Origin of the sequence: Streptomyces zaomyceticus (genome assembly GCF_014656215.1) — a bacterium.
GTDB lineage: Bacteria > Actinomycetota > Actinomycetes > Streptomycetales > Streptomycetaceae > Streptomyces > Streptomyces zaomyceticus.
Map to the genome: position 1 here is coordinate 56,554 of NZ_BNBZ01000017.1, position 57,336 is coordinate 113,889.

The window sequence follows — 57,336 nt, forward strand, 5'->3', positions numbered from 1 at the left end:
GCGCCGGCGACCTGTGGATCGTCGACGCCCTCACCCCCGACTCCCGCCCCCGGAAACTGGAGGTGCGACTCGGCGGCCAGCGCGTCGGCCGGCGCTGCTACCAGGTGCCCGCCGCCCACCACGTCGACGCGGTCTCCGTCGACGAGACCGGCCGCGCCAGCGCCGTCTCCGTACGCGGCAGCCTCTACTGGCTGACCCACCGCGACGGCCCGGCCCGCACGATCATCGACTCCCCCGGCGTACGGGTCAGGCTCCCCGAGATGCTCGGCAGCGGCGGCCAGGTCGCCTATGTCACCGACGCCGAGGGCGAGGACGCCGTCGAGGTCGCCTATCTGCCCCGCGCCAGCGGCGACCGGCCCCCGCGCCGCCTCGCCTCCGGCGATCTCGGCAGGGTCGAGGAACTCGTCGCCGACCCCGACGGCGAACGGCTCGCCATCGCCTCCCACGACGGCCGGCTCCTCCTCCTCGACGCGACCGAGGACTCCAACGGCGAGGTCACCGAACTCATCCGGTCCGTCAACGGGCCCGTGCGCGACCTCGCCTTCTCCCCCGACGGCGCCTGGCTCACCTGGTCCCACCCCGGCATCGGCCGCTCCCTGCGCTCCATCAAGATGGCCCGGATCTCCGGCCCCGGCGCCCGGACCGTCGTCGACGTCACCAACGGCCGCTTCGAGGACGAGAACCCCGTCTTCACCCGGGACGGCCGCTACCTCGCCTTCCTCTCCTGGCGGGGCTTCGACCCGGTGTACGACGTCCACACCGGCGACCTGTCCTTCCCGCTCGGCTGCCGCCCCTACCTCGTACCGCTCTCCTCCGCCACGCCCTCCCCCTTCGCGCTGCTCCCCGACGGACGGCCGGCGGCCGGCGGCCTCGACCCCGCCGACGACGACACCGAGACCGCCGACGGGACGGTCATCGTCGAGATCGAAGGGCTCCCCGACCGGGTCACCCCCTTCCCCGTCACCGCCTCCAAGTACTCCGCCCTGCACCCGGTCAGCGGCGGCGGCCTGGTCTGGCTGCGCTGGCCCATCTCGGGCGCGCTCGGCGAGACCTTCGCCAACCCGGCCGACACCTCGGGCCGCCCCACCCTCGAGTACTTCTCCATCACCAAGGCCCGCAAGAGCGAACTCGCCAAGGACCTCGACTGGTTCGCGGTCAGCGGCGACGGCACCCGGCTCGTCGTCGCCGACGAGGGCGAGCTGCGGGCCGTGCCCGCCACCGAGTCCGGGGACGGCGACTCCACCGTCTACCTGGACCTGCGGCGCATCCTCCACGACATCGACCCGGGCGCCGAGTGGCGGCAGGCCTTCGACGAGGCCGGCCGGATCGTCCGCGCCTACTTCTGGGAGCCGGGCATGGGCGGGGTCGACTGGACGGCCGTCCTCGACCAGTACCGGCCGCTCGTCGAACGGGTCGCCTCCCCCGACGAGTTCGCCGACCTCCTCCGTGAGGTCGTCGGCGAACTGGGCACCTCGCACGCGTACGTCACCCCCGCCCGCCGCAACGAGGGGCCTCCGCACTACCAGCGGCCCATGGGTCTCCTCGGCGCCAACCTCGTGCCCCGCGAGGCCGGCTGGACGGTGAAGCGCATCCTGCCCGGCGAGTCCTCCGACTCCAAGGCCCGCTCCCCGCTCGCCGGCACCGGCATCCGCGAGGGCGCCGTCCTCACCCATGTCGACGGCAGGCCCGTGGACCCCGTCGCCGGCCCGTACCCGCTGCTCTCCGGCACCGGTGGCACCACCGTCGAGCTCACCTTCACCCCCGCCGAGGGCGAGGGCCGGGCCCGCCGCGTCGCCGTCGTCCCCCTCGTCGACGAACGCCCGCTGCGCTACCAGGACTGGGTGGCCAAACGCCGAGCGGTGGTACGGGAGATCAGCGGCGGGCGCTGCGGCTACCTCCACATCCCCGACATGGGCGGATCCGGCTGGGCCCAGTTCAACCGCGACCTGCGCATGGAGGTGTCCCGGCCCGCCCTCATCGTCGACGTACGCGGCAACGCCGGCGGCAACATCAGCGAGCTCGTCATAGAGAAGCTCACCCGCAAGATCCTCGGCTGGGACCTCACCAGGAACGCCCAGCCCGTCGCGTACGCCTCCAACGCCCCGCGCGGCCCCGTCGTCGCCCTCGCCGACGAGGCCACCTCCTCCGACGGCGACATGATCACCGCCGCCTTCAAACTCCTCGGCCTCGGGCCGGTCGTCGGCCAGCGCACCTGGGGCGGCGTCGTCGGCATGACCGGCCGCCACCGCCTCGGCGACGGCACCCAGATCACGGTTCCGATGAACGCGGCCTGGTTCCCCGAGTACGGCTGGTCCCTGGAGAACCACGGCGTCGAACCGGACCTCGCGATCCTGCGCACCCCCCTCGACTGGGCCGAGGGCAGGCACGCCCAGCTCGACGACGCCGTCCACGTCGCCCTCGCCCTGCTCACGGAGACCCCCGCGGCGAGCCCCCCGGGCTACGAGGGCCTCCCGGACCGCTCCCGCCCGAAGCTGCCGCCGAGGGGAACGGAGGAGGACAGGACCGACTCCACCTGACCGAACGAGCCGCCGGCGGACCCCCCGCCGACGGATCGGACGCGGGCCCCGGCCGGAACCGGACCCGGGGCCCGCCGGCGGACCGGCCCGCAGCCCCCGGCCGTCAGCGCTCAGCGCTCAGCCCCAACCGTCGGCCCTTGTCGCCGGCTCCCGGCTCCCGGCTCCCGGCTCCCGGCTCCCGGCTCCCGGCTCCCGGCCATGATCCGCCGCCAGGCGCTACGCGGCGGTCCGGCCGAGGCCGTCCGCGAGGTCCAGCTCGTACGACGTCCCCACCTCCCCGTCGAGCGTCACGCTCCCGACCGCCCCGAAGCCGACCCGCCCGAGCACGGCCCTCGACCCGTCGTTGCCGAGGGTCGTGACGGCGGTCAGCCGGCTAAGCCCGTACTCCTCGCGCGCCAGCCGGCACACCTCCCGGACCCCGGCCGTCGCCACGCCCCGCCCGGTCGCCTTCTCCGCCACCCGGTACCCGAGCTCGGCGGCCCCGTCGGCGACGTCGACGAGGTTGAACCGCCCGAGGATCTCCCCGCCCTCCCCCACGAGGACGTGGAAGTGGATCGTCCCGGTCTCCTGCTCGTCGAGCAGCGCCCGGTGCCGCTCCTCGAAGTCGGTGAAGTACGCGTCCCCCCGGTCGGGCACGGACGCGGCGAAGTACCCCCGGTTCTCCCGCTCGAAGACGAGCAGGGCGGGGGCGTGATCGGATCGCAAGCGCTCAAGTACGGCCATGGTCGCCACCGTACGAAGATCCGCCGCCGGACACGTACAACTTTTCGGCCCCTCGACCGTCTGACCCGGTGCGGCGCACGATGCGCCGGTGCTCCGGGTGCGCCGGTGCTCCGGATGGAAGACGCGGCCGCCACGGCCGCCCGAGGAACGGCATGACCCTGGAACGACGCCCGACACGCGCCCCCTTCTCCCTGGTCAGGGAGGAGGACGACCATGTCTGGGGCGACTTCGCCGAGGTGGAGGGCCTCTTCGGCGAGCCGCGGAGCGGGATGTACGAGCTGTTCGGCTGGGTCCCGGAACCGGCCGGGCCCCCGGCCGCGGCCCCGGCTCCCGCCCCGCCCCTCGCCCCGGCCCCCGCTTCCGCCGCCGCGCCGGAGTGGCTCGGCAGCACCGTCTGGCTGGTGCCCGGGGACGAGACGCTCGACGCCTGGCGGCTCGACGACGTCGAGGCCGTCCGCACCCGTACGGCGGCGGGGAGCCTCGTCCTCGTCGGGGACGACGACTGCGACGGCCCGCCCGAGGCTCACCGCGGCCCGGTGCGGATCCACGACGGGACCCGATGGCTCGGCTCCTGCCGGGAGTTCGCCGCCGTCCTGCCCGCCCGGCCGGCCGAGCCACCGCTCGTCCTGCGCGGCCTCGCGCCGAGCGAGGAGCTGCGGCAGGCGCTCGCGACCGGGACCCGGAAGGCCCTGACGCTGGAGAAGGCCGTCCTGGAACTCCGGGACGCGCACGGCGCACCCCTCACCGACCGGCTCCTGTGGGCCAGGATCACGGCCTGGCGCCCGTCCGGGCTCGGCCCCGATCTGCTCGACGTGGAGCTCGACGGCTATTTCGTCGACCCCGTCCCCGAGTTCGCCCGCCCGGTCTGGGAACGGTGGCTCGCCGGCCCGCCGGACGAGGCCGGCGCCTGGGCCGGGCTCGACACCCGGCGGCGGGGCGCCTGGCACGACCTCGTGCGGGAGCGGGCCTGCCGCCGCCGGTCCGGGGACCGGCCGGCGGGGACCGCGTACGAGCTCGACGGGCGGTTCGTCACCGACGAGCCGGGGCTCTGGCTCGCGCTGGGCGAGGCCGTGAACGGGCCCGGCGGCTATTTCGGCGGATGCTTCCAGGCGCTCCACGACTGCCTGGGCGGCGACTTCGGCTTCACCGCCCCGTCCACCCTGACCTGGCGGAACTCCGAGGTCGCCCGCGCGCACCTCTCCCGGGCGCTGTCGCCGGACGGTGAGCCGTACGACCTCTTCGCGGTGATGGTCCGGGCCCTGGAGGAGGACGGGATGCGGGTCGTACGGGCGTGAGCGCGCGCGGACGCACGCGGAGGCGCACCCGGTGAACCGGGTGCGCCTCCTCGACACAGCATGCGAAGGACGAACGCGTCAGGCGTCGTAGTCCTGGTCGAGACGGTCCTGGGCCTCCTGCTGGGCCCTGCGCGTCTCGTCCTCGGGGCGGCCGCGGCCCTGGGAGGCGCGCTCGGACGCCTGGCCCTTCGCCCTGTCCGCCGCCTGCTTGGCCTTCTCGCCGAGCTGCTGCGACTTGTCCTTGAACTGGTCTGCGACGCCCATGAAGGTTCACTCCTAGAAGGGTGGGAGAGGGCCGGGGGCGGTGTGCCCCGCCGGCCTCGACCAGCCTTGCACGAGCGAACATTCCACGCATTTCGATCAGATACGCTCCGCGATCGCAGGGCCGGGAAGAGACGGCCTACGGCCTGGCCGCCCCCGTCCTGGCCTCCTCGTCCGCCGCGCCGCCCGCGCCCACGAGTCCCTTGGACACCGAGCCGAGCCGCGGCTCGAAGCGCTTCATCTCGCGCTGCCCGACGGTCGCGATCATCCCGGGCAGATAGCCCCGGAGCGACTGCATCCCGCGCAGCCACCACTGCGCGTACACATGCGGGGAGCGCCGCTCGATGCCCGCGACGATCCGGTCGACGGCCGGGCCGAGGGGGTACGTGCGGTTCGCCGGCCACGGCAGCCGCTGGCGCAGCTCGCGCATGACGTCGTCCTCGTCGGCGCCCCGCACCATGTCCGTGTCGGTCCAGGAGAGGTAGCCGACGCCGACCTTGACGCCCTTGTACGCGACCTCGGCGCGCAGGCTGTGCGCGAAGGCCTCGACGCCCGACTTGGAGGCGCAGTACGCCGTCATCATCGGGGCGGGGGTGAGGGCGGCGAGCGAGGCGATCTGGAGGAAGTAGCCCCGCGATTCCATGAGGACCGGCAGGAAGGCCCGTCCCGTCACCGCGCCGCCGATCAGATTGACCTCGATGACCCGCCGCCAGGCGGCCGGGTCGGAGTCGACGAACGGCCCGCCCGCCGCGACACCGGCGTTGGCGACGACGATGTCGACCTTCCCGAACCGCTCCTTCACCTCGGCCGCGACCTTGGCCATCGCCTCGTGGTCGGTGACGTCGGCGTGCCACCAGTCGGCCTCGGTGTGCAGCCGGCCGGCGACCTCCTTGAGCTGCTCGGGCTCCAGGCCGACCAGCGCGATCTTCGCGCCGCGCGCGGAGAGCTTGCGGGCGAGGAGCTCCCCGACGCCGCGGGCACCTCCGGTGACGACCGCGACCTGTCCTTCCAGGCTCACCCGGCTCATGCCTTCTCCTTCACTTCCAGGTACGTGTCGGTCAGTTCACGGATCCGCGCGGTGACGGCCTCGGGGGCCTCGACCGGCGTCATATGTCCCATACCCGCCAGTTCGAGAAGTCCCACGCACTGCGGGAGCGCCTCGGCCATGGCACGGGAGTGAACGGGCGGGGTGAGCCGGTCGGCGGTGCCGACGACGACCGCGACGGGCAGGTCGAGGGCCCGGACACCCGCTTCCAGGTCGAGCTCGGAGAGGACCTTGGACCAGCCGACGCGGGCACCGCGCGGGCAGGCGTGCACGATCCGGGCGCAGGCGTCGACCCGCTCGGGGGCCGAACCGGGGCCCATCGTCGCGTACTTGAGGATCTTTCTGGAGACCGCGTTGACGGGTCCGAGGGGGGCCTTCGCGCCGAGGACGCCCCGGGTGAGCCGGGTGCGCCGCTCGCCGGGCCGGCCCGGTACGACGGTGGCCTCGGCGGTGAGCCGGGAGGGTCCGGTGGAGCAGAGCAGCGCGGCGGCGGCGTGCCCCCGGAAGCCGGGGCGGTCGGCCGCCGCCATCAGGGTCATGCCGCCCATGGAGTGCCCGGCCAGGACGGCCTTCTCCCCGGGGGCGAGGGTGCTCGCGAGGACCGCTTCGAGGTCGTCGGCGAGGGCCCGGGTGGCGTAGCCGGAGGGTCCCGCGGGGACCGGGGACCGGCCGTGGCCGCGCTGGTCGTAGGCGATGACCCGGTGGTCGGCGGCGAGGGACCGTATCTGCTCGGCCCAGAAGGCGATGGAGCAGGTCCAGCCGTGGGCGAGCACGACGGCGGGCGCGCCCTCGGGGCCGTACACCTCGACGTGGATCGGGGCGCCGTCGGCGGAGACGGCGGTGAGTTCGCGGGAGGCGGGCAGCGAGGTCAGGTGGCGGCTCACTGGGCGGCCTCCGTCCTGCGGGCGGCGCCGCGGGTCTTCGTGGCGGCGGGCTCGGCGGGGGCGGGCTTGGCGGTGGCGGGCTCGGCAGTGGCGGGCTTCACGGGCCCGGGCGCGCGGACGACCTCGTACTCGGAGAGGTCGACCTGTCGGGTCTCGCGCCGGAACTCGCCCGTGGTGCCCGGCCACAGCGTGGTGTTGCGGCCGTTGGCGTCGAGGTACCAGCTCTCGCAGCCGCCCGCCTTCCAGACGGTCCGCTCCATCCGGGCCTGCACCTTGCGGTTCCAGGCGCCGACGGCGGAGGGCCGGACGGCGAGGGCGGCGCGCCCGCCGAGCACGTCGAGCTGCCGGAGGTAGTCGGCCATGTAGTTCAGCTGGGACTCGATCATCAGGATCATCGAGGAGTTCCCGAGGCCGGTGTTGGGGCCGATGACGGTCATGAAGTTGGGGAAGCCGGCGGCGGTGGCACCGCGCAGCGCCTCCATGCCGCCCTTCCAGGTCTCGGCGAGGGTCCGCCCCTCGGCGCCGACGACCCGCTCGGCGATCGGCATGTCGGTGACGTGGAAGCCGGTGCCGAAGACGATCGCGTCGACCTCGGTCTCGGTGCCGTCGGCGGCGACCACGGTCGAGCCGCGGACCTCGCGCAGGCCGGAGGCGACGACGTCGACGTTGGGCTGCGCGACCGCCGGGTAGTAGGTGCTGGAGAGCAGGATGCGCTTGCAGCCGATGCGGTACGAGGGCGTCAGCTTGGCCCGGAGCACCGGGTCCTTGATCGACTTGGCGATGTTGGCCTTGGCCAGCTTCTCGACGATTCCGAGTTCGTTCGGGTGCTTGGTGAAGGCGCCGACCTGGAGTTCGCGGATGCCCCAGAGCAGGCCGCGGCGGAGCCTGCCGGTGACGGGCAGCGCGCGGTGGAGCCGGCGCTCGGGGCCGGTGATGGCCCGGTCCATGCGGCGCATGACCCACGGCGGCGTCCGCTGGAAGAGGGTCAGCCTGCCCACCTGGGGCTGGATCGCGGGCACGATCTGGATCGCGGAGGCGCCGGTGCCGATCATGGCGACCCGCTTGCCGGTCAGGTCGTAGTCGTGGTCCCAGCGGGCGGAGTGGAAGACCTTGCCGGGGAAGTCGGCGAGCCCGGGGATGTCCGGGATCCTGGGGTCGGAGAGCGGGCCGGTGGCGGAGACGACGACGTCGGCGCTGAAGGTGCCCCGGCCGGTCTCGATCTCCCAGCGGAGCGCCTCGGTGTCCCACTCCATCCGCCGCACCTCGTGGCCGAGCCGCAGGTGGGGGCGGATCCCGAAGGTGTCCGTGACGTGCTCCAGATAGGCGCGGATGTGGCGCTGTCCGGAGAAGGTGCGCGGCCAGTCGGGGTTGGGCGCGAAGGAGAAGGAGTAGAGGTGGGAGGGGACGTCGCAGGCGCAGCCGGGGTAGCTGTTGTCCCGCCATGTGCCGCCCACGGAGTCGGCCCGTTCCAGGACCACGAAGTCGGTGATCCCCTCGCGGCGCAGCCGGACGGCGGCGCCGAGGCCACCGAATCCCGATCCGATCACCGCCACCCGTACGTGCTCGTGCTTCGCCATGCCGCCGCCTCCCGTGCGCCTGGCCAATCCCGCCAGCAATCACTGGCACAGTCGGGACTGTAGAGCAGCCCCATACCGAGCGGTAGGGGTACGACGAGGGAAAGTTACCGGCGGTACAACATAGGCTGGCGTGCGTGGCAGAAGGATCGGGCGAAGGATCAGGACCCAACACGGTGACACCAGAGGGCGTACGCGAGTACCGCATGGACGAACTGGCGGCCGCCGCCGGCATCACCGTGCGCACCCTCCGCTTCTACCGCGAGCGCGGTCTGATCCCCCCGCCCCGCCGCGAGGGCCGCATCGCCTGGTACGACGAGCAGCACCTGGCCCGGCTGCGCACCATCGCCGCCCTCCTGGAACGCGGCCACACCCTCAACGGCATCGCCGACCTCACCACCGCCTTCGAGAGCGGCCGCAACGTCCGCGAGGTGCTGGCCCTCGGCGCCCCCAGCGAGGAGGAGCCGGTCCGCCTCACCCCCGAGGAGCTCGCCGACCACTTCGCCGGCGAGGTCACCCCGGAGAACCTCGCCGCCGCCCTCGACCTCGGCTACCTCGTCACCGACGGCGAGGAGATCATCCACATCAGCCGCCGGCTGCTCGACGTCTCCGCCGCCCTCGTCCGCGAGGGCGTCCCCCTCGCCGAGGTCCTCAAGGCCGGCGCGCGCGTCCGCGAGCACGCCGACGCCCTCGCGGAACTCTTCACCGAGCTGCTGCGCACCCACGCCGGCGAGGAGGACGTGCAGCGCCTCCGCCCGCTCGCCAAGAGCGTCGTCGAAGCGGAGCTCTCCATGGCCCTCGACCGCCATCTGCGCGGCGCGCCCCAGGGCCCGTAGGGCGGCCCCACACTCACCCCAGGGCCGTAGGCGCCTGAGGCGCCAGCGGCCCCAGAGGACTCGCGGGACCCCCAGGACGCCCGGGACTACAGGTCGTAGACCGCCGTCACGGGTGCGTGGTCGCTCCACCGCTCGGCGTGGGTCGCCGCCCGCTCGACGTACGCCTTCACGGCCTTGGCGGCGAGACCGGGGGTGGCCATCTGGTAGTCGATGCGCCAGCCGCTGTCGTTGTCGAAGGCGCGGCCGCGGTAGGACCACCAGGAGTAGGGCCCCTCCTGCTCGGGGTGGAGCGCGCGCAGGACGTCCACGTACCCGCCGTCGCCCTCGTCGAGCACCCGCCCCAGCCACTCCCGCTCCTCGGGCAGGAAGCCGGCGTTCTTCTTGTTGGCCTTCCAGTTCTTGAGGTCGGCCTCCTGGTGGGCGATGTTCCAGTCGCCGCAGACGACGACCTCGCGCCCGTCGGCGGCGGCCCGGGTCCTGAGCTCCTTGAGGTACGGCAGGAACTCGCCCATGAACCGGTACTTCTCGTCCTGGCGCTCGGTGCCGACCTCGCCCGAGGGCAGGTAGAGGCTGGCGACGGTCACGCCGGGCAGGTCGGCCTCGACGTACCGGCCGCTGCCGTCGAACTCGCTCGACCCGAAGCCGACGCGCACCCGGTCGGGCTCGCGCCGCGTGTAGAGGGAGACTCCGGCGCGGCCCTTGGCGGCGGCGGGCGCGTGGACGGTGAACCAGCCCTCGGGCGCCTTCACCTCCACGGGCAGCTGCGCCTCCTCGGCGCGCACCTCCTGAAGGCAGACGGCATCGGCGGAGGTCCCGCCCAGCCACTCGACGAACCCCTTCTTGGCGGCGGCGCGGAGCCCGTTGACATTCACGCTGGTGACAGTGAGCATCCCGGGAGAATACCGACACCAGGGCATCGCATACATGTACGATGCTGCGCATGAACATCCAGCCCACGCGCTATGACCACCCCGACGCCGTCGCACTCGAGGGCGCGGTCCAGGCCGAGTACGCCGTCCGCTACGACGACGAGGGCGATGTCACACCGCTGGACGCCGGGATGTTCGTCCCTCCCCGGGGCCTCTACCTCCTCGCCTACGACCCCGAGGGCAGGCCCATGGCCACCGGGGGCTGGCGCACCCAGGACAAGAACGACGAGGGCTACTCGGACGGCGACGCCGAACTCAAGCGCATGTACGTGATCCCCGAGGCCCGCGGCCTCGGGCTGGCCCGCCGCATCCTGGCCGCCCTGGAATCCGACGCCCGCACGGCCGGCCGCACCCGCATGGTCCTCGAAACGGGCACCGCCCAGCCGGAGGCGATAGCCCTCTACACCTCCAGCGGCTACGAACCCTGCCCCAAGTTCGGCCACTACCGCGACCACCCCAGCAGCCGCTGCTTCGCCAAGCCCCTGACCTGAGCCCACACCCGCGGCCGACCGGCGGGCACCGCCGTTGTCGGACCCGGGGGCGAGGATGGGCGTCATGACGAAGACCGCTGCGGACTACGTGTGGTTCGAGGACGACTTTCCGGACATCGCCGAGGCGTACTGCTTCACCCTGGTACGGGGGCTGTCGCCCGCCGAGCTGACGTCCCGTCTCGAAGGGCGACCGGAGGAGCCCCTCCGGGGCATCACCGCGGTCGTCGACGCGACCTTCGCCCGGTACGACCAGGAGAAGGGGGACCGGCAGCTGATCGCCATGACGCCCCTGGGGGCCTGGACCCTGATGATCGAGCCCAACGGCTACCTCGGGGTCACCGAGGAGCAGGCGCTGCCGGCCTCCGCGCGGACGAGCTGGGTGTCCCACTTCGTCAACATCAACGGCCTCGGCACGTTCCTCTGGGCGGAGGACCAGGTCCTGCGCCTGTGCTTCGACCCCATGTTCCCGGAGGACCGGTGGGGCACCGAGCCCGACGGACTCCTCGACGTCATGCGGCGGATCGGCTTCCACTTCGACGACGACGATCCGGAGACGGATCTGTCCTCGCCCGCGGCCTTCGCCCTGGCCGAGCACCTGACCGGCGTCGCCGTCACTCCGGCGCTGCTCGGCGACACGACGTTCACCTGCGCCACCGTGAAGATCCGCTGACCGCTGCCCCGGCCCTCCGGCAGCGGGCTCGACACGCCGCCGGAGGGCGGGAGCCCGAAACGACGAGATCCCGCCCGATCTTTCGATCGGACGGGATCTCGTGAACGTTCCCGAGAGCTACTCGCGAACTGTCGTTTGTGGACCTGTGGGGATTTGAACCCCAGACCCCCTCGATGCGAACGAGGTGCGCTACCAGACTGCGCCACAGGCCCTTGCGACGTGTGAAACATTAGCATCCCGACCGGCTCAGGCAAAAATCCATTCCCTCGCAGGTCAGCCGGGGACCGCCGCGGGCCCCCGGTGGGGTCATTCGTTGGCCGCCCGGGGGCGGTCGTCGTCCGCGTACTGGTCGAAGAGCGGGGTGCGGCCGTGGTCGCGGTCGCGGCGGGGCTGGGCGGTCCGCTGACGGGGGGCCGGCGACGGGGCGGGGGCCGGGTCGGCCGCCGTGGAGGAGCGGGCCGCGCTCCAGGTCTCCGGGTCCGTGATGTCGATGCCGCTCGTGGCGCGCGGGGCGACCGGGGCGGTGACGTACGTGGGGAGCGGGACCGGGACCGGGTCCCAGCTGTCCCCGCGGGCCGGGCCGCGCTCGCGCTGCTGGTCGACCCACTCCGCGTGGTCGGTCTGCTCGACCAGGGCCCGCCGGTCCGCCTCCTGCGGGGAGGGGGTCGAGGCGGGATCGGGCTGCGGTTCGGGCGTGGGGGCCGGGCGCCGGCTCTCGCGCAGCCGTGCCGCCGCCGCCTCGGCGCGCCGCCGGTCCATCACATAGACGAAGCGGCGGCGTTCCTGGACCCGCAGATGCACGATGTACGCGCTGAGGAGCAGCGCGGGGACGGCCGGCGCCCACAGGAACGCGACCCCGCCGACGGCCGCGACGACCGCGCCGAGGGTGAAGCCGGCGAAGAGGAGCGTCGTGGTGCGCCGGCGCCGCGCGAGGACCTTGCCCCGGCGGGCGCGCTCGGCGGCGGCCCCCGAGGGGCGGGCCGGTGCCGGTTCCGGTTCGGGTTCCGGGAGTTCCAGGCGCGCTTCCGTCCTGGCCGCGGGCGCGGAGAAGGCCCGGACGTCGACCGAGCTCAAATGCTCGGTTTCCGCGTCCGGGTCCACGTCGGGCGTCGGGCCCTCCGCCGTACGGTCCCGCTCCTTGAGCTCCTTGGCGTATCGACGCTCCATGCCCGCCCGTCCGGAAAGCAGCCGGATGGCGGTGCTGAAGCGTTCCGTCGGACGGGCTTCGTTCAGCTCGTCCTGCCTGCGGAGCCACATCGGTACCAAGTAGGCGGCCCAGGCCCCGACGATGACTGCGTAGATGAGGCCGCTGCTGCTCACGCCTCACACGGTAGAGGGGTTCACGGGAAGGCATCGGCCAATTGGCCCGGTGTGTCGCACGATCTGGCTGATATCACTGAACTTTTTTGTGATTGTTCAGATCGATTGCGTGTCAACTACCGATTGAATTCGAACACTTATCTCATTCTTGCCTGATGCCAGCGGCGCAGCAGCCCCTCCGGCACCTCCTCCGCCGTCAGCGCGAAGACCAGATGGTCCCGCCACGCGCCGTCGATGTGGAGATAGCGGGGCCGCAGCCCCTCCTCCCGGAATCCCAGTTTCTCCACGACCCTGCGCGAAGGCCCGTTCTCCGGGCGGATGCACACCTCCATACGGTGCAGCCCGACCGCCCGGAAGCAGTGGTCGACGGCGAGCGCGACCGCCGTCGGCATCACCCCGCGCCCGGCCACCTCGCTGTCCACCCAGTAGCCCACATGTCCGGAGCACATCGATCCCCAGGTGATCCCGGCGACCGTCAACTGGCCGACGAGCCGCCCCCGGTACTCGATCACGAACGGCAGCATCCGGCCCGCGTTCGCCTCCGACCGCAGATGGCGGACCATCTGACGGTATGTCGGCCGCTGCGCCACCGGCCCGCCCGGGGGCGGCGGCGGAACCGTCGCCTCCCAGGGCCGCAGCCACTCGCGGTTGCGCCGGTTCACCTCGCGCCAGGCCGCGTGGTCACGCATCTTTATCGGACGGAGCAGCACCTCTCCGTCGACGAGGACCACAGGCCAGGACGGGATCACGACGGTCTCGGGTGGTCGCCGCCACGGATCTGGTCGACGGCGTGCCGGAGGATCGGCTCCAGGACGGCGAGCCCGTCCCGCACCCCGCCGGGAGAACCCGGCAGGTTCACGATCAGCGTGCCGCCCGCGACTCCGGCGAGGCCCCGCGAGAGCGCCGCGGTGGGCACCTTCTCCCGGCCGTACGCCCGGATCGCCTCCGGGATGCCCGGGATCTCCCGCTCCAGGACCCGGCGGGTCACCTCGGGCGTCTCGTCCGTGGGCGAGATGCCCGTGCCCCCGGTGGTCACGACGGCGTCGTACCCGGCGGCGACCGCGGCCCGCAGGGCCGCCTCGACCGGTGCCCCGTCCGGGACGACCCGGGGGCCGTCCACGGAGAAGCCCATCCGGGTCAGACCCTCGACGATCAGCGGGCCGCCCTTGTCCTCGTAGACCCCGGCGGCCGCCCGGTTCGAGGCGGTGACGACGAGCGCGGCGTACGGGCCGAGGAGCGCGCCGCCGACACCCGCGCCGAGCGCCGCGGGAGGACGCTCCTGGTGCGCCCCACCCTCGTGGGCCTGGCCTTCGCTGGCCTGGCCCTCGTGCTCGTGGCCCTCGTGTGCCTGGCCCTCGTGCTCGTGCACGCCCGACACCCGGCCGCCGCGCGTCACGACCCGCTCCGCGTCCAGTGGCCCGACTTGCCGCCCGTCTTCTCCTCCACCCGTACGTCGGAGATGACCGCGCCCTTGTCGACCGCCTTCACCATGTCGACCACCGTCAGGGCCGCCACCGAGACCGCGGTCAGGGCCTCCATCTCGACACCCGTACGGTCCGTGGTCTTGACCGTCGCCAGGATCTCGACCGCGTCGTCGGTGACCGCCAGGTCCAGGGTCACGCCCGAGACCGCGAGCGGGTGGCAGAGCGGGATGAGGTCCGGGGTCTTCTTGGCGCCCATGATCCCGGCGATCCGGGCCGTGGCGAGCGCGTCGCCCTTCGGGACGCCCTCGCCGCGGAGCAGCTCGATCACGCGCGGCGAGACGAGCACCCGCCCGCTGGCGCGCGCCGTGCGGGACGTGACGTCCTTCGCCGATACGTCGACCATGCGGGCCGCGCCCGCCTCGTCGATGTGGGTGAGACCTTGCTGCGTGCTCATCGCCGTGACACTCCCGGTCGCTGTGTGGGACGACACCGTACCCCCACCCTCGCCCCCTCAGCCGAGGAGGACCACTTCCAGGACAGCGCCCGGCTCGACGCTCTCCGTCTCCTCCGGGACCACGAGCAGGCAGTCCGCGTGCGCGAGGGCCGCGATCAGATGGGAACCCGCACCGCCCACCGGGGTGACGGTGCCCGCCTCCGGGTCGTACGTCCCCCGGAGGAACTGCCGGCGCCCCGCGGGTGACGACAGCGCCTTGTCGGCGACCAGCTCGGCGCGCGCCCGGGGCCGGTGGAGGTCCTCGACGCCCATCAGGGCCCGGATAGCGGGCCGGACGAACAGCTCGAAGGAGACGTACGAGGAGACCGGGTTGCCCGGCAGCGCGAGCAGCGGGATCTGCTCGGCGCCGATCGCGCCGAAGCCCTGCGGCTTGCCCGGCTGCATGGCCAGCTTGCGGAAGTCGACCTGGCCGTCGGCGGTCAGCGCCTCCTTCACCACGTCGTAGGCGCCGACGCTCACCCCGCCCGTGGTCACGATCAGATCGGCCCGGATGAGCTGGTCCTCGATGGTGGCGCGCAGCGACTCCGCGTCGTCGGCGACGGCTCCCACCCGGTAGGCGAGGGCTCCGGCGTCCCGCGCGGCCGCGGCGAGCGCGAAGCTGTTGGAGTCGTGGATCTGGCCCTCGCCCAGCGGCTCGCCGGGCTGGACCAGCTCGCTGCCGGTGGACATGACGACCACCCGGGGGCGGGGCCGGACCCGGACCGTGCCGCGGCCGATCGCGGCGAGGAGACCGATCTGCGGCGGTCCGAGGACCGTGCCGGCCTCGAGGGCCCGCTCCCCGGCCCGGACGTCGCTGCCCCGGGTGCGGACGTGCGCACCGGCCTCGGCGGCGCGGTGCACCCGGACCTCGCCGGCCGCGCCCTCGGGGGCGGCACTCGCGGCGGTCATACCGGTGGCCGCGCCGCCGCCCGTGCCGCCGTCGGTCCACTCCACGGGGACGACGGCCTCGGCGCCGGGCGGCAGCGGGGCGCCGGTCATGATCCGGGCGGCCTGGCCGGGGCCGACCTCGGGCAGCCCGCCCGCGCCCGCCGCGACGTCCCCGACGACGGTGAGGACGGCGGGGAACTCCTCGCTGGCACCGGCGACATCGGCGACCCGGACCGCGTACCCGTCCATGGAGCTGTTGTCGAAGGGAGGCAGTGCGACCGGCACCGTCACGTCCTCGACGAGGACGCAGCCCTGCGCGTCGAGGAGTTGCAGCTCGATGGGTTCGAGCGGGCCGACCGTCGCGAGGATGTCGGCGAGGTGCTCGTCCACCGACCACAGCCCGCGCGCGGGCCCCGCGCAGGGGTCGGCCGCTCCCCGCTCGTCGCCGTGGCCGTGCTCGGGGCCCTGCTCGTGGTCGTCGTCGTGGGACGGCGACGGTGCCGCGCTGCTGCTCAAGGTGCTACATCTCCTCGCTGACGTATCTCCGGAGCCAGGCCCGGAAGTCCGGTCCCAGATCTTCACGTTCGCACGCGAGTCTGACAATGGCACGCAGATAGTCACCACGGTCACCGGTGTCATAGCGGCGCCCCTTGAACACGACTCCGTGCACCGGGCCGCCGATCTTCTCGTCGGAGGCGAGTTTCTGCAGGGCGTCGGTCAGCTGGATCTCCCCGCCGCGGCCCGGCTCGGTCTCCCGCAGCATCCCGAAGACGGCCGGATCGAGCACATAGCGGCCGATGATCGCGTAGTTGCTGGGCGCCTCGCCCGCGTCCGGCTTCTCGACCAGGTCGGTCACCTTCACGACGTCCGAGTCGACGGTCGCCTCGACGGCCGCGCAGCCGTACAGATGGATCTGCGAGGGCTCGACCTCCATGAGGGCGATCACGCTGCCGCCCTCCCGCTCCTGGACCTCCACCATCCGCGAGAGCAGCGGGTCGCGCGGGTCGATCAGGTCGTCGCCGAGGAGTACCGCGAAGGGCTGCTCGCCGACGTGCGGGGCGGCGCAGAGCACGGCGTGGCCGAGGCCGCGCGGGGCGCCCTGGCGCACGTAGTGCATGGTGGCGAGGTCGCTGGACTCCTGGACCTTGGAGAGGCGCTCGTCGTCGCCCTTCCGGCTCAGGGCCTCCTCCAGCTCGTAGTTCCGGTCGAAGTGGTCCTCCAGGGGACGCTTGTTCCGGCCGGTGATCATCAGGACGTCGGAGAGTCCGGCCGCGACGGCCTCCTCGACGACGTACTGGATGGCCGGCTTGTCGACGACCGGCAGCATCTCCTTGGGCGTCGCCTTGGTCGCCGGGAGGAAGCGGGTGCCGAGGCCGGCGGCCGGGATGACAGCCTTGCTGATCCGGCCGAGGCTGGGGAGCGACTGATTCATGCGGTGCACCTTAGTCGTTCGGAATGAGAGAAAGATGTGACTCCGATTAACTTCCTCCGCATAAAGACAGATACGAGAGTTTCGCGAATTCACATGGGGCCGTCATGACACCGGAGATGTCCGAAAAGGCCGTGCTGCGCAGTCGACTTCTGGCCGCTCGCGCCGCGCTGAGCGCCGAATCCCTGGCACACACGGCCGAATCCCTCGCCCGACGGGGGCTGGAACTGGCCGAACTCGCCGAGGCGTCCACGGTCGCCGCCTATGTGTCGGTGGGCCGCGAGCCGGGCACGCGCGCGTTGCTCGACGCCCTCCACGCGCGCGGGGTGCGGGTCCTGCTCCCCGTCCTGCTCCCCGACAACGACCTCGACTGGGCCGTGTACGAGGGTTCGGAGCGGCTCGCGAAGGCCGGCCGGGGACTGCTCGAACCGGTCGGGCCCCGGCTCGGTCCCGAGGCCGTGTGCGCCGCCGACGCCGTCCTGCTGCCGGGCCTCGCGGTCGACGGGCGCGGGATGCGGCTCGGCCGGGGCGGCGGGTCGTACGACCGGGTGCTCGCCCGGCTCACGCGCACCGGCACCGACCCGGCCCTGGTGGTGCTCCTGTACGCGGACGAGGTGGTCGCCCGGGTCCCGGAGGAACCGCACGACCACCCCGTGCACGCGGTGGTGACCCCGGAGGGGGTCACCCGCTTCACGCCCTGATCAGGGCTTCAGCGTCAGCGTGTCCTTCGTCGCCGCGTCGACCGCCGCCTTGCCGTAGGCCCAGTCGTACAGGTCGCCCTTCGCCCAGGCGTCCGTCTGGTCGGTGTAGTTCGAGTGGAAGGCGTGCCCGGAGGCTCCGGTCAGGTTGATCCACCGGGACTTGTCCCAGTCCCCGACGTTGACCACCATCCGCATCGACGGCACCCAGATGACCTCGTAGCCGCCGGCCGCGTTCCAGCCGGTGGCGTCGACGGCCGCCTCGCCGCCGCCCAGGTTCCACGGGCCGCGGTTGAGGAGCCGCTGCACGGCGCCGGGTCCGGCGGTGCCGAGGGTCTGGTTCTTCAGGGTCAGCTGGTGCAGCCGGCCCCAGCTCCAGGTCGAGACGTCCTTGCCGAGCTTGGCGGTCAGCTCCCAGCGCGCGTCCTTCATGGCGCGGGCGAGCAGCTGGTCACGGGTCTCGGTGGCCTGGTCGGTGCGGTTGCCGGGAGTGACCCACCACTCGCTCTTCTCCTGCTTGAGGAGCGGGCGGACCACCTCGTACCAGCGGTCGCCGCCGTCCGGCTGCGCCGATTCGGGGTCGCGCTGGCCGCATTCCCGTACGAGCTTGTTCTGCTCGTCGACCGGGCCGGTGGCGTCGGCGGGGCGCACGTTGATGCAGTCGCCCTCGGCGCGCAGTTCCTTGGGCAGCTTGTTGCCGAAGGACAGCTTGAGGACGTTGCGCCAGACCGCGTTGAAGTAGGCGGCGGCGGCCGAGTCGGGCTCCTGGGTGTAGTCCCAGCCCTCGAGCAGCTTCTGCGCCTCGCGGACGTGCGGGTCGGAGATGTCGATCTTCAGCAGGAGCGGGTTGAGCAGGGTCGCGATCTCGCTGCGGTTGTCCGTCTGCATGGTCCGCATGTCGTCCGGCGAGACCTTGCCGCCGTCCTTGATCTTCGACTCGATGAGGTCGTTGATCCGCTGGCTGCGCGAGCCGTAGCCCCAGTCCTTGGTGAGCAGGTCGGGGTAGGTCGAGGAGTCGATCACGGCCTGGTTGGCGGTGACGATGTAACCGCGCTCGGGGTCGTACTCGTAGGGCAGCTGGTCGAAGGGGATGTAGCCCTTCCACCGGTACGAGGAGTCCCAGCCCGGCGCGGGCAGGGTGCCGTCGCCCTTGCCGCGCTGCGGGATCTTGCCCGGGGACTGGTAGCCGATGTGGCCCTCGGTGTCGGCGTAGATCAGGTTCTGCGAGGGGACCTCGAAGTTCTTGGCGGCGGCCCGGAACTGGTCGAAGTTCTTGGCGCGGTCGAGGGCGAAGATCGCGTCCATCGACTTGCCCGGCTGGAGGGCGGTCCACTGGAGGGAGACTCCGTAGCCGGTGCCGCGGTCGGGGGCGGCGTTGCCGACGGGGGCCTTCTGGCCGACCTTCTCCAGTTCGGTGGAGCGGTCGGAGACGAGCGGGCCGCGTTCGGTGGAGCGGATGGTGATCGTCCGGTCGGTGCCGCCGGCGACCTTGATGATCTCGTCGCGGACCGTGAAGGGCTTGACCTTGCCGTCGACGAGGTAGCCGTCGGGACCGATCTTCTCCAGGTAGAGGTCGGTGACGTCGGCGCCGAGGTTGGTGAGACCCCAGGCGATCTTGTCGTTGTGTCCGATGATCACACCCGGCATGCCGGAGAAGGTGTAGCCGGAGACGTCGTAGCGGCAGGTCGCCGAGACAGAGCGGCAGTGCAGACCCATCTGGTACCAGAGGGACGGCAGCTGCGGCGCGAGGTGCGGGTCGTTGGCGAGCAGCGGGTTCCCGGAGGTCGTGTACTTCCCGGAGACGACCCAGGAGTTCGAGCCGATGCCGTTGCCGTTCGGGCCGAGGAGGGCGGGGATGCCGTCCAGGACCTCGGAGAGGGCGCCCAGCTGGGACTGCGTACCGGAGTCGGAGGAGCCGGACGAGCCCGTGCCGTCGAGGCCGCCGCCCGGGGTCTCCCCGGTGGTCGCGCCGTCGGCCTCGCCGGCCTCGGCCTTCGGGTCGAACTTCCCGGTGGACTCGTCGACCGCGCCCCGGTCGACGATCGGCTGGTGGAGCGCGTACGGGTAGTCCGGGTACAGCTGCTTGATCTGGCGCGCGCTCATCCGGCTGGTCATGAGCGAGCGGTCGATCTCGTCCTGCATGTTGCCGCGCAGGTCCCAGGCCATCGCCTTGAGCCAGGCCACCGAGTCGACCGGCGTCCACGGCTCGATCGCGTAGTCGTTGGTGAAGCCCAGGGCCGCGTACTCGACGGAGATGTCGGCGGGGTCCCGGTCCTTCAGATAGGCGTTGACGCCCTCCGCGTACGCCTGGAGGTACTTCTTCGTCTCCGGCGACAGGACCTTGTCGTACTCCTGCTGCGCGACCTGGCGCCAGCCGAGGGTGCGCAGGAAGGAGTCGGTCTCGACCTGGCTCTCGCCGAACATCTCGGAGAGCCGGCCCGCGGTCACATGACGGCGGACGTCCATCTCGTAGAAGCGGTCCTGGGCCTGGACGTAGCCCTGGGCGCGGAAGAGGTCCGTCTCGTTGTCCGCGTAGATCTGCGGGACGCCGTTCGCGTCGCGCTTCACGTCGACGGTGCCGGACAGGCTGTCGAGCCGGATCTCGCCCGTGGTCTGCGGGAACGAGGCCCGGACGGTGCTCACACCCCAGTACCCGCCGTATCCGACGCCCGCGACCAGGGCGAGGACCAGGACGAGGAGGATCAGGCGGGCGCGCCGCCCTTTCTTCTTGGCGGGAGGCGCGGTCGTGTTGGAGGGCATCGCTGTCCTTCGAGGGGCAGGGTGGTCCTGGAGTACGGGAGCAACCTTAGGCGCAGCGTCCGGACGGCCCGGACGCGGTGTCAGGAAGAGAACCGTACTGGTGAGCGAGGAGGCGCAAAGAAGGCGTCAAGAAAACGTTAAAGATTAGGTAAGGTAACGAAGTGTCGGCCGCTGGAGGAACGATCCAGCTGCATGTGAGGGGAAGGAACGGCCACTGACTGTCCACCAGCTCAACGAACTCCTGCTCATCAGCTCCCTCGTGCTGCTGATCGCGGTCGCGGCCGTACGGATCTCGTCCCGGAGCGGGCTCCCCAGCCTGCTGCTGTACCTCGGCATCGGCATCGCCATCGGCCAGGACGGCATCGGCAACGTCGCCTTCGACAACGCGGAACTGACGCAGGTCATCGGCTACGCCGCCCTCGTCGTGATCCTCGCCGAAGGTGGCCTCGGCACGAAGTGGAAGGAGATCAAGCCGGCGCTGCCCGCCGCGGTCGTCCTCTCCACCGTCGGCGTCGCGGTGAGCGTGGGCATCACGGCCGCGGCCGCCCACTACCTCGTCGGTCTCGACTGGCGACAGGCCCTGATCATCGGCGCCGTCGTCTCCTCCACCGACGCGGCGGCGGTCTTCTCCGTGCTGCGCAAGGTGCCCCTGCCCTCACGGGTCACCGGTGTCCTGGAGGCCGAGTCCGGCTTCAACGACGCCCCCGTCGTCATCCTCGTCGTCGCCTTCTCCACCGCCGGACCGGTCGACCACTGGTCCGTCCTCGTGGGCACGATCGCCCTCGAACTCGCCATCGGCGTCGCCGTCGGCCTCACCGTCGGCTTCCTCGGCGCCTACGGGCTGCGACACGTCGCCCTGCCCGCCTCCGGCCTCTACCCGATCGCCGTCATGGCCATCGCCGTCGTCGCGTACGCGGCCGGCGCCATGGCCCACGGCTCCGGCTTCCTCGCCGTCTACCTCGCCTCGATGGTCCTCGGCAACGCCAAGCTGCCGCACGCGCCCGCCAACCGCGGCTTCGCCGAGGGACTCGGCTGGATCGCCCAGATCGGCATGTTCGTCCTGCTCGGCCTGCTCGTCACCCCGCACGAGCTCGTCCACGACTTCTGGCCCGCCGTCGTCATCGGCCTGGTCCTGACGGTGGTCGCACGGCCCATGGAAGTGCTGGTCAGCCTGCTGCCCTTCCGCATCCCCTGGCAGGAGCAGGCCCTGATGTCCTGGGCCGGCCTGCGCGGAGCCGTCCCCATCATCCTCGCGACCATCCCCATGGTGTCCGACATCGAGGGCAGCGAGCGGATCTTCAACATCGTCTTCGTGCTCGTCGTCGTCTACACCCTCGTCCAGGGACCGACCCTGCCGTGGCTGGCGAAGGCGCTGAAGCTCGGCGACGACGGGGACGCCGCCGACCTCGGCGTCGAGTCCGCGCCCCTGGAGCGGCTGCGCGGCCACCTCCTCTCGGTCGCGATCCCGGAGCACTCACGGATGCACGGCGTCGAGGTCGCCGAGCTGCGGCTCCCCGCCGGAGCGGCCGTCACCCTCGTCGTACGGGAGGAGTCGAGCTTTGTACCGGGGCCCGCGACCGTCCTGCGGCGCGGCGACGAGCTCCTCGTCGTCGCCACCGACCCGGTGCGGGACGCCACCGAGCGACGGCTGCGCGCGGTCGGCCAGGGCGGCAAGCTCGCCGGCTGGCTGGGCACGGGCGGTGCCACGGCGGCCTCGGTCCCGGCGGGCACGGCGCTGCGCTTTCACCGCTCAGGTGAGCACCCCAAGCGAACATCCGATTAATCCGAGGCATTAATTCAGAGGGAGGAGCGTTTTCCCAGGCAGGAAGACGCTCCTCCCTGTAGCATGAAGGCACACCTGATCGAACCAACTCTGCCTGACGCAGAGCTGGCGCGACCGTATGGCGGCCGTGGCGCCCCTCCGCAGTGGGGCCGGCCCGGTATCTACCGCAGTTCCGCGCATGAGGACAGCTCTCGGCGACACCCGCACCACAGTGCCGGGGGCGCGCTACCAGGCGGCGGAAAGGCAAGGACCGTGGCGTCCACGGTCATCTCGGACAAGCGGCCCGGTTACGGGCAGCTACTGCGCACACCCGGTGCGCTGTCCTTCCTGCTTCCCGGCTTCGCCGCCCGGCAGCCCTTCGCGATGCTGACCATCGGCATCGTCCTGCTCGTCCAGCACACCACCGGCTCCTTCGGCAGTGCCGGCGCGGTCGCCGCCGTCACCGGCGTCTCCATGGCGCTGTTCGCTCCGCAGAGCGGCAAGCTCGCCGACCGCTTCGGCCAGCGCGCCGTCCTGATCCCCGGCGTCCTCGTCCACACCGCGTCCGTCTCCCTGCTCGTGGTGCTCGCCCTGAGCGGCGCCCCGCTCTGGGCCCTGTTCCTGGCCGCGGTGCCCGCCGGTGCCTCCGTGCCCCAGGTCGGACCGATGGTCCGGGCCCGCTGGGCCGCCAAGCTGGACGGCACCCCGCTGATGCCGACGGCCGCGGCCTTCGAGTCCGTCACCGACGAGTTCACCTTCGTCGTCGGCCCCGTCCTCGCCACCGCCCTGTGCACCGGCGTCCACCCGGCCGCCGGCCTGATCGCCGAGGCCGCGCTCACGCTCTTCGGCGGACTCTTCTTCGCCGCCCAGCGCGCCACCCAGCCCGCGTTCGGCATCTCCTCGGCCGGCTCCGCCGAGCCCCACCGCTCGGCGCTCTCCATCCCCGGCGTCCGGGTCCTCGTCGTCGCCTTCCTCGGCATCGGCTCCGTCTTCGGCGGCATGCAGGTCTCCCTCACCGCCTTCACCGAGGAGATCGGCAACCCCGGCGCCAACGGTCTGCTCTACGGCGTCTTCGCCGCCGGAAACATGCTCGCGGGCATCGCCATGGGCGCCGTCGCCTGGAAGACGGGCCCCCGCCGCCGTCTGATCCTCGGCTACGCCGGCCTCACCGTCGCCGCGTCGCTGCTGTGGACCACGCACTCGGTGCTGCTCCTCGGCGCCCTCGGCCTGGTCGTGGGGCTGTGCATCGCCCCCGCCCTGATCACCGGCTACACGATCGTCGAGACCCTGATCCCGGCGTCCTCCCGCACCGAGGCCTTCACCTGGCTCACCGGCGCCGTCGCGCTCGGCCAGGCCGCCGCCGTCACGGTCGCCGGCCGACTCGCCGACGCCCACGGCGCGAGCACCGGATTCCTGGTGCCGATGGTGGGCACCGCGCTCGCCCTGGCCACGCTTCTCGCCCTGCGGTCCCGCCTCAAGCCGCGCGAGACGAGCCGGGTCGCGGCGCGTGGTATCGGTCACCGCGTGCCGGTGGCGGTGGACTGAACCCGCGGAATACGTCAGTATGGATTGTCGTTAGCACTCGATGAGTGTGAGTGCCAGGAGGAAGACAAGTGCCGACCTACCAGTACCAGTGCACCGAGTGCGGCGAAGGCCTCGAGGCGGTGCAGAAGTTCACCGATGACGCGCTGACCGAGTGCCCCCAGTGCAAGGGCCGCCTGAAGAAGGTGTTCTCGGCCGTCGGCATCGTCTTCAAGGGATCCGGCTTCTACCGGAACGACAGCCGCGGCTCGTCGTCCAGCAGCTCGCCGGCCGCGTCGAAGTCCTCGACCCCGTCGTCCTCGTCCACGTCGTCCTCGACGTCGGACGCGAAGCCGGCCGCGTCGACGTCCTCGGCGCCCGCTTCCGCCTCCTCGACGTCCGCGTCGAGCACCGGGAGTTCGGCCGCCTGACGCCTGATTCAGGACAACGTCCGTACGTTCTTTCACCGAGGGCCCCGTCGTTCGCGACGGGGCCCTCGGTGTTTCCCCGGGCCGCGCATAGGGTGACCGCCATGGCGACCCAGGGTGTGTACGCGGACATCGGTGTGATCGGCGGCTCCGGCTTCTACTCCTTCCTGGAGGACGTCACGGAGGTGTCGGTCGACACCCCGTACGGCAGCCCCAGCGACTCCCTCTTCCTCGGCTCGATCGCCGGTCGGCAGGTCGCCTTCCTCCCCCGGCACGGCCGGAACCACAGCATCCCGCCGCACCGGATCGACTACCGCGCCAACCTCTGGGCCCTGCGCTCCGTGGGCGTCCGGCAGATCCTCGGACCCTGCGCGGTCGGCGGGCTCCGGGAGGAGTACGGGCCGGGCACGCTCGTCGTCCCCGACCAGCTCGTCGACCGTACGAAGGCCCGGGCGCAGACCTACTTCGACGGGGAGCGGCGGGCCGACGGAGCCCTGCCCCGCGTCGTCCACGTGACCTTCGCCGACCCCTACTGCCCGGACGGGCGGCGGGTGGCGGTCAAGGCCGCCAGGGGACGGGGCTGGGAGCCCGTCGACGGCGGGACGATGGTGGTGATCGAGGGACCCCGCTTCTCCACCCGGGCCGAGTCCCGGTGGCACGCCGCGGCCGGCTGGTCGGTCGTCGGCATGACCGGGCACCCCGAGGCCGTCCTCGCCCGTGAGCTGGGGCTCTGCTACACCTCGCTCGCGCTCGTCACCGACCTGGACGCGGGCGCCGAGACCGGCGAGGGCGTCTCCCACACCGAGGTGCTGCGGGTGTTCGGCGAGAACGTGGGGCGGCTGCGGGAGGTGCTCTTCGACGCGGTGGGCGCCCTCCCGTCGACCGTCGACCGGGACTGCCTGTGCACCCGTGCGCACGACGGCTGGGACCTGGGGATCGAGCTGCCCTGAACACGGCGAAGCACCGTCAGGGGTGCGGCAAACCACCTTCAGGAGTGAGGGAGTTGTTCACAGGTCCGGGGTGATCCCCAGGCCCGGGCGGGGGGACGGCGCGGCCGGGAGAGTGGGAGCCGATCCCACTCCCGACCAGGACGGCCGTGCCCACGATGACGCAGCCCTTCCCCTCCTTCCGTCATTCATCCGACCCCGCCCAGGGGCCTGCCCATGCCCCCGCCCGTTTCCCCGCTCCTCCCCCGACGCCGTTCCCCTCCTCTTCTCCCGCCCCGTCTCCCGTTCCGGCGCCGTGCGTGGTGCCGGTCTTCGAGCCGCTACGGGTGCGGGGCCCCCGGCACCGCCTGCGCAGGGCACTGCGCCGGGCCCGCCGGATGCCGACGGTGCTCCTCGCGCTCGTCGCGGCGGCCCTCGCCGTCGCGGGCGACACCCCACCGCCGGGGCCGCCGGGAGCGCCGGGGGCTCCCGTCCCCGCCGTCGCCGCCCGGGCACGCCCACCGGCCGCCGTCCGCCTCGTGTCCGCGCCGGTGCGGATCGCCGACGCCGCGACCGTACGGCTGCTGCGCCCCGGCGACCGGGTCGACGTGATCGCCGCGCCGGACTCCCCGATCGGCTCGGACGGCGAGGCCCGGGTGGTCGTGACGGGCGCCCGGGTGGCTGAGGTTCCGCCCCCGGACGAGACCCGTCCGGACGGAGGGGCGCTCGTCGTCCTGTCCGTGCCGCGGTCGACGGCCGCCGCGCTGGCAGGAGCCGGCGTCACGTCCCAACTGGCGGTGATCCTGTGCTGATTCGCACGGACACCCTGTCAAGTCACCGGTCCGTGTGTACGGATTGGACGGCTCCATTCCGTTCGCGGCCTAATGGCACCGCACACAGCAGCAGCACGAGCGACGAAAGGCACCTTGGTGGCCGAGAAGAAGGAAAGTCTGATGGGCGGCTTCAAAGCCTTCCTGATGCGTGGCAACGTGATCGACCTGGCCGTGGCCGTCGTCATCGGTGCCGCGTTCACCAACATCGTGAACTCGGTGGTCAAGGGCATCATCAACCCGGTCGTCGGCGCCTTCGGCACCAAGGACCTGGAGAGCTACTCGTCCTGCATCAAGGACTCGTGCGTCGTCGTCGACGGGGAGGTGCAGGGCATCCAGCTCCAGTGGGGCCTGGTCCTCAGCGCGGTCCTCAGCTTCCTGATCACCGCGGCCGTCGTCTACTTCCTGATGGTCCTGCCGATGGCGAAGATCCTCGCGAAGCGCGCCGCGCACGACAAGGCGAAGGAAGGCGTGGCGGAGACCATGGAGATCAGCGAGCTGGAGGTCCTCAAGGAGATCCGCGACCACCTCGTCGCCCAGCGCGGCCCGGTCACGGGCACGGGCACGGGTTCGGGATCAGGCACGGGCCCGGGGTCGGGTTCAGGTACGGGCTCGGGCGGCGGATCCGGGACGCACCCCACCTCCTGACCGGCGACCCACGCCGGTGTCAGAGGTGGTGCGGCGGCTTCTCGTCGAGGAAGCGCGCGAGGTCGGCGGCGCTGTCGCCGCCGGCCGGAGGCCGCTCGCCCCATCCACGGTCCGTGTCGTCCGCGGACTGCCGGTCCAGCGGATCGTCGAAGACGAGTACCGGCTTCGGACTGTTCCTGGGGCTGGGACGTACGCCGGGCTGCTTCGCGTCTCGCGGTCCGTGGGCGGGGGCGGTACTCATACCTCAAGGGTACGCCCGCTCCCCCGCCCCGTACCCCTTTGATCTGCGCTCTTCCCGGGCCGTCGGGCACCACCCTCCGGCTCAGCGGTCCTTCGGGTCGATCATCCAGAGGCCGAGCACCACCAGGAACGACAGGACGAGGAAGCCCGCGCCCCACCACGCGGTGCCGGTGTTCCCCGCCATCCACTCGTCCACCACGATCGTCAGCCCCCACAGCTGGCCGATGACGACCGTGAGCGCCAGCGCCAGACGCGCCGACAGCTTCGAGGAGCGCTCCGGCTCCTGCTCCGTACCGGCTCCCGGTCCCGGCCCCGTGTGCCGGATCCGGGGATCGCCGTAACCGCTGGTGGGGCGGATCTGCGGATAGCGCTCGTGCACCGGCCGGTTCAGCCGCGGCTGCGCACTGCCCGGGGTGTACGCGGGGGGCCGGGGTGCCTCCGGGGCCGCCGGTGTCACGGGGGGCCGGGAGACCTCCGGGGCCGTCGGCGTCACGGGGGGCTTGGCCGGCTCCGGGGCCTCCGGGTCGCGCGGGAAGGCGCTCTCGGTCATGTCCGCTCACTCCTCTCCCCCGCCGCGCCGGGCGCGGAGGCGCCGGAGCATCCCAGCCGGTCGGCGAGTTCGGGCCGGTCGTCGCCGAGCTGGCGGCAGAGACCCTCCCGGGCGCTCTCTCCCGAGCGGGCGGTGCCGATCGCCCAGACGCTGCCGTCGGTCTCCTCCACCAGCACCACCTTCGGCAGTCCTCGGGGCGGCGGACCCGCGGTGACCTCTCCCGTACGGGCGTCGAAGACACCCTCGTGGCAGGGGCAGTACAGCTCGCCCTCGCTGCCCCGGTCCTTGCGCCAGAGCACGGCGCAGGCGAGGTGGGTGCAGACGGCGGAGTAGCCGGCGAGGGTGCCGTCCTCCAGGCGGACGGCGACCGCGCGGTCCTCGGAGCCGGGGTAGCGGAAGGCCAGGGACTCTCCGGGCAGGAGCTGGTCGGCGATCCGCTTCGCCTCGGGTGCCCCCTCGCTGTCCCCGTGGCGGTGCAGGATGCCGGAGGCGACGGCGACACCTCCGACGGCGAGGCCGCCGGAGACGGTGGCGACGATCCGCAGATAGTCGCGGCGGGTGGTGAGCGAGTCGGCGGCGATCCGGTCGTGGAGCGCTTCCTGGGCCGCGTCGGAACGGGGGTCCGGCGCGGGTGGCTGGGGGTCGGTGACGCTCAACGGACATCCCTTCCATTGATCTCGACGACGGGCAGCCCGCCGGGTACCGGCCACTGCACCTTGTCGGCGGGGACGACCATCGCCACACCGGTGGTGACGGTGCTGGAGCCGAAGGTGAAGGAGTCGGCGACCTGGACGCCGGGGCGTTCGGCCCGGAGTTCTTCGAGGGTTCCGTAGAAGAGGGCGCCGGTGGGGCAGACGGTGGCGCACATGGGGGCGAGGCCGTAGGCGGTGCGGTCGTAGCAGAGGTTGCACTTCATCTGGAGCTTCGCCTGGAGGTCGATCTTGGGGACGCCGAAGGGGCAGGCGTTGACGCAGTTGGCGCAGCCGATGCAGCGGGTGGTGTCGGCCTGCTGCACGACGCCGTCGGCGGTGACGAGGATGGCGTCGGCGGGGCAGACCTCGGCGCAGGGGGCGACGGGGTCCTCGCAGTGCATGCAGACGGTGGGGAGGGAGGCGACGGAGTGGCCCTCGTCGGGGTAGTCGAGGTGGATCATCGACTTGCCGCGGTGGGAGTCGCATTCGCGGCAGGCGGAGACGCAGGCCTGGCAGCCGATGCAGCGGCCCGGGTCGATGAAGATCGTGCGGCCCATCATGTGCGGGTCAGCTCCTCTCCGCGGTGCCGCGGCCCTGGGGGGAGGTGGGGGGCAGCGGGTCGGTGCGGGAGACCTGGGTCTCCGGGTAGGCCTGGTGGCCGGGGGCGGTGGGTGGGGCGGGGACCTCGTCGATCCGCTCGGCGGCCTCGATACGGGCGGCGCACACCTTGTACTCCGGGATCTTGGAGCGGGGGTCGAGGGCGTCGATGGTGAGGGCGTTGGCCGCCGTGGGGACGGGCCAGTGGTACGGGACGAAGACGGTGTCGGGGCGGATGGCCTCGGTGACGAGGGCGGGGAAGACCTCGCTGCCGCGGCGGGTGACGACCCTGACGGGGTCGCCGTTGCGGAAGCCGTGGGAGGGGTGGACCTCCACCCAGGGGCGCGGGGTCTGTTCGACGAGGGCGCCGAGGCGGCGGGTCTGGTTGCCGGAGAGGAAGTGGGCGACGGTGCGGCCGGTGGTCAGCGAGAGGGGGAACTCCTCGCTGTACGGGTCCATCGGCGGGTGCCATTCGACGACCTGCATATGGATCTTGCCGTCGGGGTGGTAGGTGCGGCCGTTCTCGAAGAGGCGGGGGGTGCCGGGGTGCTCGGTGCTGGGGCACGGCCAGGCGATGCCGCCGGTCTCCTCCAGGCGCTCGTAGGTGATGCCGTAGTAGTCGTTGACGGTTCCGGCGGAGGCGATGCGGAGTTCCTCGAAGACGGAGCGGGAGTCGGGGAACTCGAACTTGTCGCCGGCGCCGAGCCGGCGGGCGAGTTCGCAGATGACCCAGGTGTCGGTGCGGACGCCGGCCGGGGGTTCCTGGGCCTTGTTGTGCTTGACGACCCGGGCCTCGGCGTTGGCCATGACCCCCTCGTCCTCGGCCCAGACGGTCACGGGGAAGACCACGTGCGCGTTGGCCGCGGTCTCGGAGAGGAAGAAGTCGAACTGGGCGTGGAACTCGAGGGTGTCGTAGCCGTCCTTGACGGTGGCGTAGTTGGGCAGCGAGACGAAGGGGTTGTTGCAGATGCCGACGAGTCCGCGGATCTCCTTGCGCTGCATCTGCCAGACCATCTCCATCATGGAGGTGCCGGCGAGGGGGAGTTCGGCCTCGTCGATGCCCCAGATCTCGCAGATCTGGCGGCGGTGCTCGGGGTTGGTGATGGAGCGGCCGCCGGGAAGCAGGTCGGACTTCTGGCCGTGCTCGCGGCCGCCCTGGCCGTTGCCCTGGCCGGTGATGGTGCCGTAGCCGGCGCCGGGCCCGCCGATGTGTCCGGCGGCGACGCACAGGTTGATGATGCTGAGGCAGTTCTCGACGCCCTGGGAGTGGTGCTCGACGCCGCGGGCGTGCCAGGCCATGGCCCGGTCCGCTCCGGCGAACATGCGGGCGACCTGGACGATCTGCTCCTCGGGGACGCCGCAGATCTCGGCCGACCGGGCCGGCGGGTATGCGGCGACCGTCGCCTTGACCTCCTCCCAGCCGGTGGCGTGGGCGGCGAGGTAGGCCTCGTCGGTGAGGCCCTCGGCGACGACGACATGGAGGACGGCGTTGAAGAAGGCGGAGTCGGTGCCGGGCTTGAGGGCGACGTGGAGGTCGGCGGTGCGGGCGATCGCGGTCTCGCGCGGGTCGACGACGATGAGGGTGGCGCCCCGGTCGCGGGCCCCCCACAGGTACTGGGTCATGACGGGGAAGCATTCGCCGACGTTGGAGCCCGCGATGAGAAGGCAGTCGGTGAGGAGGATGTCGGAGAAGGGGTTGCCGGCCCGGTCGATGCCGAAGGCCAGCTTGTTGGCCCCGGCGGCGGAGACCATGCAGAGGCGTCCGTTGTAGTCGACGTGGCGGGTCTTCAGGGCGACCCGGGCGAACTTGCCGACGAGGTAGGTCTTCTCGGAGTAGAGGCTGGCGCCGCCGAGCAGGCCGAAGGCGTCGTTGCCGTACTCGCCCTGGATGCGGCGGATCTCGGCGACGGTGTGGTCGAGGGCCTCGTCCCAGCTGACCTCCCGGAACTCCTCGTCGCGATTGCGGCGCATGAGGGGCGCGGTGAGCCGGTCGGGGTGGTTGACCTGCTGGTAGGCGTTGATGCCCTTGGGGCAGAGCCGCATCCGGTTGATGTCGTGGTTGCGGGGCTCGACGCCGAAGACCTTGCCTCCGCGGTCGACGCGGAGGTACATGCCGCACTGGACGCCGCAGAAGCAGCAGTGGGTGGGGACGAGGGTCTCGCCGTTCTGGTCGGCGTGCCAGCGGTCGGCGGGGATGCCTCCGGCGTCGCGGAAGTTGCGGGTGCCGGGCGGGGCGAGGGAGGGGTCGAGCGGCAGCGCCCTGTTCGGGTCGGTCGCGGTCACTTGATCCCCCTCATGAGACCGCTGACTTCGGCTCCGGAGGAATCGGATCCTCGGAGCAGATCCGTGAAGCGACGGGGCTCATCGCGCATCTGCTGTGACCTGCCCTTTCTTTCGTTGTCAGTGGTGGTCGCTAGATTTCGGTCATGACTGCGGCGGAGATGGCGGTGGGTGTCAGGTACGGCCGGTGGACCTATCGGATGCGTGTGTCGTCCACGGCGTGTGCCGCTCTGGAAGCGGAGTGGGCGCGGTGCCGCTGGATCTGGAACGAGGCCGTGGCCAAGTCGCAGGCCGTACACGCGCGCAACAGGAGCACGGGGGACAAGGCGACGTGTGGTCCGGCTCAGCTGGACAGGATGCTGAGTCAGGCCCGGGCTGCGAACGCTTGGCTGCGCGAGGGCTCTTCGGTGCCGCAACAGCAGGTGCTCCGCGACTTCGGAAGGTCCCGGTCCAAGGCACTGAAGGACGCCAGAGACCGCCTGCCGCAACAGCAACGAGCGGGCATGCCGAGGTACAAGAAGAAGGGACAGGTGGATCCGAGCCTGAATTACACCCGGCGCGGCTTTCGCCTCAAGGACGGTCGTCTGCATCTGGCGGGCGGAATCGTGCTGACGGTCGTGTGGTCGCGGGAGCTGCCCGCACCTCCTTCGAGCGTGCGTGTGTTCCGGGACAGCCTCGACCACTGGTACTGCTCGTTCGTCACAGCCGCCACCACCGAAGCCCTGCCCCTCACCGGTGCGGTGATCGGCATCGATTGGGGCGTGCGGGAGACCGCGACCACGACATCCGACGCGCACGACCTGCCTCATGCCCAGCACGGCCGGAAAGCCGCTGCCAAGGTGGCGCACTACCAGCGGATGATGGCCCGTCGTCGGACACCTCGCGGCGAGGCTCAGACACGGGGGTACCGAGACGCCCGGCGTCAGGCCGCGAAGATTCATCGCAAGGTGGTCCGACAGCGCGAGGACACCGCCCGCAAGTGGGCCAAGCGCGTGGTCCGCGACCATGACGCCCTTGCTGTCGAGGACTTCCGCCCGAAGTTCCTCGCCAAGTCCACGATGGCGCGCAAGGCGGCAGACGCCGCCATCGGCGCCACCAAGCGAGCCCTTGTCGAGATGGGCCGCAAACACGGCCGCGCCGTGTATCTGGTCCACCCCGCGCACACCACCATGGACTGTGCGCAGTGCGGTGCGAGAACCAAGCACGCACTACCTCTTTCAGAACGAACCTACGCGTGTACCGCGTGCGGTGCTGTGTCCTCCCGGGACAGAAACTCCGCCCGCGTGATGCTCGTCCGGGCTGGTCTCAACCCGGCTGGTGCTGATCGTGCAAGTGCTGCAGGACCGCCGGTCCGCAGCCGACGTGAGCCAAAAAGCCCCTCCGTGACGGAGTCGTCCGTCACGGAGGGGCGGGGTCAATTGAACCCTTTCTTCACATGGTCGAGGTAGGCGCTTCCGCGCAGGACGCGCTTGCAGCGGGGGCAGTACTCGGCCCACTGGTCGAAGCCGAGGTCGAGGTCGCGCATGGTGCCCCGGAGGTTCTCCACGTACGGGGCGGTGTCGATGGGCTCGTGGCAGCGGCGGCAGGTGAGCACCTCCTCGTCCTTGCGGCGGGAGGTGTACTTGAAGAGCTGCATGCCGACGGCGGCGGGCCGCTGGACGATGTGGAAGAACTTCCCGAAGGGGATGTAGATGAGGGTGAAGACGACCGACACCATGTGGAGGATCGCGAGGAACTCGTAGCCTCCGCCGTGCAGGAAGATCGACGAGAAGGTGAGCAGCAGCCCGGTCACGGAGATGACGATGAGGGCGAGCAGCGGCACCAGGTCGTAGGCGAAGCGCTGGCCGGTGATGGCGCCGCGGTCCTTCATCCGGCGCCAGAGGAAGTAGCCCGCGCCGGGGATGACCAGGACGGCGGCGATGTCGAGGCCGTGGAACATGAGCCAGCCGAGGACGCTGAGGGCGTCGAAGCCGAGGACCTTGAGGCCCCAGATCCGCATCTCGTAGCCGGGGCCCGAGCCGGTGGAGGAGGTGAAGGTGAACCAGCCCCAGGTCAGCGGGAAGGTGATCGCCGCTGCCAGCAGACAGCCCCAGAAGATGAGCTGGTGGGCGGCCCAGCGGGCGTGTGAGCGGGCGCCGAGGAACTTCTGGAAGCCGAGGTAGGTGGCGATCATCTTCGGCAGCGCGGTGGGCGCCTTGCGGAAGTTCGCGACGGAGAAGAAGGAGCCCCAGCCCTTGTGGAAGAGGCGGCGGGCTCCGGGGGCGGAGATCCAGACGGTGTAGCGGTAGGCGACGCCGAAGGCGAGGAAGACCGTGGCGACGGCGTAGGGCAGCAGTGCCGAGTCGAAGTCGCGGAGCAGACGGCTGCCGAAGACGATCGCGAGGATGAGCAGCACGGAGACGACGGTGCCCGCGAGGGTGGCGCGGCGGCGTACGGCGGCCGGGGTCTGGGGCGGGGGGCCGGCGGCGGCCGGTTCTCCCGGGGCGGTGCCGCCGGGTGCGGGGGCGCCGGGGGTGGGGTCGCCCGGTGGAGGTGTCGGATCGGCTGTCTGCGGTGGCTCGGTCACGCGGCCACGGTAAGGCCGCACGGGGGGTTTTGCCCTGTTTTGACAGTTCTTGGGGTGAGGGCGTCGCCCGGACGGGTTCGGGTGGTGCTCCGGGCCTCCTCAGACCGCGTTCAGGCCATGGGCGCGGAAGACCTCGCGGACCTCGGCGATCCGCTCGGGTGTCGGGGACGGCGTGTCGTGCAGGGTGAACGGCATGGCGAGTGCCTGCCACTTCGCTTCGCCGAGCTTGTGGAAGGGCAGGATGTCCACGCGGGAGACGTTGCCGAGACCCCCGGCGAAGGCGGCGACTCCCTCGACGTCGGCCGGGTCGTCGGTGAGGCCCGGGACGAGGACGAAGCGGACGTGGACCTCCTGGCCGAGGTCGGCGAGACGCCTTGCGAAGTCCAGGGTCGGCCGCAGGGGCCGGCCGGTGACCCTCTTGTACGTGTCCGGGTCCCAGGACTTGATGTCGAGCAGGACCAGGTCGGTGTCGCGCAGCAGGGCGTCGGTGGCGCGGACGCCCAGGAAGCCCGAGGTGTCGAGGGCTGTGTGCAGGCCGAGCTCGTGCTTCATGCGGTGCAGCAGCTCTCCGGTGAAGACGGGCTGGAGGAGCGGTTCGCCGCCGGAGACGGTGGCGCCGCCCCCGGAGGCGGAGATGAAGCGGACGTACTTGCCCGCCTCGGCGATCACCGAGTCGGCGGAGGTGCGCCTGCCGTTGCGCATCTTCCAGGTGTCAGGGTTGTGGCAGTAGAGACAGGTGAGGGGACAGCCGGAGAGAAAGGTGACGAAGCGGGTGCCGGGGCCGTCGACGCCGGTGGACAGGTCCCAGGAGTGGACCGAGCCCTCGGAGGGGCGCCGGGTCGCCGCGGCGGCCGGGGTCGCGGGAGCCGCGGCGCCGGGAGGCGTGGCGGCGTGAGACGTGGCGGCGTGAGACGTGGCGGCGGGGGTCGCGGGCCCGAGGGCGAGGCTTGTCATGGCAGGGCCTCTTTCGATCGTGTCGGGGGCGCCCCGGGGCCGGGGTGAGGGACCGCCGGCCCCGGGGCGCGGTCGGGGGGCTACAGCGAGCCGTGGAAGGTGCGGTTCAGGACGTCGAGCTGCTGCTCGCGGGTGAGCCGGACGAAGTTGACCGCGTATCCGGAGACCCGGATCGTCAGTTGCGGGTAGTTCTCCGGGTGCTCCATGGCGTCCATGAGCGTGTCGCGGTTGAGGACGTTGACGTTCATGTGGAAGCCGTCGCTGGCCATGTAGCCGTCGAGGACGCCCGCGAGGTTCTTGATCCGCTCCTCGGGGGTGCGGCCCAGGCCGTCGGGGGTGACGGTGTTGGTCAGCGAGATGCCGTCCTCGGCGTCCTCGTACGGGAGCTTGGCGACCGACAGGGCCGAGGCCACGTAGCCGTGGGTGTCGCGGCCGTTCATCGGGTTGGCGCCCGGGGCGAAGGGCTCTCCGGCGCGGCGCCCGTCGGGGGTGTTGCCGGTCTTCTTGCCGTAGACGACGTTGGAGGTGATGGTCAGGACGGACTGGGTGTGTTCGGCGTTCCGGTAGGTGGGGTGCTTGCGCACCTTCCTCATGAACTCCTCCACCAGCCAGACCGCGATCTCGTCGGCGCGGTCGTCGTTGTTGCCGTAGGCCGGGAATTCGCCCTCGACGGTGTAGTCGGTGGCGAGTCCGGACGCGTCGCGGTGGACGGTGACCCGGGCGTACTTGATCGCGGCCAGCGAGTCGACGGCGACCGACAGTCCGGCGATGCCGAAGGCCATGGTGCGGCGCACGTCGCGGTCGTGGAGCGCCATCTCGATGCGCTCGTAGGCGTACTTGTCGTGCATGAAGTGGATGACGTTCAGCGAGTGGACGTAGACGTTCGCGAGCCACTCCATCTGCTCGTCGAACTTCGCCATGACCTCGTCGTGGTCGAGGACGTCCGAGGTGAGGGCGCCGGTGGCGGGGCCGACCTGGACGCCGGACTTCTCGTCCCGGCCGCCGTTGATCGCGTACAGGAGGGTCTTGGCGAGGTTCACGCGGGCGCCGAAGAACTGCATCTGCTTGCCGACGGGCATCGCCGAGACGCAGCAGGCGATGGCGGTGTCGTCGCCGAAGCGGGGACGCATCAGCTCGTCCGACTCGTACTGGACGGAGGAGGTGTCGATGGAGACCCTGGCGCAGAACTCCTTGAAGCCCTGCGGAAGCCGCGGCGACCAGAAGACGGTCATGTTCGGTTCGGGGGCCGGGCCCAGGTTGTAAAGGGTCTGGAGGTAGCGGAAGGAGGTCCGGGTGACCAGCGGACGGCCGTCCTCGCCCATGCCGGCGATCGACTCGGTGACCCAGGTCGGGTCGCCGGAGAAGCCCTGGTCGTACTCCGGGGTGCGCAGGAATCGGACGATGCGGAGCTTGATGATGAAGTCGTCGATCAGCTCCTGGGCCCGCTCCTCGGTGAGGAGTCCGGCCTCGATGTCGCGCTGGAGGTAGACGTCGAGGAAGGTGGAGGTGCGGCCGAGGGACATCGCGGCGCCGTTCTGCTCCTTCACGGCGGCGAGGTAGGCGAAGTAGAGCCACTGGACGGCCTCGCGGCCGGTGCGGGCGGGGCCGGAGATGTCGTGTCCGTAGGAGGCCGCCATCGTCTTGAGCTCGCCCAGGGCGCGGATCTGCTCGGCGAGTTCTTCGCGCAGCCTGATCGTCTCCTCGAGGGAGCGGCCGCCCGAGGGGAGGGTGTTGAGCTCCTCCTTCTCCTCCCGCTTCACCTCGACGAGGCGGTCGACGCCGTAGAGGGCGACACGGCGGTAGTCGCCGATGATGCGCCCGCGGCCGTAGGCGTCGGGGAGTCCGGTGACGACGCCGGCCTTGCGGGCGGCGCGGATCTCGGGGGTGTACGCGTCGAAGACACCGGCGTTGTGGGTCTTGCGGTACTCGGTGAAGACCTTCTCCAGCTCGGCCGAGACCGGGTAGCCGTAGGTCTCCAGGGCGCCGGCGACCATGCGCCAGCCGCCGTACGGCATGATCGCGCGCTTGAGCGGGGCGTCGGTCTGGAGGCCGACGATCAGGTCCTTGTCGCGGTCGATGTAGCCGGGGGCGTGGGCGGTGATGGTGGAGGGGATGTCGTACGAGACGTCGTGGACGCCCTTGGCGCGCTCCTCGGGGAACCTGTCCGTGATGGCCTTCCACACGGCGGTGGTCCGTCCGGTGGGTCCGGCGAGGAAGGAGTCGTCACCCTCGTACGGCGTGTAGTTCTGCTGGATGAAGTCGCGGACGTCGACGGCGTCTCGCCAGAGCCCGCCCTTGAAACCCTTCCAGGCCCGCTCGTTCACCGTTGCCTCAGCAGGGGTAGCAGTCACTTCCCGCACCGCCTTCTTCGATTCGTTCGATCGCGTCGTTGCCTGCTTCCATTCCACGCCTTTTGATCGATCATTTCGGTCGGCAATGGTCACCTTCCGGCGGTCTTAGGTCCCGGTCGCGGCATGCGGAAGGCCCCGCCGCGGGCGGGGCCTTTCGCCGGGGAAGGAGGGCTCAGCTGGGCGCCTCGGCGTTCTTGCGGGCGTAGAACCACCAGGTCACGGCCATGCAGCTGACATAGAAGGCGACGAAGCCCCACATCGCGCTGGTCACGGCCACCGAGCCGAACAGGGCCGGGATGAAGAAGAAGCCGTAGGCGGCGACGGCCGAGGTGAACCCGGTGACGGCGCCGGACTCCATTTCCGCCTGCTTCAGCGCCCGGGTGTATTCCGGGCCGCCTTCGTCGAGGCCCGCGAGGTGGGTGCCGCGGAAGATGACCGGGATCTGACGGAAGGTGGAGCCGTTGCCGATTCCGGAGAAGAGGAACGCGGCGAGGAAGCAGAGGAAGAAGCCGTGGAACGAGCCGCCGTCACCGCCCGAGGGCAGGAAGTTGATCACGCCGATGATCGAGACGGCCATGCCCACGAAGGACAGGAGGGTGACCCGGGCGCCGCCCCACTTGTCGGCGATCCAGCCGCCGCCCCAGCGGGCCAGGGCGCCCACGGCGGGGCCCATCCAGGCGTAGGTGGCGATCGAGTAGTCCGGGAAGGTGGTCTTGATCAGCATCGGCAGGGCGGCGGCGAAGCCGATGAAGGAGCCGAAGGTGCCGACGTACAGCCAGGTCATCAGCCAGTTGTGCTTGCGCCTGAAGATGATCTTCTGCCGGTGGAAGGGGGTGGCGGCCACCTTGAGGTCGTTCTGTCCGAACCAGGCGATCGCGGCGAGGACCAGCAGGACCGGGACCCAGAGGAACGCGGCGTTCTGCAGGTATACCGGGGTGCCGTCGGCCTTGTGCTGGGCCGAGCCGATCGCGATGGTCGACCAGGTGATGACGATCGGGGTCAGCAGCTGGACGACGGAGACGCCGAGGTTGCCGAGACCGCCGTTGATGCCGGTCGCACTGCCCTTCTTCGCCTTGGGGAAGAAGAAGCCGATGTTGGCGAGGGAGGAGGCGAAGTTCGCGCCGCCGATGCCGCAGAGGGCGGCGATGGCGACCATCACGCCGTACGGGGTCGTCGGGTCCTGGATGGCAATGCCGAGCCAGATCAGCGGCACGATCAGCACGACCGTCGACAGGGCCGTGAAGCGGCGCTGGCCGACCATCGGGCCGAGGAAGGTGTAGAGGATCCGGGCCGTGCCGCCGGTCAGACCGGGGATGGCGGTCAGCCAGAACAGCTGCGAGGTGGAGAAGCCGAAGCCGACGTCTTTCAGATTGGTCGCGGTGACCGACCACACCTGCCAGACGACGAAGGCCACGAGCAGCGCCGGCACGGCGATCCACAGATTGCGGGCGGCGACCTTCCCGCCGATCGACTTCCAGAAGAGCTCGTTCTCCGGCTCCCAGTCGGTGATCGGCCTGCCGGGGCGGTACTGCTCCGTGTCGTACGAGGCGGCGGGCCCGCCCGTCCTTCTGCTGTCCTGGACTACGGAACTCATGGCGCTTCCCTGACTTCCCTGTTCGGGGCTGACCTTCGAGGCTTTCCTTGCTCCTCCAGGCTGCGCCGCGGGGTGGGGGGTGGGTGAGTGCCGATGGTCGTCGGACGGGCGGGCCAAGGTCGTTCCCTCGGGCGGGCCTTGGTCGGGACCTAGGGCGGGCCTTGGTCGGGCCGGGGGACGGGCCTTCGTCGGGCCCTCGGACGGGCCTAGGTCCCTTCAGGGACGGGCCGGGAGAGACGGCGCGGGCACCGGGAGGACCGGGAGGCTCACCGCCGGGTCGTCGAGGCAGACGCCGGTCCGCAGGTCGAACTCCTGCTTGTGCAGGGGGGACGCCACCACCGGCACCCCGTCCCTGCTGCCCATGATCCCGTTCGCGATGACGTCGGCGCCCGAGAACGGGTCCCGGTTGCCCACCGCGTACACCTCGCCGTCGCCGTCCCGGAAGAGTGCCGCCTCGGTGCCGTCCGCGAGGACCGCGGCCCGCCCCCGGCCCGGCTCGAGGAACTCCACCCCGGTCACGTGCGGCTCGAAGCGGGCCAGGGCCGCCGGGTCGTCGAGGACGGCCCGCCACTCGTCGCGGTAGGCGGCGACATGCCGGTCCATCTGCGCTTCGAGTTCCGCGCAGATCCCGAGCGAGTCCTCGATCAGGACCTCCCGGAGGTGCCCGGTCCCGCCGCCGATCCGCTCCAGCCACGCCGAGGTGCGCTCCAGTCGCTCCCCGGTCCGTACGTAGTACATGAGGAAGCGGTCGATCAGCGCGAACAGTTCGGCCGCCGACAGGTCGGAGGCGAGGAGATCGGCGTGCCGGGGGTCGGTGCCGCCGTTGCCGCAGACGTACAGGTTCCAGCCGCCGGCGGTGGCGATGACGCCGATGTCCTTGCCGCGGGCCTCCGCGCACTCGCGCAGACAGCCCGAGACCCCGCCCTTGATCTTGTGCGGGGCGCGCAGGCCCCGGTAGCGGAGCTCCAGGTCGATCGCGAGCTGCACCGAGTCGCCCTGCCCGAAGCGGCAGAAGCGGGACCCCACACAGGACTTGATTGTGCGCAGCGACTTCCCGTACGCCTGCCCCGACTCGAAGCCGGCCGCGACCAGTCTCCGCCAGACGGCGGGCAGCTCCTCCTTCCTCGCTCCGAAGAGGTCGATCCGCTGACCGCCGGTGATCTTGCTGTAGAGGCCGTGGTCGCGGGCGACCTCGCCGAGGGCGATGAGCTGCTCGGCGGTGATCTCACCGCCGGGGACGCGCGGCACCACCGAGTAGGTGCCGTCCTTCTGGAGGTTGGCGAGGAAGAGGTCGTTGGAGTCCTGGAGGGCGGCCTGCTCGCCGTCCAGGACGTGCCCGAGGCCGAGTTCGGGGGCGAGGGTGCCGAGGACGTTGGCGACGACGGGCTTGCAGACGGTGCAGCCCGCGCCGCCGGAGCCGTACCGCTCGGCCAGCTCGGTGTACGAGCGGATGTGCTCGGTGCGGACCAGCTCGTACAGCTCGGGGCGCGAGAGTTCGGGGAAGTGCTCGCACAGCCCCTTCCGCCGCCGCACCCCGGCGGCGTCGAGGACGGCCTGGAGGGTGTTCACACAGCCGCCGCAGCCCGTACCGGCCTTGGTGCAGCGCTTGACGCCGCCGATGTCGGTCAGACCGTGCTCGGCGATCGCCCCGGCGACCGCGCCCTTGGTCACGTTGTGGCAGGAGCAGACGACCGCGTCGTCCGGGAGGGCGCCCGCGCCGGGAGGCTCCGCCCCGGCCGCGCCGGCCGGGAGGAGGAACGCCTCGGGCGGGCCGGGAAGCCGGCGGCCCGCGTGCGGCAGGAGGGAGCCGTACGCCGCGGCGTCGCCGACCAGGATGCCGCCGAGGAGCTGCCCCTCGGGGCCGAGCAGCAGCTTCTTGTAGACGCCCTCCCGCCCGTCCGAGAACACGATCTCGGTCGTTCGCGGCCCTCCGTCCCGCCCGTCCGCGAACGGGTCGCCGAAGGAGGCCACGTCCGCGCCGAGCAGCTTCAGCCTGGTGGACGTGTCGGCGCCGGTGAACACGGTCGCACCGGAGCCCGCGAGCTGGTCGGCGACCGCCTCCGCCATCCGGTAGCCGGGCGCGACCAGGCCGTACACCCGCCCGTCGGAGGTCTGCGCGCACTCCCCGATCGCGTAGACGTACGGGTCCGTCGTCCGGCAGCGTTCGTCCACGGCCACTCCCCCGCGGTCCCCGACCGCGAGCCCCGCCTCCCGGGCGAGCCGGTCACGCGGCCGCACCCCGGCGGAGAAGACCACCACGTCGGCGGGGAGCCGCCGGCCGTCGGACAGCCTCAGCAGGCACGCCCTTCCCTCGGCATCCGTCTCGACCTCGGCGGCGCCGACCCCGGTGTGCACGGCCACCCCCATCGACTCGATGGTGGCGCGCAGGGCCGCCGCGCCGCCGTCGTCGACCTGGAGCGGCATCAGCCGGGGCGCGAACTCCACGACGTGCGTGGTGAGTCCGAGGGTGCGGAGCGCCCCGGCCGCTTCGAGGCCGAGGAGGCCGCCGCCGACGACGACACCGGTACGGGCCCGCTCGGCGTACGAGGTGAGGGCGTCGACGTCGTACAGCGTGCGGTACGTGAAGCAGCCGGTCGCGTCGGCGCCGGGGATCGGCGGCACGAAGGGGTACGAGCCGGTCGCCAGGACCAGCGCGTCGTAGGGGACGACCGCGCCGGAGGTGGTGGTGACCGTGCGGGCGGCCGTGTCGAGGTGCTCGGCGGGATCCCCGAGACGCAGGTCGATGCCGTGTCCGGCGAGGAACTCCGGCGTGGAGAGACCCAGTTGGTCGGGCGCGGTGCCGGTGAAGACGGACGAGAGATGCACCCGGTCGTAGGCGGGCACGTCCTCCTCGGCGAGCACGGTGACCCGCCAGCCGGGGCCGTCGGGGGCCTCGGGGTCGACGAGCGCGCCGCGCTCGGCCAGCGCCTCCAGGAGCCGGTGGCCGACCATGCCGTGGCCGATGAGCACGAGGGTCTGTGTCCGCTGGGCGGCCATGGCGGTCTCCGTGGGTCGCGTACGAGTTCCGGGGCCTCCCGGACTTCCCTTCCGACCGTAGGGCGGTGGGGTGGGCGTGTCGGGGCCGTGAAGGGCCCGAGGATCCGGGACTTGCGACCCTGCCGGCGGGGCCGAACGGCGCGGCCGCGGGGCGGCGGCGCGGGCTTAGCGTGAACGGGCGGGGCCGCGCCGGCGAACGACACCGTCGCGCGGCCCCCGTGATCGCCGATTCGGACGACCGGGGGCGGCTGGAGGCACGGAGCGCATGAACGGCGGGAACCACAAGAACGGCGGGAACGGCGGGAACAGCAGGAACGGCAGGGACTTCACGGACCACACAGACCGTGCAGACCGTGCAGGCCGCACAGGCCGCACGGATTTCACAGACCGCACAGATCCCCTGCATCCCGCCGGGCGCAAGAACCCCACGGTCACGCGTCCCGTGGCGCGGGTGCGGAGCCTGGTTCTCGCCGCGCACGGGAGTGTCGTGCCCGAGGCCGCCGCGACGGTCGCTCGGCTCGCGGACACGGTCCGCCGGCTGACGGGCGCGCCGGTCGCCGTCGGCCACCTCGACCATCGGGCGCCCTCGCTGCCGTCCGTCCTCGCGGACCGGCCCGGCGCGGTCGTCGTCCCGCTGCTCCTGGGCGACGGCTACCACCGCACGGTCGACGTCCCCGCCGTCGCCCGCCGCTTCGACTGCGCGGTCACGCGCGGGCTGAGCGGCGAGCACGCGGTGTCCCTCGCGCTGTACGACCGTCTGCGCGCCGCCGAACGGGCGGCGGGCGGCCCGGCCGACGCGGTCGTCGTCGCGGGGGCGGGCTCCTCCCGGCCCGGAGGCAACGACGGCACCCTGACCGCGGTCCGGCAGCTGGGCCTGCTCCTGCCGGTGCCGGTGAGCGCCGCTTACTGCTCGTCGAGCACCCCGACCCCGGCGGAGGCGGTCGCGCGGCTGCACGCCCGCGGCTTCCGCCGGGTGGCCGTCGCCACCCATCTCCTCGCCCCGGGCCGCTTCACGCGCGCGCTGGCGGCGCTCCCGGACACCTGGGCGGTCGCGGAACCGATCGCCGACCACGCGCGCGTGGCACGGCTCGTGGCGGCGCGGTACGCGGGGGCGGGCGTGCGGGGTTCCGCGGGCCTGTGGGCGGCCGCCTGAGGCCCCGTAGGCTCCCCGCCCAGGCCCTGAGCAGGGCTCTCTCCGGCCCCCGGCCCGTCCCGATGCGCGTGGCATGTCGGCGGGAGGGCCTCCCGCTCTGATGTGCTGGGGGCATGACACAACCGTTCCTCCCCCTCACCGCACGCTCCCGCGAGGAGTCGCACCGGGCCGCGACGCCCCTGGAGTTGTTCTTCGATCTGTGTTTCGTCGTCGCCGTCGCGCAGGCGGGCGCGGAGCTCGTGCACGCGGTCGCCGAGGGCCACGCGGGCGAGGGGATCATCAACTACGCGATGATCTTCTTCGCCATCTGGTGGGCGTGGATGAACTTCACGTGGTTCGCCTCGGCCTACGACAACGACGACGTGCCCTACCGCGTCGTCACCCTCGTCCAGATCGCCGGCGTCCTCATCCTCGCGGCCGGGGTCACCCGGGCCTTCGCGGAGCACGACTTCCTCGTGGTCTACATCGGCTACGTCGTCATGCGGCTCGCGCTCGCCTCGCAGTGGCTGCGGGCCGCGCACCACGCCACCGATCCCGCCGAGCGGACGATGTGCCGGCGGTACGCGGGCGGGGTCGTCGCCGTGCAGATCGGCTGGATCGCCCTCCTCCTCGTGCCGGAGCCGGCCCGCCCGTGGGTCTTCCTCGTGATGGCGCTGGCCGAGATGGCCGTACCCCTGTTCGCGGAGCGGGACGCGCCCAGCACCTGGCATCCGCACCACATCGCCGAGCGGTACGGCCTGTTCACCATCATCGTGCTCGGCGAGACGGTCGCCGCGGCGACCGTGGCCGTGAAGACCGGCATCGCCGAGAACGACGCCCTCGGCGAGGTGCTGCCGATCGCCGTCGGCGGGCTGCTGCTCGTCTTCGCCGCCTGGTGGATCTACTTCGTCGTCCCCGCCCACGACCGGCTGACCTCCAGCCGCGAGGCGTTCCGTTGGGGGTACGGCCACTACGTGATCTTCGCGGCCGCGGCGGCCGTCGGCGCGGGCCTGGAGATCGCCGTGGAGCAGGCCGTGGGCAAGGCCCACATCTCCACCCTCGCCGCCTCGTCCGCGGTGACGATCCCCTCCGCCGTGTTCCTGCTGTCCGTGTGGCTCCTCCACGCGCGCTACTTCAAGGTCGGCATCGCCCAGCAGCTCGTCCTGCCCGTCTCGGCGCTCGCGATCCTGATGTGCTCGTTCGCGGGCCGCTGGGCGGTCCTGGCCGCGGGAGTCGTGGCGGCGCTGACGGTCGCGGTCGGGGTGACCCTGACGGCGAGGAACCCGGCGACCCGGGTGGGTGCCGGCCCGGGAGCGGGAACGGGTGGCACGGCCGGCTGAACCGGTCCACGTGGTAGGCAGGGGACATGACACAGCCCGAACAGCACGGGACGACGGACTCGATCACCGATGTACGCGGTCTGCGCGTGGGGCACGCGCGCGTGGCGGGCGACAAAGCGCTGAGCGGTACGACCGTGGTGCTCGCCCCGGTCGGCGGGGTCGTGGCCGCCGTGGACGTCCGGGGCGGCGGTCCGGGTACGCGGGAGACCGACGCGCTCGACCCGAGGAACGTCGTCCGGCGGATCGACGCGGTCGTCCTGACCGGCGGCAGCGCGTACGGGCTGGATTCCGCCGCCGGGGTGATGGCCTGGCTGGAGGAGCGGCACCGGGGCGTGCGGGTGGGTCCCGACCCGTCCCATGTGGTGCCGGTGGTGCCCGCCGCCTGTGTCTTCGACCTGGGCAGGGGTGGCGACTTCACGGCCCGGCCGGACGCGTCGACGGGGCGGGCGGCGGTGGAGGCCGCCGACGCGAGCGGTGACCACGCGCGCGTGGAGACGGGCGCGGTCGGCGCGGGCACGGGCGCCGTGGTCGGCGGCCTCCGCGGCGGGGTGGGCACGGCGAGCACGGTCCTGGAGTCGGGGATCACGGTCGGCGCGCTGGTGGTGGTGAACGCGGTGGGCTCGGCCGTCGACCCGGCGACGGGCGCGCTGTACGGGAGTTACTACGACGGGGGCCGGCCCTCCTTCCCCGGGGCTGCGGTGCACGAGGCGGCGGTGCGGCGCCTCGCCGCGGCACGGGAGGCGGCCGCCCCTCCCCCGCTGAACACCACGCTCGCCGTCGTCGCCACGGACGCGGCGCTGACCCGCGCACAGGCGCAGAAGGTCGCCGGCACGGCGCACGACGGCATCGCGCGCGCCCTGCGTCCGGTGCACCTGATGAACGACGGGGACACCGTCTTCGCGCTCGCCACCGGGGCGCGGGAACTGCCCGAGGGACCCGGCCCGCTCGCCCTGAACGAGGTCCTGGCCGCCGGCGCCGACCTGGTGACCCGGGCGATCGTCCGCGCGGTGCTCGCCGCCCCCGGCGGCCGGCGCGGACCGGGCGGCGACTTCCCCTCGTACAGTGAGCTCTACGGAACGCGGTCGGAGACGTACTCCCGGTAAGCTCAAGGGAGTTGGGTGAAATCGCCCGGGACGGGGCGGGAACTTCCCGTACACGCCCTTCGTTTTCCGGAACCCCGGACACGATGTCAGACCCAGGGACTACGTTAAGCAAGCACCAAGTGACATGCGGCGACGGCCTGGAGACCCTCTTGAACGATCCGCAGGATCCTCACGATCCCCACGAGACGACCGAGGCGCACCTCGCGCGACTTCTCGGCCGGGCGCTCAACTCCTTCGACCTGCCCGACTCGACCGTCGAGCGCCTCGGTACGGCGCTCGCACACTCCAGCGCGCTGCACTCCTCGCACCACAGCGCGTCACTGCACCGCGCCACCTACCGCCACACGTATCTGCTGAGCGACGGCTCGGCCCTCAGTCTCTGGGAGCTCACGCACAACGCCGGCCGGGACGGTGCCGAGCAGTTCGAGCTGTACGCCGAGGAGTCGGAGGCCCGGCTCGCCGCCTCCCGTCTGCCGACCGGACCGCTGCCGGGCTGGAGCGCGGAGCACTCCGACGGTCGCGTCCTCGACGAGGACGACGACCTGGAGCTGCTGAGCGCCCTGCTCGCCCGCCCCATACCCGCCCAGCCCCGGATGTACGTGCCGGACAAGTCCGCCGACCACGCGCGCCGCGTCCTGCGGCGCGCGGAGAACGCGGACCGGCCGGGCGAGCGGACGGCCCGCCGGCTCCGGCTGGCCTTCGCGCACCACATCACCCAGGCCTTCGGGCGCCACTGCCCGGCGGAGGGCGGCCGGGGCGCCGGCTTCACCCTCTACGAGCACCAGTTCCTGCTGCTCGACGGCAGCGAGGTCAGCCTCTGGGAGGTCGAGCACACCGCGACACCGGACGGCCGCCACATGTGCGAGGTGTACGAGGACGAGTGCGCGGCCCGCGGGGCGATGGAGTCCCGCTCCCGGGTCCGCTGACACCCGTGGTGCCCGGGCCCGCCCCGGGCACCACGCCGCCCCCGCTGTGATACGTCCGGCTTCCGTACGTCCCCGCTCCCGCACGCCCGGCCCCGGCAGGTCCCGGCTCCTGCCCGTCCCGGGTGCTCAGGTCAGGTCAGCGCCGGGGCGGCGGCCTCGACCAGCCGGCGAATGGCGAACTCACGGTTGGCCCGGGTCTGTTCGCGGTACGCCTCCGGCAGGTCCGGCATCGCGAGAAGCCGTTCGCAGGTGGCCAGCGAAGCGGCGTGGTCGCCCACCCAGTACGCGGTGACCGAGTACTCGAAGAGCAGCCCCCAGCGGTAGACCCACGGCTGGAGGAACAGCAGATCCGCCTCCGGCCGCTTCCGGTCCAGGACCGAGGAGACCACGGCGTGAGCGGTCCGGTAGCGGCCCAGCTTCCGCAGCCGGCCCGACATCTCGTAACAGGCCTCGAGCCGTTCCGGCCGTGACTCCCAGGCCCGCGACAGCGCGTCCATCCCGGCCGGCCAGTCGCCGGAGTCGGCGCGCAGGACACCCGACTGGAGCAGGGAGTAGTAGACCTCCTCGCCCCAGCCGCCCATGGCCGCGCGCCGCTCGTAGAGCGTGACGGCCTCCTCGGTGCGGCCGAGGTCCCGCATCGTCTGCGCCAGATAGAAGACGGTGCGCGGATTCGACGGGTCGCGCTCCAGCTCGGCGCCCAGGAGCCGGGCGTCGCGCTCGAACTTGTCGTGGCGGGAGCCGCCGTCGGCGTAGTCCTCGATGACGAGGGCGTCGAAGTTCTCCTGGACGTGGTCCCGGTCGGCCGTCAGGTACTCATGGGTGACCCCCTCGTACCGCCACGGCAGACCGCCCTTGACCAGGCGTTTGATGCGGTACTCCAGAGCACCCTCGTGCTTGATCATGTACGCGTCGGCGGTGAGCTCGGGCAGCGGCCCCTCCTGCCGGAGGACATGGTCGGCGTCGAGGAGCAGAAGGTAGTCGGCCCGGCCCCGGGCGAGCCCGATGTTCAGGCTGCGGTTGTGACCGAAGTTCACCCAGGGCTCCTCACGGAGCTCACCGGGGATGCCGTCGAGGGCCTTCCGGATCAGCTCCTGGGTCCCGTCGGTGGACCCGGTGTCGGAGATGACCCAGGTGTCCACGAGACCGCGGACGGAGGCGAGGCAGCGCTCGATGACGGCGGCCTCGTTCTTGACGATCATGCACAGGCAGATGGACGGCTTCACGGCAACACCACTTCCGGTGGGGGCGGGAGGAGCTGGCGGGTGGGCGACCCTACGGACGCCGGGCAGGAACACGGCGCCGACGCGCCGATGGGCGGTCCGGAGTTCGCTGTCGTGTACGCACCCAATCGGCTACGGGCGATACGCCATGGCGTTATCCGTGCCACCGAGCCGTCAAGCCGCCACGCCCGCGATCCGATGATCCGACAAAGGGGGCACGCAGGTGCTTCCCCGGACATCACTCGCACCGGCCGTCGAGCCGGTGGAGGAAGGAGCATGCATGCGTCCTGTCACCAGGACCAGGACCCCGCTGGGACCGCTCCCGCGGCGGCGCGCGTGGCTCGGCGGCGGGGCGATCGCCTCGGTCGCCCTCGTACTCACGGGCTTCGCGGCCCAGCCGGCCGTCGCGTTCGGCAAGACCCTCGAACTCGGACCGGCGGGCGTCACCACCGCCGGTCCGGCCCCGGACCACCCCTGCGAGGAGCGGCCCCCGCACGAGCACGACGGCCCGCCGCCGTGGGAGCAGGGCCCCCACCCGCACGACGGCCCGCACCGCACCGCGGACGAGGCCGGGCAGTCGACCGACCTGCAGCAGTTCCTGGACGGGACGATCCGCCCCCTCGTGGAGGGCGCAGGCGACCCGAGCGCGACGCAGCGCGCGATGGCGGGCGGCCACGACGAATGCCAGTCCGGCCCGCCGGGCCCACCCGGCCCCACGGGGCCGGAGGGCCCGACGGGAGACACGGGGGCGACGGGCGCGACGGGCGCCACGGGCGCCACCGGAGCCACGGGAGCGACCGGGGCCACTGGAGCCACGGGTGCGACCGGAGCGACCGGAGCTACGGGTGAGACCGGGGCGACGGGCGCAACGGGTGCGACGGGTGAGACCGGGGCGACGGGCGCAACCGGCGCCACTGGAGCCACCGGCGAGACCGGAGCTACGGGCGCGACGGGTGCTACTGGCGAGACCGGAGCGACTGGGGCCACTGGAGCCACGGGCGCGACCGGGGCCACCGGGGCCACTGGGGCCACCGGAGCGACAGGCGCAACGGGTGAGACCGGGGCGACCGGTGCGACCGGTGCGACCGGAGCCACGGGTGCCACGGGCGCCACGGGCGCGACAGGTGAGACCGGTGCGACCGGAGCGACCGGAGCGACCGGCTCAACGGGTGCCACGGGCTCCACGGGCGCGACCGGTGAGACCGGTGCGACCGGTGCGACCGGTGCCACTGGCGCGACGGGGGCCACCGGTGCCACCGGGGCGACCGGGGCCACAGGCGCAACCGGAGCAACCGGAGCGACGGGAGCCACAGGCGCCACGGGTGCAACCGGAGCGACCGGAGCGACCGGAGCGACCGGAGCCACAGGCGCCACAGGCGCCACAGGCGCGACCGGCGCGACCGGCGCGACCGGCGCGACCGGCGCGACCGGCGCCACCGGCGCGTCCTCCTGCTACGAGATCGACACCTTCGCCCCCTCGAACACCGAGGAGTTCAGCGCCGCCCTCATCAACGGGAAGGCGTACGCCGGTCGGGCCATTACCGCGGGTGGACCGATCACCTGGGTCGACCTGACCGACACCCTGCCCAACGGCCAGCCCTCGAACTACCCGGCGAACGCCTGCGGAATCTCCTTCACGGACCAGGGCAACGACGCCTTCATCAAGGTGGTGACCACTGCCGGAACGGTGTGGCAGACCCACGGGACCACCAACGGCGCGACCTTCAACTGGGTCGAGGGCTGGACGGCCCAGTCACCCATTCCGGCACTGCGGAGCCATCCGGGGAAGGAGTTCAAGGGCGACCTCGCCTTCAGCGGCGAACCGAACCGCCTCCCTCGAACTCTGAAGCGTTCCTGACGGAACGGTGATAACACGAGGGGCGGTGCGAACCCGCACCGCCCCTCGTTCCCCCATCGCCCTGCCGCAGCCACGGCCACGGCCAGAGCCACGCTCAGTACATGAGCGAATCAGCGCACCAGCGCATCAGTGCGCGAGCACCGCTTCCTTCTCGGTCGCGACGCCCTCGTCGTCACCGCCACCCTCCAGGTGCTGCTTCGGCTTCGCCGGAAGCGCGAACATCACCAGGAAGATCACGGCGAGCACGCCCGCCACCCAGCCCATGGCGTTCTGGAAGGCGTCCGTGAACGCCGCGGTCGCCTCGGCGGGAGACTTCGGAGCGGGCTTGCCGTCGATCACGCCGAAGAAGACCACCGACACCAGGCCGAGCCCGAGCGCGTTGCCCATCTGCCCGGTCGTGTTGATCAGACCCGAGGCCGAACCCGCGTGCTCCTTCGGCACCTCCGAAAGCACCGCGTCCGTCAGCGGCGCCACGATCAGGCCCATGCCGAGGCCCATGACGACCAGCGGCGGAATCATCTGCCAGGACGTGATGTCCGCCCCGTAGCGCCCCGCCTCGAAGAGGTAGAGCAGCACGCCCGCGATCATCGTCAGCGCGCCCGTCTGGAGCACCTTCCGGCCGAAGCGCGGCACCAGCTTCTGCACCGAGAGGCCCGCGGCCGTGGAGACGGCGATGGAGAACGGCACACCGGTCACACCGGCCCGCAGCGGGGTCCAGCCGAGGCCGATCTGCATGTAGAGCGTCCAGACCAGGAAGAAGATGCCCATCACGACGCCGAAGGTCAGCTGCACCGCGATGCCCGCCGCGAAGCTCTTCACCTTGAACAGCGTCAGCTCGACGAGCGGCGAGCCGTCCTTCTTCGCCTTCATCCGCTCGTACGCGACGAACGCGGCGAAGACGACGAGGCTGCCGACCATCATCACGTGGCCCCACACCGGCCAGTCCAGCTCGCGGCCGCGGGTCAGCGGGTAGATCAGCATCAGCAGGGCGGCCGTCACCAGGAGCATGCCCACGATGTCGAGGCGGAGCGCCTTCGGCGCCTTCGACTCGGTGATGAACTTCCGGCCCAGGATCAGGCCCGCGATGCCGACCGGCAGGTTGATCAGGAAGATCGGGCGCCACTCCAGGCCCGCGATGTTCCACTGCGTGAGCAGCGCGCCGAGCAGCGGGCCCGAGACCGCGCCCAGCCCGATGATCGCGCCGAACATGCCGAAGACCTTGCCGCGCTCGTGCGCCGGGAAGGTCACGTGGATGATCGACAGGACCTGCGGCACCATCATCGCGGCCGCCGCGCCCTGGAGGAGGCGGGAGGCGACCAGCATCTCCGGGTTGGCGGCGAAGCCGCAGAGCGCGGAGGCGATCGTGAAGCCCGCCGTGCCGAGGAGGAAGAGCCGCTTGCGACCGTAGATGTCGCCGAGTCGACCGCCGGTGATCAGCCCGGCGGCGAACGCGAGCGCGTACCCGGCGGTGGTCCACTGGATGGCCCCGAAGGAGGCGCCGAGGTCCCGTTCGATGCTGGGGATCGCGATGTTCACGATCGTGGCGTCGACCAGGTCCATGAAGGCGGCCGTCATGACGATGGCCAGGGCTATCCAGCGCCGCTTGTCGCTCGTGTCGGTGGGGGCCGCGTCCGTGGTGACGCCGGCGTCGTGTGCACTCATACGGAGAAGATAAAGGCCATCTAGGTCAAATGAAGTCCTAGATGGCCTCCATGCTGAAGGGCATGACGGACACCCCGGTACGACTCCTGAATCTGCTCTCGCTCCTCCAGACCCCGCGCGAGTGGCCCGGAAGCGAACTCGCCGAACGGCTCTCGGTCTCCGCTCGCACGATCCGCCGGGACATCGACCGGCTCCGTGACCTCGGCTATCCCGTCGAGGCGACGCTCGGCGCGGTCGGCGGCTACCGGCTGGTCGCCGGCACGGCCATGCCGCCGCTCCTCCTCGACGACGAGGAGGCCGTCGCCATCGCGGTCGGTCTGCGGGCGGGGGCCGGGCACGCGATCGAGGGCGTGGAGGAAGCGTCGGTACGGGCCCTGGCGAAGCTGGAGCAGGTGCTGCCGGCGCGGCTGCGGCACCGGGTCTCGACCCTCCAGAACGCCACGCTCCCGCTGACGCGGGGCGACGGCGCCACGGTCACCCCGGCCACGCTGACCACCCTGGCGGGCACGGTCACGGGCCGGGAGAAGCTGCGCTTCGGCTACCGGGCGGGGGACGGGGCCGAGTCGAAGCGCCTGGTCGAGCCCTACCGGCTCGTCTCCACCGGACGCCGGTGGTACCTCGTGGCGTACGACCTCGGGCGGGAGGACTGGCGCACCTTCCGGGTGGACCGGGTGACCGACCCGCTCGCCACGGGCGCCCGTTTCACCCCCCGCGAGCTTCCTGCGGGCGACGCGGCCCAGCTCCTCGCCCGCTCCATGTCCCGGGCGCAGCCCGAACTCGACCTGGACGTCGCTTTCGACGCCCCCGCCGACTTCGTGACGGCCCGCCTCCCTTCCCACCTGGTCCCCACCCCGACGGGCCCCACCACGTGCCGCCTCCTCACCCGCTCGACGGACTCCGTCGAATGGCTGGCGCTCCGCCTGGCCCTGGTGGACGCCCCCTTCACCATCCACGGCCCGGAGGCACTGCTCACCTACGTGGAGGACCTGGGCACCCGACTGACGGCAGCGGCAGCACGCGGCTGACCCGACTCGCCACCAGCGCGCGCCGGCCGGGCGCGGCCATGGCTGCGACGGCTGTGTCCGGGTGCGGGAATGACTGGTACGGCCGCGCCCGGGCGGGTACGCCCCTGGGCCGCGTGTCCGGGTGCGGGAATGACTGGTACGGCCGCGCCCGGGCGGGTACGCCCCCGGGCCGCGTGTCCGGGTGGGCCATTGGCTGCGACGGCTGTGTCCGGGGTGTGTACGGCCCCGGGCCGCCGTGTCCGGGTGCGGGAATGACTGGTACGACCGTGCCCGGGCGGATACGCCCCCCCGGGCCGCCGTGTCCGGGGGTGCCGGCATTGCCGGTACGGGGCCGTATCCGGGCGCGCACGGCCCCGGCCCGTACCGGCGATGTCAGGGCGCGCACGGCCAGGGCGCCGTGTCCGGGCGCGGGCCGCCCCCGGGCCCGCTGTCGCCGACGGCGGGCGCGCCCCACGAGGGCGCCCGCAGCCGACGTCGTATCCGCACGGGTGGTGCGGGTGGGAACCCCGGGTCCGGCCGGAGGCCGGCACGGCCCGGGGCGCCGCAGGCGCCGACCCCGCCCGGGACGACCGGGCGGAGCCCCGGGGCACCCGGGGCCCAGGCAGCCGGCCGCCCTAGGCCACCGCGTCGAAGCCCGTGTCGTGCGCCATCTTCTTCAGTTCCAGGAGCGCGTGCTTCTCGATCTGGCGGATCCGCTCCCGCGTGAGGCCGTGCTGCTTGCCGACCTCGGTCAGCGTCCGCTCGCGCCCGTCCTCGATCCCGTACCGCATACGGATGATCGAGGCGGTCCGGTGGTCGAGCTTGTCGATGAGGTCGTCGAGCTCCTCGCTGCGCAGCAGCGTGAGCACCGACTGCTCGGGCGACACCGCCGACGTGTCCTCGAGGAGGTCGCCGAACTGCGTCTCGCCGCCGTCGTCCACCGACATGTTCAGCGAGACCGGGTCGCGCGCCCAGTCGAGGACGTCGACGACCCGCTCGGGCTTCGTGTCCAGCTCGGCCGCGATCTCCGCCGGCTCGGGCTCCCGGCCGTGCTCCCGGTTGAACTCGCGCTGGACCCGGCGGATCCGGCCGAGCTCCTCCACGAGGTGGACGGGGAGCCGGATGGTGCGGGACTGGTCGGCGATGGACCGGGTGATGGCCTGGCGTATCCACCACGTCGCGTACGTGGAGAACTTGAAGCCCTTCGCGTAGTCGAACTTCTCGACCGCGCGGACCAGGCCCGCGTTCCCTTCCTGGATCAGGTCGAGCAGCGGCAGTCCGCTGCGCGGATAGCGCCGCGCCACGGCCACCACGAGCCGCAGGTTGGACTTGATGAAGAGGTCCTTGGCACGCTCGCCCTCGGCGACCAGCGCTTCGAGCTCCTCACGGGCCGCCCCGCCGGCTTCGCTCTCCACCTCCCCGTCGAGGATCTGCTGGGCGTAGACGCCCGCCTCGATCGTCTGGGAAAGCTCGACCTCCTTGGCGGCGTCGAGCAGGGGCGTGCGCGCGATCTCGTCGAGGTACATGCCGACCAGGTCGCGGTCGGCGATCTCCCCGCCCACGGCGCGAACGCTGCTTGCCCGGCCGGCCCCGCTCTTGGCGGAGGTCTGACGACGGGCGACGGCACGGGTTGCCATGCGTGCTCCCTTGCTGAGTAGGTCGCGACACCCTTTCGGGTGCCCTGCATCCGACGGAAACAACGACTGGAATCAGGACAGAATTCCCACCCGGCACATGGATTTTCGCGATCATGCAGTATCCTGCGTCGCCGCCGCCCCTTCGGGCATGCCTCCGGCACCCACGGAGGTGCAGGTCAGACCGGGCACGGAGGGTGATTCGGCGCCGCTCGCGGGTTCCCGACCACACCGTCGGTGAGACTGCGATCACATGCGGCGCCATCCCTCAAGACGTCGGGACGGGCCGTCGGGTTGCCCACCCCGGGACGAAGTCGCGCCGACCTGTTCAGCCGAGCGTTCACCCGAGCCGTGCCGACCGCGCGCCGGTGCCGCGCAGCCCCGTGAGCAGGAGCACGCACGACCCTCGCCGACCCGCGCGCAGGAGCCCGCCGACCGCGTTCCGCGCACCCGTCTCGGTCTCACGGACCAGGTCCTGGCCGCCCAGCGGACTAGGTCCCGAGCCCGTTACGCCCCACCCCGGCCCCGCCCTACCGTCGGCGCCATGAGCGACGCATCCGGCACCGACGCATCCGGCACCCTCGACGAAGCCCTCGCACGCCTCCACACCACGGGCCCCGAGCGCAACGGCTGGCTCACCAACCACGCCCCGATGGCCGTCGAGGCCCTGGTCCGCAACGGCCAGGCCTCGACCGTGCACCGCTGGCTGGATCGCTACGCGCACAAGCTGGAGGAGCTGCCGCCCCCGTACCGCCCGGTCACCGCCGACGGCTGGCGCGAGGCGCTCGGCGACCCGAAGAGGATCACCGACTGGACCCGTTTCTTCGCACGCGAGCTCGACGAGCACCCCTGGCGGGAGGTCCTCGCCGAGTGGTGGCCCCGGCTGCTGCCGGGCATCGCGGCCTCGGCGACGCATCCCGTGATCCGTACCGGTCATGCCGTACGCACCCTGCTGTCGTCCGGCGACGAGGGGGCGACCGCTCCGCGCCGTGCGGAGCTGGCGCACGCCCTCGGCTACTGGGCGGCCCGGAGTCAGCCGCTGCCGCCCCTCACCGCGCTGGCCGCGGCGCCGACTGCGGCGGCCGCGCTGGCTGCCGTACCGCCGGTTCCGGTGCAGGACGGCGGGATCCGGGACCGGCTCGTCCAGCTGACGGCGTTCCCGGCCTGGGGTGCGGCTCCGGACCCCGACACGGCGAAGGACCTGCTCACCGAGCTGGTGACGGCGGCCACCCACCGGTACGCCACACACGGCCACGGCGAGCCGATCATGCTCGTTCACGCGGCGACCGCTCCGAACGCCGTCCTGCGCACCCTGCCCGCGCTCCCCCGCGAGCTGTGGGCCCCGAGCCTGGCGGCGGCGTGGGCGGCGGCGGCCGCGGTGACCGCCGCGTACACCCCGGCGGAGTCCGCGGCCCCGGCGGCGACCCCTCTCACCGCCGAGGAGGTCTTCGAGCGGGCGGCGGCGCACGGCGACGACCACACGATCAAGTTCACCGACACGGCGCTGGACGTGGGCGATCCGCTCGCGCTCGCCGCCGCCGTCCGCGCGATCGAGCTGAACCCGCCGGTCTTCTGACCTTCCGGGACCGGCCCCACCCGACCCGCCGAACCGAATCGACCCGGACCGGCCGGACCGGCCGACCCGGACCGGCCGGACCGCCGGAACCGAACCGGACCCGCCGAACGCGCCCTACCCGAACGGCGACCTAGCCGAACTGCACCGACCGCTTGGCCAGCCCCATCCAGAACCCGTCGATGACCGACCGCTCCGCGTCGAGGTCGCCGGCCGCGTCCGCCGCGCCCATCGTGACGAACAGCGGGGCGAAGTGTTCGGTGCGCGGATGGGCGAGGCGCCCGGCCGGCGACTTGTGCGCGAAGTCCAGGAGGGCGTCGACGTCGTGCGCGGCGAGGGCCTCGTGCCCCCAGGCGTCGAACTCGGCGGACCAGCCCGGCACCCCGCCCCCGGTGTGGCGGAGCGCGGCGAGGTTGTGGGTGAAGAAGCCGCTGCCCACGATCAGGACGCCCTCGTCGCGGAGCGGGGCGAGCCTGCGCCCGATGTCCATGAGGCGGCGCGGGTCGAGGGTGGGCATGGAGATCTGGAGTACGGGGATGTCGGCGCCGGGGAACATCTCGACGAGCGGCACGTACGCGCCGTGGTCGAGGCCCCGGTCGGGGATGTCCTGCACGGGCGTGCCGGGCGCGCGGAGCAGCTTGCGGACGGACTCGGCGAGCGCGGGCGCGCCGGGTGCCGCGTACTGGACGCGGTAGTAGTGCTCGGGGAAGCCCCAGAAGTCGTAGACGAGCGGGACGGTCTCGGTGGCGCCGAGTGCCAGCGGGGCCTCCTCCCAGTGCGCGGAGACCATGAGGATCGCCTTGGGGCGCGGGAGGTCCGCGGACCAGGCGGCGAGCTCGCCGGGCCAGACGGGGTCGTCGGCGAGCGGCGGGGCACCGTGGGACAGGTACAGGGCGGGCATGCGTTCCAGCGTGGCGTCCATGGCGACCACCTCCGACTTCCTCAGTTCTTGAAACTTCAAGCTCACCGTTCAGCAGCAGCGTAGACCGATATAGTTCAACTTTCAAGAATGAGTCGTAGGATTGGGCATCATGGGAGACATGACCGAACCCCGCTGGCTCAGCGACGAGGAGCAGCACGTCTGGCGCGCGTACCTGCACGCCACCACGCTCCTCGAGGACCACCTCGACCGCCAGCTGCAACGCGACGCCGGAATGCCGCACATCTACTACGGGCTGCTCGTCCAGCTCTCCCAGGCCCCGCGCCGCCGGCTGCGGATGACCGAGCTGGCCAAGAGCGCCAAGATCACCCGCTCCCGCCTCTCCCACGCGATCGCCCGGCTGGAGAAGAACGGCTGGGTGCGGCGCGAGACCTGCGCCTCCGACAAGCGGGGCCAGTTCGCCCGGCTGACGGACGAGGGGACGGAGGTCCTCCGGCAGAACGCCCCCGGTCATGTCACCGCGGTCCGCCAGGCCCTCTTCGACCGGCTGTCCGCCGAGCAGGTGCAGCAGCTCGGCACGATCATGCGCGTCATGGCCGAGGGTCTCGAACCCCAGGGACCGGACGCGGACCTGCCCTGGCTCCGCTGAGCGAACAGCGGCGGAACCAGGGCAGGGAGTGCGATCAGCGGGCTCAGTGTGACCACTGGGCTCAATGTGACCACTGGGCTCAGTGTGACCACTGGGCTCAGTGGGCGATGACGGGCACCTTCACCTCGTCGTCCGCGCCCTCGCCGGACCCGGCCACGACACCCATGTCCGGCTTGCCGGTGTTGATCAGGGTGAACGCGATCACGGCCGAGACGACCAGGATGCCGACGGCCCACCAGATGGCCGCCGTGTAGCCCTCGACCATGCCCTGGAGCTGGAGCAGCTTCTGCCCGGCCGGGGTGGTCGCGCCCGCCGCGTTGTCCGTCAGGTACGCGGTGGTCGCCGAGGCGGCGATCGTGTTCAGCAGGGCCGTACCGATGGCGCCGCCGACCTGCTGCGAGGTGTTGACCATCGCGGAGGCCACACCGGCGTCCCGCGGGTCCACGCCGAGCGTCGCGAGCGACATGGCCGGCATGAAGGCCGTACCCATGCCCAGACCCAGCAGCAGCTGCGCGGGCAGGATCAGACCGGCGTACGAGGTGCCGATCTCCAGCTGGGTGAGCAGCAGCATGCCGACACCGGCGGTCAGGAAGCCGGGGGCCATCAGCATGCGCGGCGGGACGCGGGTCATCAGCCGCGTACCGATCTGCGTCGAGCCGATGATCATGCCCGCGATCATCGGGAGGAACGCGAAGCCCGTCATGACCGGCGAGTAGCCCTTCACGACCTGCAGGTAGTAGGTCAGGAAGAGGAACAGGCCGAACATCGAGATGACGGCGAGACCCAGCGACAGGTAGACACCGCCGCGGTTGCGGTCGGTCAGGACGCGCAGGGGCAGGAGCGGGGACTTCACCTTCGCCTCCGTGAGGACGAAGGCGAGGAGCAGCACCGCGGATCCGATGAAGAGGCCGATGGTGCCGGCGTCGCTCCAGCCCTCGGACTCGGCGCGGGTGAAGCCGTACACGAGGGCGACCAGACCCAGGGTGGAGAGGATCACGCCGGGGATGTCGAGCGTGGAGCGGTTGCGGCCGCCCGCGGGCTCACGGATCACGAGGTACGCGCCAACGGCGGCGACGATGGCGAACGGGATGTTGACGAAGAACGTCCAGCGCCAGTTCAGGTACTCGGTGAGGAAACCGCCGAGGATGAGACCCACGGCGCC

General features: G+C 72.0%; 49 protein-coding genes and 1 tRNA gene (2 of these 50 cut by a window edge). 21 read left to right on the plus strand and 29 right to left on the minus strand.

Annotated features, from left to right (window positions below; all coding sequences use genetic code 11):
• Nucleotides 1-2,537, plus strand: partial view of a S41 family peptidase gene (locus IE311_RS22040; RefSeq protein WP_189833496.1) — the 3' portion only. Its footprint begins 781 nt before the window's first position; the window shows 2,537 of its 3,318 coding nt (coding positions 782-3,318); its start codon lies beyond the left edge, outside the window; the stop codon is at nt 2,535-2,537.
• Nucleotides 2,538-2,753: 216 nt separating this feature from the next.
• Here IE311_RS22040 and IE311_RS22045 read toward each other — a convergent pair whose 3' ends face one another.
• Nucleotides 2,754-3,260: a GNAT family N-acetyltransferase gene (locus IE311_RS22045; RefSeq protein WP_189833497.1), complete on the minus strand. Its 507-nt coding sequence runs from the start codon at nt 3,258-3,260 to the stop codon at nt 2,754-2,756.
• Nucleotides 3,261-3,412: 152 nt separating this feature from the next.
• On the opposite strand from IE311_RS22045, the gene IE311_RS22050 reads away from it, so the two are divergent.
• A complete protein-coding gene (locus tag IE311_RS22050) occupies nt 3,413-4,555 on the plus strand; it encodes a barstar family protein (RefSeq protein WP_189833498.1) in 1,143 nt (380 codons plus the stop codon).
• Nucleotides 4,556-4,633: 78 nt separating this feature from the next.
• On the opposite strand, the gene IE311_RS22055 is transcribed toward IE311_RS22050, so the two are convergent.
• The 4 genes from IE311_RS22055 to IE311_RS22070 form a co-directional block, all read right to left on the minus strand.
• Entirely contained in the window at nt 4,634-4,819 is a 186-nt protein-coding gene (locus tag IE311_RS22055) for a hypothetical protein (protein WP_189833499.1), read from the minus strand.
• A 136-nt stretch (nt 4,820-4,955) separates the two neighbouring features.
• A complete protein-coding gene (locus IE311_RS22060; protein WP_189833500.1) occupies nt 4,956-5,843 on the minus strand; it encodes an SDR family oxidoreductase in 888 nt (295 codons plus the stop codon).
• Entirely contained in the window at nt 5,840-6,733 is an 894-nt protein-coding gene (locus IE311_RS22065; RefSeq protein ID WP_373313940.1) for an alpha/beta fold hydrolase, read from the minus strand. Before IE311_RS22065 ends, IE311_RS22060 begins: the two co-directional genes overlap by 4 nt.
• Before the next feature lie 8 nt (nt 6,734-6,741).
• Nucleotides 6,742-8,322 carry a flavin-containing monooxygenase gene (locus tag IE311_RS22070; RefSeq protein WP_229902071.1) on the minus strand — a complete coding sequence of 527 codons (1,581 nt, stop codon included), beginning with the start codon at nt 8,320-8,322 and terminating at the stop codon, nt 6,742-6,744.
• Nucleotides 8,323-8,525: 203 nt separating this feature from the next.
• Between IE311_RS22070 and IE311_RS22075 the strand changes: the two genes are divergently transcribed.
• Complete coding sequence (locus IE311_RS22075) at nt 8,526-9,155, plus strand: MerR family transcriptional regulator (RefSeq protein WP_189833581.1); 630 nt, start codon at nt 8,526-8,528, stop codon at nt 9,153-9,155.
• Between the two features lie 86 nt (nt 9,156-9,241).
• Here IE311_RS22075 and xth read toward each other — a convergent pair whose 3' ends face one another.
• Nucleotides 9,242-10,045 (minus strand): exodeoxyribonuclease III, encoded by an 804-nt coding sequence (gene xth / locus IE311_RS22080; RefSeq protein WP_189833502.1) that lies wholly within the window; start codon nt 10,043-10,045, stop codon nt 9,242-9,244.
• A 50-nt stretch (nt 10,046-10,095) separates the two neighbouring features.
• On the opposite strand from xth, the gene IE311_RS22085 reads away from it, so the two are divergent.
• Together IE311_RS22085 and IE311_RS22090 are read left to right on the plus strand one after the other, a co-directional pair.
• The gene (locus IE311_RS22085; protein WP_189833503.1) at nt 10,096-10,575 is read left to right on the plus strand and encodes a GNAT family N-acetyltransferase; all 480 of its coding nucleotides are present in this window, start codon (nt 10,096-10,098) and stop codon (nt 10,573-10,575) included.
• 64 nt (nt 10,576-10,639) lie between these two features.
• Nucleotides 10,640-11,245 carry a DUF6461 domain-containing protein gene (locus tag IE311_RS22090; protein ID WP_229902072.1) on the plus strand — a complete coding sequence of 202 codons (606 nt, stop codon included), beginning with the start codon at nt 10,640-10,642 and terminating at the stop codon, nt 11,243-11,245.
• A gap of 138 nt (nt 11,246-11,383) precedes the next feature.
• On the opposite strand, the gene IE311_RS22095 is transcribed toward IE311_RS22090, so the two are convergent.
• The 7 genes from IE311_RS22095 to galU form a co-directional block, all read right to left on the minus strand.
• Nucleotides 11,384-11,457: transfer RNA gene (locus IE311_RS22095), tRNA-Ala, on the minus strand.
• A 94-nt stretch (nt 11,458-11,551) separates the two neighbouring features.
• Nucleotides 11,552-12,565, minus strand: coding sequence for a divisome protein SepX/GlpR (gene sepX, locus IE311_RS22100; protein ID WP_189833505.1), 1,014 nt, complete (start codon nt 12,563-12,565; stop codon nt 11,552-11,554).
• 137 nt (nt 12,566-12,702) lie between these two features.
• A complete protein-coding gene (locus IE311_RS22105) occupies nt 12,703-13,314 on the minus strand; it encodes a GNAT family N-acetyltransferase (protein ID WP_189833506.1) in 612 nt (203 codons plus the stop codon).
• A complete protein-coding gene (locus IE311_RS22110) occupies nt 13,311-13,961 on the minus strand; it encodes a MogA/MoaB family molybdenum cofactor biosynthesis protein (RefSeq protein ID WP_189833507.1) in 651 nt (216 codons plus the stop codon). Before IE311_RS22110 ends, IE311_RS22105 begins: the two co-directional genes overlap by 4 nt.
• On the minus strand, nt 13,958-14,443 hold the full coding sequence (moaC, locus tag IE311_RS22115; RefSeq protein ID WP_189833508.1) for a cyclic pyranopterin monophosphate synthase MoaC: 486 nt from the start codon (nt 14,441-14,443) through the stop codon (nt 13,958-13,960). Before moaC ends, IE311_RS22110 begins: the two co-directional genes overlap by 4 nt.
• A gap of 57 nt (nt 14,444-14,500) precedes the next feature.
• Nucleotides 14,501-15,886, minus strand: coding sequence for a molybdotransferase-like divisome protein Glp (gene glp / locus IE311_RS22120; RefSeq protein ID WP_373313936.1), 1,386 nt, complete (start codon nt 15,884-15,886; stop codon nt 14,501-14,503).
• A 4-nt stretch (nt 15,887-15,890) separates the two neighbouring features.
• Entirely contained in the window at nt 15,891-16,802 is a 912-nt protein-coding gene (galU, locus tag IE311_RS22125) for a UTP--glucose-1-phosphate uridylyltransferase GalU (RefSeq protein WP_189833509.1), read from the minus strand.
• Between the two features lie 104 nt (nt 16,803-16,906).
• Here galU and IE311_RS22130 point away from each other — a divergent pair, with 104 nt between their 5' ends.
• A complete protein-coding gene (locus tag IE311_RS22130) occupies nt 16,907-17,500 on the plus strand; it encodes a 5-formyltetrahydrofolate cyclo-ligase (protein ID WP_189833510.1) in 594 nt (197 codons plus the stop codon).
• Here IE311_RS22130 and IE311_RS22135 read toward each other — a convergent pair whose 3' ends face one another.
• The gene (locus IE311_RS22135) at nt 17,501-20,257 is read right to left on the minus strand and encodes a penicillin acylase family protein (RefSeq protein ID WP_189833511.1); all 2,757 of its coding nucleotides are present in this window, start codon (nt 20,255-20,257) and stop codon (nt 17,501-17,503) included. It abuts the gene before it with no gap.
• Between the two features lie 259 nt (nt 20,258-20,516).
• Here IE311_RS22135 and IE311_RS22140 point away from each other — a divergent pair, with 259 nt between their 5' ends.
• The 6 genes from IE311_RS22140 (at nt 20,517) to mscL (ending at nt 26,372) form a co-directional block, all read left to right on the plus strand.
• Nucleotides 20,517-22,040 (plus strand): potassium/proton antiporter, encoded by a 1,524-nt coding sequence (locus tag IE311_RS22140; protein WP_229902073.1) that lies wholly within the window; start codon nt 20,517-20,519, stop codon nt 22,038-22,040.
• 252 nt (nt 22,041-22,292) lie between these two features.
• Nucleotides 22,293-23,564 (plus strand): MFS transporter, encoded by a 1,272-nt coding sequence (locus IE311_RS22145; RefSeq protein ID WP_189833512.1) that lies wholly within the window; start codon nt 22,293-22,295, stop codon nt 23,562-23,564.
• 68 nt (nt 23,565-23,632) lie between these two features.
• On the plus strand, nt 23,633-23,971 hold the full coding sequence (locus IE311_RS22150; RefSeq protein ID WP_189833513.1) for an FmdB family zinc ribbon protein: 339 nt from the start codon (nt 23,633-23,635) through the stop codon (nt 23,969-23,971).
• A gap of 101 nt (nt 23,972-24,072) precedes the next feature.
• Nucleotides 24,073-24,918, plus strand: a complete 846-nt coding sequence (locus IE311_RS22155) for an S-methyl-5'-thioadenosine phosphorylase (protein ID WP_189833514.1) — start codon at nt 24,073-24,075, stop codon at nt 24,916-24,918.
• Nucleotides 24,919-25,214: 296 nt separating this feature from the next.
• Nucleotides 25,215-25,706 (plus strand): CpaB family protein, encoded by a 492-nt coding sequence (locus tag IE311_RS22160; protein WP_308439823.1) that lies wholly within the window; start codon nt 25,215-25,217, stop codon nt 25,704-25,706.
• Between the two features lie 117 nt (nt 25,707-25,823).
• Nucleotides 25,824-26,372, plus strand: coding sequence for a large conductance mechanosensitive channel protein MscL (gene mscL / locus IE311_RS22165; RefSeq protein ID WP_229902074.1), 549 nt, complete (start codon nt 25,824-25,826; stop codon nt 26,370-26,372).
• A 19-nt stretch (nt 26,373-26,391) separates the two neighbouring features.
• On the opposite strand, the gene IE311_RS22170 is transcribed toward mscL, so the two are convergent.
• The 5 genes from IE311_RS22170 to IE311_RS22190 all read right to left on the minus strand — a co-directional run bounded on the left by IE311_RS22170 (nt 26,392) and on the right by IE311_RS22190 (nt 30,734).
• Entirely contained in the window at nt 26,392-26,613 is a 222-nt protein-coding gene (locus IE311_RS22170) for a hypothetical protein (RefSeq protein ID WP_189833516.1), read from the minus strand.
• An 81-nt stretch (nt 26,614-26,694) separates the two neighbouring features.
• A complete protein-coding gene (locus IE311_RS22175; protein ID WP_229902075.1) occupies nt 26,695-27,162 on the minus strand; it encodes a hypothetical protein in 468 nt (155 codons plus the stop codon).
• A complete protein-coding gene (locus IE311_RS22180; RefSeq protein WP_189833517.1) occupies nt 27,159-27,818 on the minus strand; it encodes a Rieske (2Fe-2S) protein in 660 nt (219 codons plus the stop codon). Before IE311_RS22180 ends, IE311_RS22175 begins: the two co-directional genes overlap by 4 nt.
• Nucleotides 27,815-28,414: a 4Fe-4S dicluster domain-containing protein gene (locus tag IE311_RS22185; RefSeq protein ID WP_189833518.1), complete on the minus strand. Its 600-nt coding sequence runs from the start codon at nt 28,412-28,414 to the stop codon at nt 27,815-27,817. The genes IE311_RS22180 and IE311_RS22185 overlap by 4 nt, the downstream gene beginning before the upstream one ends.
• Before the next feature lie 7 nt (nt 28,415-28,421).
• Complete coding sequence (locus tag IE311_RS22190) at nt 28,422-30,734, minus strand: molybdopterin oxidoreductase family protein (RefSeq protein ID WP_189833519.1); 2,313 nt, start codon at nt 30,732-30,734, stop codon at nt 28,422-28,424.
• Between the two features lie 143 nt (nt 30,735-30,877).
• Between IE311_RS22190 and IE311_RS22195 the strand changes: the two genes are divergently transcribed.
• On the plus strand, nt 30,878-32,179 hold the full coding sequence (locus IE311_RS22195; protein ID WP_229902076.1) for an RNA-guided endonuclease InsQ/TnpB family protein: 1,302 nt from the start codon (nt 30,878-30,880) through the stop codon (nt 32,177-32,179).
• Here IE311_RS22195 and IE311_RS22200 read toward each other — a convergent pair.
• The 5 genes from IE311_RS22200 to nirB all read right to left on the minus strand — a co-directional run bounded on the left by IE311_RS22200 (nt 32,146) and on the right by nirB (nt 41,193).
• Nucleotides 32,146-33,297: an MFS transporter gene (locus IE311_RS22200; RefSeq protein ID WP_189833520.1), complete on the minus strand. Its 1,152-nt coding sequence runs from the start codon at nt 33,295-33,297 to the stop codon at nt 32,146-32,148. The two genes, IE311_RS22195 and IE311_RS22200, sit on opposite strands and share 34 nt — an antisense overlap.
• Nucleotides 33,298-33,396: 99 nt before the next feature.
• Nucleotides 33,397-34,251, minus strand: a complete 855-nt coding sequence (gene pflA / locus IE311_RS22205; RefSeq protein WP_189833521.1) for a pyruvate formate-lyase-activating protein — start codon at nt 34,249-34,251, stop codon at nt 33,397-33,399.
• A gap of 80 nt (nt 34,252-34,331) precedes the next feature.
• The gene (gene pflB, locus IE311_RS22210) at nt 34,332-36,611 is read right to left on the minus strand and encodes a formate C-acetyltransferase (RefSeq protein ID WP_189833522.1); all 2,280 of its coding nucleotides are present in this window, start codon (nt 36,609-36,611) and stop codon (nt 34,332-34,334) included.
• 163 nt (nt 36,612-36,774) lie between these two features.
• A complete protein-coding gene (locus IE311_RS22215) occupies nt 36,775-38,196 on the minus strand; it encodes an MFS transporter (RefSeq protein ID WP_229902078.1) in 1,422 nt (473 codons plus the stop codon).
• Nucleotides 38,197-38,412: 216 nt separating this feature from the next.
• A complete protein-coding gene (nirB, locus tag IE311_RS22220) occupies nt 38,413-41,193 on the minus strand; it encodes a nitrite reductase large subunit NirB (protein ID WP_189833523.1) in 2,781 nt (926 codons plus the stop codon).
• 451 nt (nt 41,194-41,644) lie between these two features.
• Between nirB and IE311_RS22225 the strand changes: the two genes are divergently transcribed.
• The 4 genes from IE311_RS22225 to IE311_RS22240 all read left to right on the plus strand — a co-directional run bounded on the left by IE311_RS22225 (nt 41,645) and on the right by IE311_RS22240 (nt 45,694).
• Nucleotides 41,645-42,346 (plus strand): sirohydrochlorin chelatase, encoded by a 702-nt coding sequence (locus IE311_RS22225; protein WP_189833524.1) that lies wholly within the window; start codon nt 41,645-41,647, stop codon nt 42,344-42,346.
• A gap of 113 nt (nt 42,347-42,459) precedes the next feature.
• Complete coding sequence (locus IE311_RS22230; protein WP_189833525.1) at nt 42,460-43,665, plus strand: low temperature requirement protein A; 1,206 nt, start codon at nt 42,460-42,462, stop codon at nt 43,663-43,665.
• A 26-nt stretch (nt 43,666-43,691) separates the two neighbouring features.
• On the plus strand, nt 43,692-44,768 hold the full coding sequence (locus tag IE311_RS22235; protein ID WP_189833526.1) for a P1 family peptidase: 1,077 nt from the start codon (nt 43,692-43,694) through the stop codon (nt 44,766-44,768).
• Between the two features lie 83 nt (nt 44,769-44,851).
• Entirely contained in the window at nt 44,852-45,694 is an 843-nt protein-coding gene (locus IE311_RS22240) for a DUF6227 family protein (RefSeq protein ID WP_229902085.1), read from the plus strand.
• A 131-nt stretch (nt 45,695-45,825) separates the two neighbouring features.
• On the opposite strand, the gene IE311_RS22245 is transcribed toward IE311_RS22240, so the two are convergent.
• Nucleotides 45,826-46,917 (minus strand): glycosyltransferase, encoded by a 1,092-nt coding sequence (locus tag IE311_RS22245; RefSeq protein ID WP_229902079.1) that lies wholly within the window; start codon nt 46,915-46,917, stop codon nt 45,826-45,828.
• Between the two features lie 277 nt (nt 46,918-47,194).
• On the opposite strand from IE311_RS22245, the gene IE311_RS37235 reads away from it, so the two are divergent.
• Entirely contained in the window at nt 47,195-48,772 is a 1,578-nt protein-coding gene (locus IE311_RS37235) for a hypothetical protein (RefSeq protein WP_308439824.1), read from the plus strand.
• Nucleotides 48,773-48,898: 126 nt separating this feature from the next.
• On the opposite strand, the gene IE311_RS22255 is transcribed toward IE311_RS37235, so the two are convergent.
• Nucleotides 48,899-50,434, minus strand: a complete 1,536-nt coding sequence (locus tag IE311_RS22255; RefSeq protein WP_189833528.1) for an MFS transporter — start codon at nt 50,432-50,434, stop codon at nt 48,899-48,901.
• 62 nt (nt 50,435-50,496) lie between these two features.
• On the opposite strand from IE311_RS22255, the gene IE311_RS22260 reads away from it, so the two are divergent.
• Nucleotides 50,497-51,459, plus strand: a complete 963-nt coding sequence (locus tag IE311_RS22260; protein WP_189833588.1) for a helix-turn-helix transcriptional regulator — start codon at nt 50,497-50,499, stop codon at nt 51,457-51,459.
• A gap of 614 nt (nt 51,460-52,073) precedes the next feature.
• On the opposite strand, the gene IE311_RS22265 is transcribed toward IE311_RS22260, so the two are convergent.
• Nucleotides 52,074-53,075: a sigma-70 family RNA polymerase sigma factor gene (locus IE311_RS22265; RefSeq protein WP_189833529.1), complete on the minus strand. Its 1,002-nt coding sequence runs from the start codon at nt 53,073-53,075 to the stop codon at nt 52,074-52,076.
• 541 nt (nt 53,076-53,616) lie between these two features.
• Between IE311_RS22265 and IE311_RS22270 the strand changes: the two genes are divergently transcribed.
• Nucleotides 53,617-54,648, plus strand: a complete 1,032-nt coding sequence (locus tag IE311_RS22270; RefSeq protein WP_189833530.1) for a questin oxidase family protein — start codon at nt 53,617-53,619, stop codon at nt 54,646-54,648.
• Between the two features lie 130 nt (nt 54,649-54,778).
• On the opposite strand, the gene IE311_RS22275 is transcribed toward IE311_RS22270, so the two are convergent.
• On the minus strand, nt 54,779-55,567 hold the full coding sequence (locus IE311_RS22275; protein WP_189833531.1) for a dioxygenase family protein: 789 nt from the start codon (nt 55,565-55,567) through the stop codon (nt 54,779-54,781).
• 118 nt (nt 55,568-55,685) lie between these two features.
• Between IE311_RS22275 and IE311_RS22280 the strand changes: the two genes are divergently transcribed.
• Nucleotides 55,686-56,174, plus strand: a complete 489-nt coding sequence (locus IE311_RS22280; RefSeq protein ID WP_189833532.1) for a MarR family winged helix-turn-helix transcriptional regulator — start codon at nt 55,686-55,688, stop codon at nt 56,172-56,174.
• Nucleotides 56,175-56,271: 97 nt separating this feature from the next.
• Here the strand turns inward: IE311_RS22280 and IE311_RS22285 are convergent, their stop codons facing one another.
• Nucleotides 56,272-57,336, minus strand: the 3' portion of a protein-coding gene (locus IE311_RS22285) for an MFS transporter (RefSeq protein ID WP_189833533.1). 465 nt of this gene lie beyond the right edge of the window; 1,065 of the gene's 1,530 nt are visible here — the last part of the coding sequence; the start codon falls outside the window, past its right edge; the stop codon is at nt 56,272-56,274.

Excerpts from the sequence above, each read along its gene's own strand:
- IE311_RS22055 (WP_189833499.1), bottom strand. The coding sequence starts at position 4,819 with ATGGGCGTCGCAGACCAGTTCAAGGACAAGTCGCAGCAGCTCGGCGAG.
- IE311_RS22275 (WP_189833531.1), bottom strand. The coding sequence starts at position 55,567 with ATGGACGCCACGCTGGAACGCATGCCCGCCCTGTACCTGTCCCACGGT.
- IE311_RS22260 (WP_189833588.1), top strand. The coding sequence starts at position 50,497 with ATGACGGACACCCCGGTACGACTCCTGAATCTGCTCTCGCTCCTCCAG.
- IE311_RS22045 (WP_189833497.1), bottom strand. The coding sequence starts at position 3,260 with ATGGCCGTACTTGAGCGCTTGCGATCCGATCACGCCCCCGCCCTGCTC.
- moaC (WP_189833508.1), bottom strand. The coding sequence starts at position 14,443 with ATGAGCACGCAGCAAGGTCTCACCCACATCGACGAGGCGGGCGCGGCC.
- IE311_RS22170 (WP_189833516.1), bottom strand. The coding sequence starts at position 26,613 with ATGAGTACCGCCCCCGCCCACGGACCGCGAGACGCGAAGCAGCCCGGC.
- nirB (WP_189833523.1), bottom strand. The coding sequence starts at position 41,193 with ATGGCCGCCCAGCGGACACAGACCCTCGTGCTCATCGGCCACGGCATG.
- IE311_RS22230 (WP_189833525.1), top strand. The coding sequence starts at position 42,460 with ATGACACAACCGTTCCTCCCCCTCACCGCACGCTCCCGCGAGGAGTCG.
- IE311_RS22075 (WP_189833581.1), top strand. The coding sequence starts at position 8,526 with ATGGACGAACTGGCGGCCGCCGCCGGCATCACCGTGCGCACCCTCCGC.
- IE311_RS22085 (WP_189833503.1), top strand. The coding sequence starts at position 10,096 with ATGAACATCCAGCCCACGCGCTATGACCACCCCGACGCCGTCGCACTC.
- IE311_RS22130 (WP_189833510.1), top strand. The coding sequence starts at position 16,907 with ATGACACCGGAGATGTCCGAAAAGGCCGTGCTGCGCAGTCGACTTCTG.
- IE311_RS22060 (WP_189833500.1), bottom strand. The coding sequence starts at position 5,843 with ATGAGCCGGGTGAGCCTGGAAGGACAGGTCGCGGTCGTCACCGGAGGT.
- pflA (WP_189833521.1), bottom strand. The coding sequence starts at position 34,251 with ATGACAAGCCTCGCCCTCGGGCCCGCGACCCCCGCCGCCACGTCTCAC.
- IE311_RS22090 (WP_229902072.1), top strand. The coding sequence starts at position 10,640 with ATGACGAAGACCGCTGCGGACTACGTGTGGTTCGAGGACGACTTTCCG.
- IE311_RS22265 (WP_189833529.1), bottom strand. The coding sequence starts at position 53,075 with ATGGCAACCCGTGCCGTCGCCCGTCGTCAGACCTCCGCCAAGAGCGGG.
- IE311_RS22070 (WP_229902071.1), bottom strand. The coding sequence starts at position 8,322 with ATGGCGAAGCACGAGCACGTACGGGTGGCGGTGATCGGATCGGGATTC.
- IE311_RS37235 (WP_308439824.1), top strand. The coding sequence starts at position 47,195 with ATGCGTCCTGTCACCAGGACCAGGACCCCGCTGGGACCGCTCCCGCGG.
- galU (WP_189833509.1), bottom strand. The coding sequence starts at position 16,802 with ATGAATCAGTCGCTCCCCAGCCTCGGCCGGATCAGCAAGGCTGTCATC.
- IE311_RS22270 (WP_189833530.1), top strand. The coding sequence starts at position 53,617 with ATGAGCGACGCATCCGGCACCGACGCATCCGGCACCCTCGACGAAGCC.
- IE311_RS22235 (WP_189833526.1), top strand. The coding sequence starts at position 43,692 with ATGACACAGCCCGAACAGCACGGGACGACGGACTCGATCACCGATGTA.
- IE311_RS22155 (WP_189833514.1), top strand. The coding sequence starts at position 24,073 with ATGGCGACCCAGGGTGTGTACGCGGACATCGGTGTGATCGGCGGCTCC.
- IE311_RS22185 (WP_189833518.1), bottom strand. The coding sequence starts at position 28,414 with ATGATGGGCCGCACGATCTTCATCGACCCGGGCCGCTGCATCGGCTGC.
- IE311_RS22195 (WP_229902076.1), top strand. The coding sequence starts at position 30,878 with ATGACTGCGGCGGAGATGGCGGTGGGTGTCAGGTACGGCCGGTGGACC.
- IE311_RS22215 (WP_229902078.1), bottom strand. The coding sequence starts at position 38,196 with ATGAGTTCCGTAGTCCAGGACAGCAGAAGGACGGGCGGGCCCGCCGCC.
- IE311_RS22175 (WP_229902075.1), bottom strand. The coding sequence starts at position 27,162 with ATGACCGAGAGCGCCTTCCCGCGCGACCCGGAGGCCCCGGAGCCGGCC.
- IE311_RS22050 (WP_189833498.1), top strand. The coding sequence starts at position 3,413 with ATGACCCTGGAACGACGCCCGACACGCGCCCCCTTCTCCCTGGTCAGG.
- IE311_RS22240 (WP_229902085.1), top strand. The coding sequence starts at position 44,852 with ATGTCAGACCCAGGGACTACGTTAAGCAAGCACCAAGTGACATGCGGC.
- IE311_RS22255 (WP_189833528.1), bottom strand. The coding sequence starts at position 50,434 with ATGAGTGCACACGACGCCGGCGTCACCACGGACGCGGCCCCCACCGAC.
- IE311_RS22135 (WP_189833511.1), bottom strand. The coding sequence starts at position 20,257 with ATGCCCTCCAACACGACCGCGCCTCCCGCCAAGAAGAAAGGGCGGCGC.
- IE311_RS22280 (WP_189833532.1), top strand. The coding sequence starts at position 55,686 with ATGACCGAACCCCGCTGGCTCAGCGACGAGGAGCAGCACGTCTGGCGC.
- xth (WP_189833502.1), bottom strand. The coding sequence starts at position 10,045 with ATGCTCACTGTCACCAGCGTGAATGTCAACGGGCTCCGCGCCGCCGCC.